This is a genomic window from Streptococcus sp. CM6, from assembly GCF_000526095.1.
In the GTDB taxonomy this organism is placed as follows: Bacteria; Bacillota; Bacilli; order Lactobacillales; family Streptococcaceae; genus Streptococcus; species Streptococcus oralis_BW.
Window position 1 is genome coordinate 1 of sequence record NZ_JATS01000002.1, and the last position, 47,679, is coordinate 47,679.

The 47,679-nt window shown below is 41.1% G+C and carries 50 protein-coding genes and 1 pseudogene; 6 read left to right on the top strand and 45 right to left on the bottom strand.

Annotated elements, in window-relative coordinates; genetic code table 11:
• Positions 1-1,279 (bottom strand): 23S rRNA (uracil(1939)-C(5))-methyltransferase RlmD (gene rlmD, locus HMPREF1516_RS00295; RefSeq protein ID WP_033605545.1); only part of this gene is annotated, 1,279 nt, incomplete at its 3' end.
• 37 nt (positions 1,280-1,316) lie between these two features.
• On the opposite strand from rlmD, the gene recX reads away from it, so the two are divergent.
• Both recX and ntdP read left to right on the top strand, forming a co-directional pair.
• Positions 1,317-2,093 (top strand): recombination regulator RecX, encoded by a 777-nt coding sequence (gene recX, locus HMPREF1516_RS00300; protein ID WP_000705078.1) that lies wholly within the window; start codon positions 1,317-1,319, stop codon positions 2,091-2,093.
• A gap of 88 nt (positions 2,094-2,181) precedes the next feature.
• Positions 2,182-2,715 (top strand): nucleoside tri-diphosphate phosphatase, encoded by a 534-nt coding sequence (ntdP, locus tag HMPREF1516_RS00305; protein ID WP_000775318.1) that lies wholly within the window; start codon positions 2,182-2,184, stop codon positions 2,713-2,715.
• A 70-nt stretch (positions 2,716-2,785) separates the two neighbouring features.
• On the opposite strand, the gene HMPREF1516_RS00310 is transcribed toward ntdP, so the two are convergent.
• The 19 genes from HMPREF1516_RS00310 to HMPREF1516_RS00405 form a co-directional block, all read right to left on the bottom strand.
• On the bottom strand, positions 2,786-3,553 hold the full coding sequence (locus tag HMPREF1516_RS00310) for an epoxyqueuosine reductase QueH (RefSeq protein ID WP_000567558.1): 768 nt from the start codon (positions 3,551-3,553) through the stop codon (positions 2,786-2,788).
• 125 nt (positions 3,554-3,678) lie between these two features.
• Positions 3,679-5,301: a chaperonin GroEL gene (gene groL / locus HMPREF1516_RS00315; RefSeq protein ID WP_000031559.1), complete on the bottom strand. Its 1,623-nt coding sequence runs from the start codon at positions 5,299-5,301 to the stop codon at positions 3,679-3,681.
• A 15-nt stretch (positions 5,302-5,316) separates the two neighbouring features.
• Positions 5,317-5,601, bottom strand: coding sequence for a co-chaperone GroES (gene groES, locus HMPREF1516_RS00320; protein ID WP_000917326.1), 285 nt, complete (start codon positions 5,599-5,601; stop codon positions 5,317-5,319).
• Between the two features lie 308 nt (positions 5,602-5,909).
• Positions 5,910-6,305, bottom strand: coding sequence for a single-stranded DNA-binding protein (locus tag HMPREF1516_RS00330; protein ID WP_000282436.1), 396 nt, complete (start codon positions 6,303-6,305; stop codon positions 5,910-5,912).
• Between the two features lie 77 nt (positions 6,306-6,382).
• Positions 6,383-7,144 (bottom strand): SDR family NAD(P)-dependent oxidoreductase, encoded by a 762-nt coding sequence (locus HMPREF1516_RS00335; RefSeq protein ID WP_033605547.1) that lies wholly within the window; start codon positions 7,142-7,144, stop codon positions 6,383-6,385.
• Positions 7,145-7,183: 39 nt separating this feature from the next.
• Complete coding sequence (ytpR, locus tag HMPREF1516_RS00340) at positions 7,184-7,810, bottom strand: YtpR family tRNA-binding protein (RefSeq protein WP_033605548.1); 627 nt, start codon at positions 7,808-7,810, stop codon at positions 7,184-7,186.
• Between the two features lie 15 nt (positions 7,811-7,825).
• The gene (locus tag HMPREF1516_RS00345; RefSeq protein WP_033583674.1) at positions 7,826-8,143 is read right to left on the bottom strand and encodes a thioredoxin family protein; all 318 of its coding nucleotides are present in this window, start codon (positions 8,141-8,143) and stop codon (positions 7,826-7,828) included.
• Complete coding sequence (locus HMPREF1516_RS00350; protein ID WP_002875970.1) at positions 8,140-8,439, bottom strand: DUF4651 domain-containing protein; 300 nt, start codon at positions 8,437-8,439, stop codon at positions 8,140-8,142. The genes HMPREF1516_RS00345 and HMPREF1516_RS00350 overlap by 4 nt, the downstream gene beginning before the upstream one ends.
• Positions 8,440-8,592: 153 nt before the next feature.
• Positions 8,593-10,200: a CTP synthase gene (locus tag HMPREF1516_RS00355; protein ID WP_033605549.1), complete on the bottom strand. Its 1,608-nt coding sequence runs from the start codon at positions 10,198-10,200 to the stop codon at positions 8,593-8,595.
• 330 nt (positions 10,201-10,530) lie between these two features.
• Complete coding sequence (gene rpoE, locus HMPREF1516_RS00360) at positions 10,531-11,121, bottom strand: DNA-directed RNA polymerase subunit delta (RefSeq protein ID WP_000418415.1); 591 nt, start codon at positions 11,119-11,121, stop codon at positions 10,531-10,533.
• A gap of 240 nt (positions 11,122-11,361) precedes the next feature.
• The gene (locus HMPREF1516_RS00365) at positions 11,362-12,546 is read right to left on the bottom strand and encodes a hypothetical protein (RefSeq protein WP_033605550.1); all 1,185 of its coding nucleotides are present in this window, start codon (positions 12,544-12,546) and stop codon (positions 11,362-11,364) included.
• The gene (locus tag HMPREF1516_RS00370; protein ID WP_033605551.1) at positions 12,543-13,502 is read right to left on the bottom strand and encodes a hypothetical protein; all 960 of its coding nucleotides are present in this window, start codon (positions 13,500-13,502) and stop codon (positions 12,543-12,545) included. The genes HMPREF1516_RS00365 and HMPREF1516_RS00370 overlap by 4 nt, the downstream gene beginning before the upstream one ends.
• 69 nt (positions 13,503-13,571) lie before the next feature.
• Entirely contained in the window at positions 13,572-16,223 is a 2,652-nt protein-coding gene (locus HMPREF1516_RS00375) for a valine--tRNA ligase (protein WP_033605552.1), read from the bottom strand.
• Positions 16,216-17,814, bottom strand: coding sequence for a restriction endonuclease subunit S (locus HMPREF1516_RS00380; RefSeq protein ID WP_033605553.1), 1,599 nt, complete (start codon positions 17,812-17,814; stop codon positions 16,216-16,218). The genes HMPREF1516_RS00375 and HMPREF1516_RS00380 overlap by 8 nt, the downstream gene beginning before the upstream one ends.
• Positions 17,807-18,817 (bottom strand): RhuM family protein, encoded by a 1,011-nt coding sequence (gene rhuM / locus HMPREF1516_RS00385; RefSeq protein WP_033605554.1) that lies wholly within the window; start codon positions 18,815-18,817, stop codon positions 17,807-17,809. The genes HMPREF1516_RS00380 and rhuM overlap by 8 nt, the downstream gene beginning before the upstream one ends.
• Positions 18,810-20,792, bottom strand: a complete 1,983-nt coding sequence (locus HMPREF1516_RS00390) for an HsdM family class I SAM-dependent methyltransferase (protein ID WP_033605555.1) — start codon at positions 20,790-20,792, stop codon at positions 18,810-18,812. The genes rhuM and HMPREF1516_RS00390 overlap by 8 nt, the downstream gene beginning before the upstream one ends.
• A 19-nt stretch (positions 20,793-20,811) precedes the next feature.
• The gene (locus HMPREF1516_RS00395) at positions 20,812-21,369 is read right to left on the bottom strand and encodes a GNAT family N-acetyltransferase (protein WP_033605556.1); all 558 of its coding nucleotides are present in this window, start codon (positions 21,367-21,369) and stop codon (positions 20,812-20,814) included.
• Complete coding sequence (locus HMPREF1516_RS00400) at positions 21,347-21,934, bottom strand: flavin reductase family protein (protein ID WP_033605557.1); 588 nt, start codon at positions 21,932-21,934, stop codon at positions 21,347-21,349. The genes HMPREF1516_RS00395 and HMPREF1516_RS00400 overlap by 23 nt, the downstream gene beginning before the upstream one ends.
• A gap of 286 nt (positions 21,935-22,220) precedes the next feature.
• Positions 22,221-22,616: a helix-hairpin-helix domain-containing protein gene (locus HMPREF1516_RS00405; RefSeq protein ID WP_033605558.1), complete on the bottom strand. Its 396-nt coding sequence runs from the start codon at positions 22,614-22,616 to the stop codon at positions 22,221-22,223.
• Positions 22,617-22,896: 280 nt separating this feature from the next.
• Between HMPREF1516_RS00405 and HMPREF1516_RS00410 the strand changes: the two genes are divergently transcribed.
• Entirely contained in the window at positions 22,897-23,088 is a 192-nt protein-coding gene (locus tag HMPREF1516_RS00410) for a DUF898 domain-containing protein (protein WP_232216672.1), read from the top strand.
• 93 nt (positions 23,089-23,181) lie between these two features.
• Here the strand turns inward: HMPREF1516_RS00410 and HMPREF1516_RS00415 are convergent, their stop codons facing one another.
• From HMPREF1516_RS00415 to HMPREF1516_RS00480, 14 genes and pseudogenes are all read right to left on the bottom strand, one after another.
• Positions 23,182-23,436, bottom strand: a complete 255-nt coding sequence (locus HMPREF1516_RS00415; protein ID WP_000119707.1) for a DUF1912 family protein — start codon at positions 23,434-23,436, stop codon at positions 23,182-23,184.
• Positions 23,437-23,445: 9 nt separating this feature from the next.
• Positions 23,446-24,780, bottom strand: a complete 1,335-nt coding sequence (locus HMPREF1516_RS00420) for a DUF438 domain-containing protein (RefSeq protein ID WP_033605559.1) — start codon at positions 24,778-24,780, stop codon at positions 23,446-23,448.
• Positions 24,780-25,013 (bottom strand): DUF1858 domain-containing protein, encoded by a 234-nt coding sequence (locus HMPREF1516_RS00425; protein ID WP_000368739.1) that lies wholly within the window; start codon positions 25,011-25,013, stop codon positions 24,780-24,782. Before HMPREF1516_RS00425 ends, HMPREF1516_RS00420 begins: the two co-directional genes overlap by 1 nt.
• Positions 25,014-25,226: 213 nt before the next feature.
• Positions 25,227-25,408: pseudogene (locus HMPREF1516_RS09975) on the bottom strand (hypothetical protein).
• 215 nt (positions 25,409-25,623) lie between these two features.
• Positions 25,624-25,974: a 30S ribosome-binding factor RbfA gene (gene rbfA / locus HMPREF1516_RS00435; RefSeq protein ID WP_001273601.1), complete on the bottom strand. Its 351-nt coding sequence runs from the start codon at positions 25,972-25,974 to the stop codon at positions 25,624-25,626.
• Between the two features lie 250 nt (positions 25,975-26,224).
• A complete protein-coding gene (gene infB, locus HMPREF1516_RS00440; protein ID WP_033605560.1) occupies positions 26,225-29,011 on the bottom strand; it encodes a translation initiation factor IF-2 in 2,787 nt (928 codons plus the stop codon).
• Between the two features lie 16 nt (positions 29,012-29,027).
• Positions 29,028-29,327: a YlxQ-related RNA-binding protein gene (locus HMPREF1516_RS00445; protein ID WP_001041396.1), complete on the bottom strand. Its 300-nt coding sequence runs from the start codon at positions 29,325-29,327 to the stop codon at positions 29,028-29,030.
• Positions 29,320-29,613, bottom strand: coding sequence for an RNase P modulator RnpM (rnpM, locus tag HMPREF1516_RS00450; RefSeq protein WP_000857554.1), 294 nt, complete (start codon positions 29,611-29,613; stop codon positions 29,320-29,322). Before rnpM ends, HMPREF1516_RS00445 begins: the two co-directional genes overlap by 8 nt.
• Positions 29,614-29,634: 21 nt before the next feature.
• A complete protein-coding gene (gene nusA, locus HMPREF1516_RS00455; RefSeq protein WP_033605561.1) occupies positions 29,635-30,771 on the bottom strand; it encodes a transcription termination factor NusA in 1,137 nt (378 codons plus the stop codon).
• Between the two features lie 42 nt (positions 30,772-30,813).
• Positions 30,814-31,293 carry a ribosome maturation factor RimP gene (rimP, locus tag HMPREF1516_RS00460; protein WP_033605562.1) on the bottom strand — a complete coding sequence of 160 codons (480 nt, stop codon included), beginning with the start codon at positions 31,291-31,293 and terminating at the stop codon, positions 30,814-30,816.
• A gap of 126 nt (positions 31,294-31,419) precedes the next feature.
• The gene (trmB, locus tag HMPREF1516_RS00465) at positions 31,420-32,055 is read right to left on the bottom strand and encodes a tRNA (guanosine(46)-N7)-methyltransferase TrmB (protein ID WP_033605563.1); all 636 of its coding nucleotides are present in this window, start codon (positions 32,053-32,055) and stop codon (positions 31,420-31,422) included.
• Positions 32,052-32,846, bottom strand: coding sequence for a cell cycle regulator CcrZ (gene ccrZ / locus HMPREF1516_RS00470; RefSeq protein ID WP_000363018.1), 795 nt, complete (start codon positions 32,844-32,846; stop codon positions 32,052-32,054). The genes trmB and ccrZ overlap by 4 nt, the downstream gene beginning before the upstream one ends.
• 47 nt (positions 32,847-32,893) lie before the next feature.
• Positions 32,894-33,943 carry an ABC transporter permease gene (locus HMPREF1516_RS00475; RefSeq protein WP_033605564.1) on the bottom strand — a complete coding sequence of 350 codons (1,050 nt, stop codon included), beginning with the start codon at positions 33,941-33,943 and terminating at the stop codon, positions 32,894-32,896.
• Positions 33,940-34,671 carry an ABC transporter ATP-binding protein gene (locus tag HMPREF1516_RS00480; RefSeq protein ID WP_000889915.1) on the bottom strand — a complete coding sequence of 244 codons (732 nt, stop codon included), beginning with the start codon at positions 34,669-34,671 and terminating at the stop codon, positions 33,940-33,942. The genes HMPREF1516_RS00475 and HMPREF1516_RS00480 overlap by 4 nt, the downstream gene beginning before the upstream one ends.
• Before the next feature lie 67 nt (positions 34,672-34,738).
• On the opposite strand from HMPREF1516_RS00480, the gene HMPREF1516_RS00485 reads away from it, so the two are divergent.
• From HMPREF1516_RS00485 to HMPREF1516_RS00495, 3 genes are all read left to right on the top strand, one after another.
• The gene (locus tag HMPREF1516_RS00485) at positions 34,739-35,149 is read left to right on the top strand and encodes an HIT family protein (RefSeq protein ID WP_001278297.1); all 411 of its coding nucleotides are present in this window, start codon (positions 34,739-34,741) and stop codon (positions 35,147-35,149) included.
• Between the two features lie 9 nt (positions 35,150-35,158).
• Positions 35,159-35,437, top strand: a complete 279-nt coding sequence (locus tag HMPREF1516_RS00490) for a hypothetical protein (protein ID WP_000777747.1) — start codon at positions 35,159-35,161, stop codon at positions 35,435-35,437.
• Positions 35,438-35,500: 63 nt separating this feature from the next.
• Positions 35,501-36,160, top strand: coding sequence for a hypothetical protein (locus HMPREF1516_RS00495; RefSeq protein WP_000865428.1), 660 nt, complete (start codon positions 35,501-35,503; stop codon positions 36,158-36,160).
• 76 nt (positions 36,161-36,236) lie between these two features.
• On the opposite strand, the gene dnaJ is transcribed toward HMPREF1516_RS00495, so the two are convergent.
• The 11 genes from dnaJ to HMPREF1516_RS00550 form a co-directional block, all read right to left on the bottom strand.
• A complete protein-coding gene (gene dnaJ / locus HMPREF1516_RS00500) occupies positions 36,237-37,373 on the bottom strand; it encodes a molecular chaperone DnaJ (protein ID WP_001066316.1) in 1,137 nt (378 codons plus the stop codon).
• A 591-nt stretch (positions 37,374-37,964) separates the two neighbouring features.
• A complete protein-coding gene (gene dnaK, locus HMPREF1516_RS00505; protein ID WP_033605565.1) occupies positions 37,965-39,788 on the bottom strand; it encodes a molecular chaperone DnaK in 1,824 nt (607 codons plus the stop codon).
• Positions 39,789-40,054: 266 nt separating this feature from the next.
• On the bottom strand, positions 40,055-40,558 hold the full coding sequence (gene grpE, locus HMPREF1516_RS00510) for a nucleotide exchange factor GrpE (protein WP_033605566.1): 504 nt from the start codon (positions 40,556-40,558) through the stop codon (positions 40,055-40,057).
• A 26-nt stretch (positions 40,559-40,584) separates the two neighbouring features.
• Complete coding sequence (gene hrcA, locus HMPREF1516_RS00515; RefSeq protein ID WP_000255765.1) at positions 40,585-41,619, bottom strand: heat-inducible transcriptional repressor HrcA; 1,035 nt, start codon at positions 41,617-41,619, stop codon at positions 40,585-40,587.
• Positions 41,620-41,779: 160 nt separating this feature from the next.
• On the bottom strand, positions 41,780-42,292 hold the full coding sequence (locus HMPREF1516_RS00520; protein WP_033605567.1) for a DUF2812 domain-containing protein: 513 nt from the start codon (positions 42,290-42,292) through the stop codon (positions 41,780-41,782).
• 34 nt (positions 42,293-42,326) lie between these two features.
• Complete coding sequence (locus HMPREF1516_RS00525; RefSeq protein WP_000412263.1) at positions 42,327-42,902, bottom strand: DUF2812 domain-containing protein; 576 nt, start codon at positions 42,900-42,902, stop codon at positions 42,327-42,329.
• Positions 42,902-43,222: a PadR family transcriptional regulator gene (locus HMPREF1516_RS00530; protein WP_000423979.1), complete on the bottom strand. Its 321-nt coding sequence runs from the start codon at positions 43,220-43,222 to the stop codon at positions 42,902-42,904. The genes HMPREF1516_RS00525 and HMPREF1516_RS00530 overlap by 1 nt, the downstream gene beginning before the upstream one ends.
• A gap of 113 nt (positions 43,223-43,335) precedes the next feature.
• A complete protein-coding gene (gene glnA / locus HMPREF1516_RS00535) occupies positions 43,336-44,682 on the bottom strand; it encodes a type I glutamate--ammonia ligase (RefSeq protein WP_033605568.1) in 1,347 nt (448 codons plus the stop codon).
• 36 nt (positions 44,683-44,718) lie between these two features.
• On the bottom strand, positions 44,719-45,075 hold the full coding sequence (gene glnR / locus HMPREF1516_RS00540) for a transcriptional repressor GlnR (protein ID WP_033605569.1): 357 nt from the start codon (positions 45,073-45,075) through the stop codon (positions 44,719-44,721).
• Between the two features lie 76 nt (positions 45,076-45,151).
• Complete coding sequence (locus HMPREF1516_RS00545) at positions 45,152-45,679, bottom strand: FUSC family protein (RefSeq protein ID WP_000119909.1); 528 nt, start codon at positions 45,677-45,679, stop codon at positions 45,152-45,154.
• 132 nt (positions 45,680-45,811) lie between these two features.
• Positions 45,812-47,679, bottom strand: a 1,868-nt coding sequence (locus HMPREF1516_RS00550) for an SspB-related isopeptide-forming adhesin (protein ID WP_033605570.1), incomplete at its 5' end; no start/stop codon positions are given.

Consider the following 47,679-nt stretch of genomic DNA (forward strand, 5'->3'; position numbering starts at 1 on the left):
GGAGATCGTAGACTTTTACCAGTTTAACTAAATCTCGCGCCAAGGTCGAAACATTGCAAGAAACATAGACCATTTTTTCTGGGACATAGGTCAGGATGGTATCCAACAGCTTATCATCTAAGCCTATACGAGGAGGATCGACTATCAAGGCATCTGCTCGGTAGCCTTCTTGATACCAGCGTGGAATAATCTCTTCTGCTGTTCCCGCTTCGTAATGGGTATTGTCAAATCCCATTTTTTTAGCATTTCGCTTAGCATCTTCAATGGCTTCTGGAATAATATCCATTCCTCTGAGACTCTTAACCTTATTTGCGAAGGCAAATCCAATCGTACCAACACCACAATACGCATCAATCAGATGGTCTTCTTTGCTGACATCCAGAGCCTTAACTGCTTCACTATAGAGAATTTCTGTCTGCTCAGGATTAAGCTGATAAAAAGCTCGGGGCGAGAGAGAAAACTCATAGTCAAGCACTCCTTCTTGAATACTCTCTTGGCCCCAGATAATTTCCGTCTTTTCACCATAGATTTCACTTGTTTTTGCTGTATTTGTATTGACAGCAACCGTGACAACTTCTGGAAAATCTTTAACTAGGTCTTTGACTAGTTGATTCAAATTAAGCTGGCGATTCGTGACAATGATAATCTGAACTTGCCCCGTTTTTCTTGCTCTGCGTACCATGATGGTGCGAACGCCTAGTATTTTTCTCTCATCTGTAATTGGAATTTGGTGGTAAGTCAGAAGCTCAGCTAGGCGATTCGCTATCACTTGGGTTTCCTTATCTTGCACCAAGCAGTCTTTCAACTCTACGAGGTAATGAGAGTTTTGCGCATACAAACCTGCCTTGACCTGATTTTTAAATTTTCGAGTCTGGAATTGAAGCTTAGCACGGTAGTACTTTGGTTCCTGCATTCCGATAGTTGGACGGATTTCATAGTTTTCATATCCTGCAGGAGCAAATTTTTTCAGGGCTTGATGGAGCAGATCCGTTTTAAACTCTAACTGTTTATCATAGTGGAGGTGCATGATTTGGCAACCACCACATTCATTATAAATGGTACAAGCTGGCACGACTCGAAATTTAGACTTCTTATTAACCTTTAGCAATTTGGCTTCAACGAAGTTACGTTTAATAGAAGTAATCTGACAATAGATATCTTCTCCTTTGAGGGCGCCAGGCACAAAAACGAGGGTTTTCTGGTAGAAACCGATTCCCTCACCATTGATACCCATCCGCTTGATTTTTAAAGGTATTTTTTGTTTGACTTTCAGATTCATACCCCTATCTTATCACATTTTAAGGTATAATAGAACTATGAAAATCACAAAACTTGAAAAGAAAAAACGCCTCTACCTGATGGAGCTAGATCATCAGCAAACCTCTTATATCACGGAAGATACTATTGTCCGTTTTATGCTGTCTCGAGATAAGGTCATTAGCAAAGAGGAACTGACCAAGATACAGGGCTTTGCTCAGTTTTCTTATGGTAAGAACCTCGCTCTCTACCATTTATCCTTCAAGGCTCGTACTGAAAAGGAAGTGAGAGAGTATCTGAAAAAGTATGATATTGATGAAACAATCACTAGTCAGGTTATCGCTAACCTTAAAGAAGACAACTGGATAAATGATCGTCAGTATGTCTACTCTATTATCAACGCAAATCAACTTTCTGGAGATAAGGGACCTTATGTGCTAGCTCAAAAACTGTCTCAAAAAGGGATTGTCAAATCAACGATTGAAGAGGTTTTAAAGGATTTTGATTTTTCAGAGGTTGCTCAACGTGTGGCGGAGAAACTTCTTAAAAAATACATGGGAAAGCTTCCCGCTCGTGCCTTGCAGGATAAGATCATTCAAAGCTTGACGAACAAAGGCTTCTCCTATTCTGATGCTAAAAATGCTTTTGATGACTTGGATAGTCAAGTCGGCCAAGAAACGACTCAAGAACTCATTTTTAAAGAGCTAGACAAACAATATGCTAAGTATGCTCGAAAGTATGAAGGATACGAACTTAAACAGCGTTTAACCCAAGTTTTAGCTAGAAAAGGCTATGATTTTTCGGATATAGCCAGCGCTCTCAGAGAATATCTTTAACATTTTCAGGTAAAATTCAAAAAAATTAGACCAATTTATGATATAATAGTAGACGATAAACTTATAAATTGTAGAAAGTTGGTTAGTTATGAAACTTCCAAAAGAAGGCGACTTTATTACAATTCAAAGTTATAAGCATGATGGGAGTCTTCACCGTACTTGGCGAGACACCATGGTACTAAAAACAACAGAGAACGCCATTATCGGCGTCAACGACCACACACTTGTTACCGAAAGTGACGGTCGTCGTTGGGTGACTCGAGAACCGGCTATTGTTTACTTTCACAAAAAATATTGGTTTAATATCATTGCCATGATTCGTGATAATGGGATTTCCTACTATTGCAATATGGCCAGCCCCTACTATCTAGATGAAGAAGCCCTGAAATACATTGACTATGATTTGGATGTCAAGGTCTTCACTGATGGTGAAAAGCGTCTCTTGGACGTTGAAGAGTATGAGCGCCATAAACGCAAAATGAAGTATTCTGATGATTTAGACTATATTTTGAAAGAGCATGTTAAAATCCTTGTTGATTGGATCAACAATGGACGCGGTCCTTTCTCAGAGGCCTATGTCAACATTTGGTACAAACGCTACATAGAACTAAAGAATCGGTAAAGTTGTCAAGCCGGGGTGAGAGCCCTGGTTTTTTTATTTGAAAAACCCAGCTTTTCGGCTGGGTTGATTTCTATATATCTAATTTAGTCACAGTAAACTTGATGTGGGAATAGTCTTTTTCAACATCCTTATCCAACAAGAAAGCCGTGGCATCCTTCTTAACCTGAACAAGGTCAATGTTCTGAGCTTGAGCCGCATAGACGCATCCACAATAACATTGACGATAGATATCATACTCCTCGCACATCTCCACCGAGCGCTTATAGCCTTGATTTTTCTTGAAATCACTTGGAAGATAGTGGGTGGTGTAAATCTTTTGCACATCGATTCCGATGCTGTTGATGGTTTGAGAGTTCTTATGGGGACTGATGGTCAAAGCTGAACCAAAGTAGTCAAAGCCCAAGTCCATAGCTACCTGTGCTGTTTTATCCAAACGGTAATCAAAACAAACCTTGCAACGATCGCCACCTTCGGGTTCTTCTTCCAGTCCTCTGACTAACTTCCGGTATTCATTGGGTTCATAAGGCGCTTCTAGGTACTGGACCGTATTTCCTGTTCGCTCATTGAAATCATTAACAAATTTCTTGGTGACGTAAGCTCGCTTGTGGTATTCTGCCTTGGGATGGATATTGGAATTGGCAAAATAGATGGTCACATCCGCGTATTTGGTCAGGTATTCTAGGGTGTAGGTACTACAAGGAGCACAGCAAACATGCATGAGAATAGTGGGACGTTCCTCATTTTTTTCCCAAACCTGAACCATTTTCTGCATGACACGGTCATAATTAATCTTCTGATTGGGATTCATCTTGCTCAGAATTTCTTCTACATCGATCATGTTCTTCTCCTTTTTCTAGTCTTATTTTATCATATAAGTTAGGAGAGCTCAATCCAATTTAGAAGTGATTATCATAAAAAGAAGGGATATGTATTCCCTTCTTTTGTGTTTTTTATAAGTTACTTTTACATCATCCCGCCCATCATGCTTGGATCCATTGCTGGAGCTGGGGCTGCTGGTTCCGGTTTATTGGCTACGACTGCTTCTGTTGTCAAAATCAAGCTAGCTACAGATGCTGCATTTTGAAGAGCTGAACGGCTCACTTTAACTGGGTCAATGATTCCCTCTTCAATCATGTTGACCCATTCGCCAGTTGCTGCGTTGAAGCCTGTACCAACTTCAGCATTCTTCAAGCGGTCAATAACAATAGAACCTTCGAATCCCGCATTGTGAGCGATTTGACGAACAGGTTCTTCCAAGGCGCGGAGAACAATATTGCGTCCTGTCGCTTCATCTCCTGTCAATTCCAAATCAGCTACGGCTGGAATAACATTTACAAGAGCTGTTCCGCCACCAGCAACGATTCCTTCTTCAACAGCTGCACGAGTAGCGTTGAGGGCATCTTCAATGCGGAGTTTCATTTCTTTCAACTCAGTTTCAGTTGCAGCACCGACCTTGATCACTGCGACACCACCTGACAATTTTGCCAAGCGTTCTTGCAATTTTTCGCGGTCAAATTCAGATGTTGTAGTTTCAATTTGAGACTTGATAACTGCAACACGGTGAGAAATAGCTTCAGGATTTCCAGCACCTTCTACGATAACAGTGCTATCTTTGTCCACAGTTACTCTAGCTGCTTGACCAAGCGCCTCAATTGTCGCATCTTTCAATTCAAGACCAAGATCTTCTGTGATGACTGTTCCGCCTGTCAAGATAGCGATGTCTTCTAACATAGCCTTACGACGGTCACCAAAGCCAGGTGCTTTGACAGCTACGACATTGAAGGTTCCACGAATCTTGTTCAATACAAGAGTCGGAAGAGCTTCACCATCTACATCATCCGCAATAATCAAGAGTGGACGATTGCTTTGGAGAATGCTTTCTAGAAGTGGCAAGATTTCTTGGATATTTGAGATCTTCTTGTCGGTAATCAAAATGTATGGATTTTCAAGGTCAGCCACCATTTTTTCGCTATCTGTCACCATGTACTGTGAAAGGTAACCACGGTCAAACTGCATTCCTTCCACGACTTCAAGTTCCGTTTCCATACCACGTGACTCTTCAATGGTGATGACTCCATCTTTGCCAACTTTTTCCATAGCTTCAGAGATGTATTCGCCGACTTTCTCAGAACGAGAAGATACGGCAGCAACTTGAGCGATGGCTTCTTTATTAGCAACTGGAATGGCATTGTTTTTCAAGGCTTCTACAGCTGCGGCAACTGCTGCTTCAATCCCACGACGGATACCGATTGGGTTGGCACCCGCAGTGACGTTTTTGATTCCTTCGCGGACGATAGCTTGAGTCAAGACTGTTGCAGTTGTCGTTCCGTCACCTGCGATATCATTGGTTTTTGAAGCTACTTCTGATACCAATTTGGCACCCATATTTTCAAAATGGTCTTCCAATTCGATTTCTTTGGCAATGGTCACACCGTCATTGGTAATCAATGGTGAGCCAAATGATTTTTCAAGAACGACATTCCGACCTTTTGGTCCTAAGGTTACTTTAACAGTATCTGCTAGGATATCAACACCACGGACCATAGCTGAACGAGCATCAGATGAAAATTTAATTTCTTTTGACATACTTACTTTCTCCTTCTATTCTTCAATGATTGCCAAGATATTGGCTTCTCCAACGATGATGTACTTTTCATCGCCATCTTTGACATCAATACCTGCATGAGCTTCAACTAAGACACGATCCCCAGGCTTAACGCTTGGAGCAACCAAGTCACCGTTCAAGGTACGAACACCTTGTCCAGTAGCTACAACTTGGGCTGTTTTTGTTTTTTCTTGGGCTGAGCCTGCAAGGACAAAGCCTCCAACAGTTTGTTCTTTTTCTTCGATTTTCAAGACCACACGGTCTCCTAATGGTTTCAACATCTGCTTTCCTCCATGATAAACTACATATTATTAGCACTCTTTATGACTGAGTGCTAATTTATAGTTCTATTGTATCACTTGGTCAGAAATAGTCAAGAAAAAAGTCTGACTTTGGCAAGATAAAAAGCCTGAGACCAACTCAGACTTTTCAATGTTTATACTCAATGAAAATCAAAGAGCAAACTAGGAAGCTAGCCGCCGGTTGCTCAAAGCACTGCTTTGAGGTTGTAGATAGAACTGACGAAGTCAGTTACCTATACCTACGGCAAGGTGAAGCTGACGGGGTTTGAAGAGATTTTCGAAGAGTATTAAAATGGCAATTCTTCCTCTTCCAAGACCAAATCTGCCAAATCCTGTCCTGCATTATTTTCACGCATAGCACGTTGAGCGCGGCTTTCCAAAAGTTGGAATCCTGTGGCAAGGACTTCAGTCACATAGTTCATCTGGCCATTTTTCTCAAAGCGACGGGTACGAAGTTCTCCATCCACAGAGATAAGACTACCTTTAGTTGCGTAGCTTGCCAAGGTTTCAGCCAATTTCCCCCAAAGAACAAGATTAACAAAATCAGCTTCGCGTTCCCCATTTTGGTCTTTGTAACGACGGTTCACAGCAATAGTTGCTCGCGCTACTGACTTGTCATTGTTGGTTTTGTGCAATTCTGGTGTAGACGTTAAACGTCCAATAAGAATAACTTTATTATACATATTTTCTTCCTCCTACTTATCTATTCGTAAGGAATCAAAAAAAGTTACAAAAATTTGTAACTTTTCGAAGAAATTTTTTATTTTTTATGAACCATGAAACCTGTAGCCTGTTGATTGGCCATAATGGTCATATCTGTAATCTGCACACGACGGGGTTGACTGGTCACATAGACAACAGTGTCTGCGATGTCTTGTGCCTGCAAGGCTTCGATCCCCTGATAGACGGTCGCAGCCCGCTCTTTATCACCATGAAAACGAACTGTAGAGAAATCTGTTTCGACAATTCCTGGCTGAATGGTGGTCACCTTGATGTCCGTTGCGATGGTATCAATTCGCAGTCCATCTGAAAAAGTCTTAACTGCTGCCTTGGTGGCTGAATAAACTGCTGCACCCGCATAGGCATAGATTCCTGCGGTTGATCCCATGTTGATAATATGTCCTTGATTGGCTTTTACCATTGCTGGTAAGAAACAGCGAGTGACTGCCATCAACCCCTTGACATTGGTATCCAACATGGTCAGCATATCCAATTCTTCATAGTCTTGGTAGGGAGCCAAGCCAAGAGCTAGTCCAGCATTATTGACCAATATATCAATCTGTCCTATCGTTTCCAAAATATCGGAGCAGACAGTCTTGACCATGGTCATATCCGTGACATTCAGTGGAAAAGTCCAAACGGTTTGATTTGGAAAAGTTTCTGCAAACTCTGACTTGAGGGCCTCTAGTCTGTCTGTCCGTCGCCCTGTCAGAACGACATTCTCCCCCTGCTCCAGATAAGCACGCGCAATCGCTTCACCGATTCCTGAGGTCGCTCCTGTAATCACTACATTTTTCGCCATCTTATCCCTCTATCTGGTCTATCAGATACTGACAACTTCCTAGGCAGTCCAGTGTTTGGCTGGATCAAATGGAGTTCCGACAACTTGGTCTTCTGATAATTCAATAACCCCACGTTTTTGCGGAGCATTTGGTAGATGCAACTCACGAGGGCTACACATCATGCCAAAACTCTTTTCACCGCGAAGTTCGCCTGGGAAAATGAGATTGCCTTTTGGCATCATAGCTCCAGGAAGAGCTACAATGGTTTTCAACCCAACACGCGCATTGGGAGCCCCTGCAACGATTTGCACTGTCTTGTCACTTGCGACGGCCACTTGACAGATGTTGAGGTGGTCACTATCAGGATGAGCTACCATCTCGACAATTTCACCGACAACAAACTTAGGTTCTTTGTCATTGACAATTTCTTCTGCAAAGCCTTCCGCCTGCAATTCTTGGTTCAAACATTCTACTTGCTCATCTGTTAAAAAGACTTGACCACGCTCTGCAATTTCAAACAAACTTGAAACTTCGAAAATATTCCAAGCTACTGTTTCTCCATTTTCTTTGATGAAAACACGGGCAATATTGCCTTTGCGCTCCACGTCCAACTTGGTATCGCCGCTATTTTTCACGATGATCATAAGGACATCGCCGACATGCTCTTTATTATATGTAAAAATCATTGTTTCCTTTCTCTCCTATTTCAGTCCTGCTAAAAAGTCGTTAATTTGTTGCTTGCTTTTACGGTCACGATTGACAAAACGACCGATTTCCTTGTCCTTTTCTAGCACAACAAGGCTAGGGATCCCGTACACATCCCAGAGTTTGGCCAGATCCAGATACTGGTCTCGGTCCACTCGAATAAAGGTGAACTCTGGATTGGTTTCCTCAATTTCTGGCAAGGCAGGATAGATATAACGACAATCGCCACACCAGTCCGCCACAAAAAGGAAAACCTTCTTGCCATCTTGCTCGACAAAACCTGCAAGCTCTTCTATACTATTGGGAGTAATCATAAGACTTCCTCCTCATATACCAGATCTTCATTTTCATAGACAAAAGTATAGTGACGACCATCCTCAAAAATGACCCCTCCGACGAGTCGCTCTAGACTACTTTCGTAGACTTGAACATAGAGAGTCGCGATCTCACCCATATCTGAGAAAAGTTCGCGCACGATAGCGGTCAACTCTTCTTGCGTCTTCATCAGTTTGTGGTTATCTGCTGCTTTTTTAGCCCCTAAAGCAAGGGCACTTAGACCAGCCACAGTCAAGCCAGTCATCCATAATTTCTTAGCTTTCATACCATTCATTGTAACACAAAAAGGGCTCTAGGACAAATAGGGAAGCCGTATAGGAGCAAGGAAAATCTCTTCCATCAGTGAGTCTAATTCTTATTGCCAAGCGCCTGAGTTCCTGAATGAATTAAAAAACCTCTGAGATTGCTCTCAGAGATTAGAAGATAACTAGTTACTATTTTCAACTGCTGCAGTGACAAAGGCAGTGTAGAGTTCTTCTGGACGGTTCGGACGACTTGAAAGTTCAGGGTGATACTGACAAGCTACAAAGAATTTATTTTCAGGAATTTCCACAATTTCGACCAAACGATTGTCTGGAGAAACTCCTGAAAAGACAAAACCTGCTGCCTCAAACTGTTCACGAAAGGCGTTGTTAAACTCATAACGGTGACGGTGACGGCGTTGCACCACTTCTTGATTGTGATAAGCAGCTGCTGCCTTAGAGCCACGTTTCAACTTAGACGGATAAAGTCCTAAGCGAAGGGTTCCACCCATATCTTCAACATCAACCTGGTCACGCATGATATCGATGATAGGGTATTTTGTTTCTGGTGCAAGTTCAGCAGAATTAGCCCCTTCAAGACCTAAAACGTTACGAGCAAACTCGATACAAGTCAACTGCATTCCCAAGCAGACTCCCAACATTGGAATATCATTCTCACGCGCATAACGTATGGCTTGAATTTTCCCTTCCGTACCACGTTGGCCAAAACCGCCTGGTACGATGACCCCGTCCGCATCAGACAAGAGTTCTGCTACATTCTCTGCTGTCACATCATTGGCATTTATCCAATTAATCTTCACTTCTGCGTCGTTGGCATACCCAGAGTGTTTCAAGGCTTCGACCACTGAGATGTAAGCATCTTGCAGCTCCACATACTTACCGACAAGGGAAATTCTAACTTGTTTCTTGAGGTTCATGACCTTATCCACCATAGCTGACCACTCTGTCATATCCGCTACTGGTGCATCTAATTTCAAATGGTCACAAACAATTTGGTCCATGCCTTGCGCCTGCAAGTTTAATGGAATTTGGTAAAGGTGTTCGACATTCAAAGACTCGATAACAGCTTCTGGTGCCACGTCACAGAACTGAGCTAGTTTGTTTTTAATTTCTTGACCAGCTGGCTTTTCTGTACGAATGACCAACATATTTGGCTGGATTCCCAATCCACGCAATTCTTTTACAGAATGTTGAGTTGGCTTGGTCTTCATCTCACCAGCAGCCTTGAGATAAGGAAGTAAGGTTGTATGGATGTACATGACGTTATCTGCCCCCACATCTGCCTTCATCTGACGAAGGGCCTCTAGGAATGGCAAGGACTCGATATCCCCAACTGTTCCACCAACCTCTGTGATAATGACATCCGAGTCGGTCGTAACAGCGGCACGCTTGATTTTTTCTTTCAAAGCATCTGTGATATGAGGAATGACTTGAACAGTTGCGCCAAGGTATTCGCCACGGCGTTCCTTACGAAGAACTTCACTGTAGATTTTACCAGTTGTCACGTTGGAATATTTGTTGAGATTGATATCGATGAAACGTTCATAGTGACCCAAGTCCAAATCTGTCTCAGCCCCATCATCTGTCACAAAGACTTCCCCATGCTGGTAAGGACTCATGGTTCCCGGATCGATATTGATATAAGGGTCAAATTTTTGAATGGTTACTTTGAGACCTCGATTTTTCAATAGACGGCCCAGACTTGCTGCCACAATCCCTTTCCCAATAGACGATACCACACCACCAGTTACAAAAATATATTTCGTAGACATAGATTCCTCTTTCTAAAATGCTCAAGGTCTTGTTAACTACGAGGGGACATAGAAAACAAGACCCTTATGAATAACGACTTTTCAAGAAAACTTCCTGAAAAAACAAAAATAGCTCCCTAGTAACTAGGGAGCCCCGACCTCTAAAAGAGGTGCCCGAACAATATAATACCTCAAAGCAGATCATTTGTCAACCCGAATTGGTAAAAGATGAAAAAAGGAGATTGTTTTCAGAAAACCAACCAAAGATCCGCATCCAAACGGATGTATCGCTCAACTACTTTGTCCAAGCAACAAAAAAAGGAGATCAGGCAATCTCCTCTGTGAAGTCTTTTACTCTTCTTCACTCGTCTCAGCGTCATCGTCAGAAAACTCGTCGTCTTCTTCGTTAAGATCCACATCTTCACCCAAGTCATCAGGAGCGATTTCGTTGATTTCTGCATCGTAAGCTTCCACTTCATTTTTCTCATCATCTGGATTTTCATCATCATATGAAAGAGCTGGATCAGCTTCGTATGCATCTTCATCTTCTGGATCATCCGCATTGTAGTCAATGGCATCTGAATCTCCATCCATAAAGGCATTGACGCGTTTTTTCTTAGCTTTTGGTGCTACTTCATCGTCGTCACTTTCTTCAAGAGCGATGATTTCTTCGTCAATTTCGTCTACACCATACCATGAACGAAGCCCCCATTTGTTGTCTCCAAGTGAGATGAAGCTGCCGTCAAAGTTCAACTCTGTGTAGAACAAAGGCAAAGCTTCGCGGATATCGCTGTTTGATGTTCCAAGGTAGTTTTGAATTTCGTTTACAAGATCGCTAAAATGCATCTCATGATCGCGACCACGAAGTTCCAAGATAGCACGCGCTACCTCAATCATAGATAGTTCACTTTTTTCTTGCCCAGCAAATACTTCTAATTCCAAAGCGTTTCTCCTCATTTTTACTACTATCGCCAGAGTGAACAGACTCTGACCTCATTTTATCATGTACTCTTTATTGTACGATAATTTTGCGGAATAGTCAAAGGTTAAATGGGAGAAAGTGACAGGACTTTTTATTTCTTTGCTACCCAGCCGATAGGAGCGATGGAGGGGTGTACGGGCATGAATTGACTGAATTTTCATGTGGTAAGCTACTTTCTAAAATATATTAAAAAGGAAACTCTATATTAAACTGTATTGAAAACAACCATATTTCATAGGGATTAACAATCTTATAACAAGTATAATTAACAAGCTTAGTAATAATAAGTTATACATGTTACGATACAATGGCTTCTTGATGAATTTGTTAAATTCTTCCTTAGAAATAAACATTTGATTCACATAAAGATCTTTTAAACATTGATATTGTTTTCTAATATTTCTAATATCTAAATTAAACATTATCATGATGATTAACAAAGCCATAATCAAAAGTAATAACAATACATTAGTTTTTTCTGAAGTTGAACAAACAATTCTTCCAAATATACTTTGACCATCACTCTTTTTTATAAAATCAAAAATAATCAAAGAAAAAGCCGTTAACCAACCAAATAATTTCGTATTTAAACGTGAATTAGATTCACTAATCATAGTCGAAATTTTTATAAAGTCATCTTTTAAATTATTTTGAAGTTCGAAATAATGGTCTGTTTTTCCACTAACGATTCTATTAAAAATAGATTCTGCTTGATTTTTAATTAAGTCCAATTCATCGAGTTTTTTTTGTTTTAGAATTAAACTTCGAACAATCTGCAACTTTACTTTATAAGCTTCACTATATTCTTGTTCATTAACAATCCATTCATAAATTTCTAATAACCCATCAGTAAAATTTCCTTTTCCAAATTCAGTTTCAAAGACAAAAGAATCTAAATCTCCTTCAAAAGTAAATTCAAGTCTATTTTGTTGTCTCTTTGTTCGATTAGCTAAAAGAAATAATACATATATGTTTATAAGATGGCGTACCCGATCACTTTTAGAACTATATTTTCCTTCGGACAAAAGTTCTAACGAAATTTTTAACTTTTCATATCCTACACCACGAATAATATTCAAACTAATAATTTTCAAGTAGTCTTCAGCATCAGATACAGTAACCACATTAAATGTATTAGTTGTCGAATCAAAGCATTGTATATTATCATAATCTTTAATGCATAATTTATCAAAAATTTGTTGTAAATTATGACTTGGTGTATCTATAAACTCTTCTTCAAAAATCCAAGTATTTCTATCATTGTAGATATAGTGGCCATCATGCTTATGGACACCAATCTGATTTGATTCAAAAATTTGCTGTAAAGGAGAATTTAAATCTATAATCGCAACAGTATTTTGCCATTTTTTTACTATATTAGTCATTCGTCTATACCAAGATTTTGTAAAACTTGAGAGCGATACCTATCTTGAATATCCAACTCTAACTTACCTGTATCTCCATTATATTCTACTTCTTGCCTATCTTTCATCTCAATAATATTATCCGTATAAATACTCGTTATATCAGATATTTGTAAAGATTTTTTAAAATGTTTAACAATCATTTTCTTAGATATATCAAATTCTGAATCTAAATCCAATGATCTTTCAGAAAAAATCTCAGTTTCATCATTTGTATCCAACAAATTATTTTGAACTAATTTATTAGTTAGTTCAACCTTGTCAAAAGAAATACTTTCAAAAATATATTCTAATGATAACTCTTTAACTTCTTCATAGTTTTCTCTATTTATAACTTCTTCAGAAAATAATAAGTTATTATTAATAAATTTAATCAATGTGTCAGTATTAGTATCACTATCTCTAAAAAGTTTTAAATCCAAAAATTTATTATACCAAAATTTAGCCGCAGTATTACTTTTATCAATAATGGTTACATTATCAAAATTATTCTCAAAAATACAAATCTTGTAGTAACTATTATCTAATCCTAAATCTTGTCTAATAGCAAATGTTTCAGGATCAATTGCATTCGTCGATTCTAACTTTATCAACTTAATATGACTACCAATTTGCTCAATAAACAGTATACCTGTTCTAATCGTTTTATTTCTTTTCCCATCCTCATTCGTTTCTGCTGACAATAATTTATCAGCAAATTTTTTAAAATCAAAATTGTCTTTAGGACTATGATTTTTAAATTCAAACAATACTGAAGTGTTTGTTTGTTTTTCAGGAGGTAAAATACACTTTACGGCCAGATGAGATCTTTGATCACCTATCAAAAAATTAAACAACTTTCGGATGTTTTTTACCTTTTCTTGATCGAGTGTCCGCTCTTCAATAACTTCATCAATGGAATATACTTTTATAGTCATACTAAAACCTCATTATTAGTGATGTTTTAATTATACCAAAAACCTCAGCAAATTGCCGAGGTTTATAGTTTATTTCACCAACTTCTTCATCTCATCAATACGTGCGACAGTCGCATCGTATTTCGCTTGGTAGTCGGCTTGTTTGTCGCGTTCTTTTTGAACGACTTCTGGTTTGGCATTGGCTACGAAGCGTTCGTTAGAGAGCTTCTTGCCGACCATATCCAGTTCTTTTTGCCATTTAGCCAGTTCTTTGTCGAGACGAGCCAGTTCTTCTTCGACATTGAGGAGGTCTGCCAGTGGCAGGTAGATTTCTGCTCCTGTGATGACGCTTGACATAGCCAGTTCAGGTGCAGGGATGTTTGAAGCGATTTCCAAGTGTTCTGGATTTGTGAAACGTTTGATATAGTTGACATTGCTGTTAAAGAAGGCTTCCAAGTCGCTGTCGCTTGTCTTAACAAGGATGGTGATTGGCTTGCTTGGTGCTACGTTTACTTCCGCACGCGCATTCCGAACAGCACGGATCAAGTCTTTGAGGCTTTCCACACCAGTGTGAGCCGCAAGGTCTTCAAAGGCTGGGTTGACAGTTGGGTATTCTGCTGTAACGATAGAGCCTTCTGAGATTTGCCCAAAGATTTCCTCTGTCACGAATGGCATGATTGGGTGGAGGAGACGAAGGATCTTGTCCAAAGTATAAAGGAGAACAGAACGTGTGATGACTTTTTCTTCTTCGTTATCGCTATAAAGGACTTCCTTGGTCAATTCAACGTACCAGTCCGCAAACTCATCCCAGATGAAGTTGTAGAGGATGTGCCCAGCGACACCAAATTCAAACTTGTCAAAGTTTTCAGTGACTTTACCGATAGTTTCATTGAGGTTGTGAAGAATCCAACGGTCAGTGACATTTCCAGCTTCCTTGTTAACCACTTTTTCGACATTGGCCGTTGCTTGCTCGAGGGTCAAGCCTTCATTGTTCATGAGGATGTAGCGAGAGATGTTCCAGATCTTGTTAATGAAGTTCCATGAAGCATCCATTTTCTCGTAAGAGAAGCGGACGTCTTGTCCTGGTGCAGAACCGTTTGATAGGAACCAACGCAGGCTATCTGTTCCGTACTTATCAATAACATCCATTGGATCAATCCCGTTACCGAGAGACTTAGACATCTTGCGTCCTTGCTCGTCACGAATGAGACCGTGAATCAAGGCATTTTTGAATGGCGACTTGCCAGTAAATTCCAACCCTTGGAAAATCATCCGAGATACCCAGAATGGGATAATATCATAACCAGTCACCAAGGTTGATGTTGGATAATAACGTTTAAAGTCTTCTGAGTCGACATCCGGCCAGCCCATAGTTGAGAAAGGCCAAAGGGCAGAGCTGAACCAAGTATCCAAGACGTCTTCGTCCTGAGTCCATCCGTCGCCTTCTGGAGCTTCTTCGCCGACGTACATTTCACCTTCAGCATTGTACCAAGCAGGGATTTGGTGACCCCACCAGAGCTGACGAGAAATTACCCAGTCGTGGACATTTTCCATCCATTGGAGGAAGGTATCGTTGAAACGAGGTGGATAGAATTCTACCTTGTCCTCTGTGTCTTGGTTGGCAATGGCATTTTTAGCCAATTGGTCCATCTTGACGAACCACTGAGTTGACAAGCGTGGTTCAACTACTACACCTGTACGCTCTGAGTGACCAACACTGTGTACACGTTTTTCGATTTTAACAAGGGCACCGATTTCCTCCAACTTGGCAACGACTGCCTTACGAGCTTCAAAACGGTCCATACCCGCAAATTCAAAGGCAAGCTCATTCATAGTACCGTCGTCGTTCATAACGTTAACTTGTGGCAAGTTGTGGCGTTGACCAACTAAGAAGTCGTTTGGATCGTGGGCTGGTGTGATTTTCACGACACCAGTACCAAACTCAGGATCTGCGTGTTCGTCCCCAACGATTGGGATGAGTTTGTTAGCGATTGGAAGGATGACGTTTTGACCAATTAGGTCCTTGTAGCGTGGATCTTCTGGATTGACCGCAACAGCAACGTCCCCAAACATGGTCTCAGGACGAGTTGTCGCAACTTCAAGGGCGCGTGAGCCATCTTCCAGCATGTAGTTCATGTGGTAGAAAGCACCTTCGACATCCTTATGGATAACCTCGATATCAGACAGTGCTGTGCGAGCTGCTGGGTCCCAGTTGATGATAAACTCACCACGGTAGATCCAGCCTTTCTTGTAAAGTTCGACAAAAACCTTGCGGACGGCTTTTGACAAGCCTTCGTCAAGAGTGAACCGTTCGCGAGAGTAGTCTACAGAGAGTCCCATCTTGCCCCATTGTTCCTTGATGGTCGTCGCATACTCGTCTTTCCATTCCCAGACTTTCTCGAGGAATTTCTCACGACCGAGGTCATAACGGCTAATGCCCTCTCCACGCAAGCGCTCCTCAACCTTAGCTTGAGTTGCGATACCCGCGTGGTCCATTCCTGGTAGCCAAAGCGTGTCAAAGCCTTGCATCCGTTTTTGACGAATGATGATATCCTGCAAAGTTGTATCCCAAGCGTGACCAAGGTGGAGTTTCCCAGTTACGTTTGGTGGTGGAATAACGATGGAATAAGGCTTAGCCTTTTGATCGCCTGAAGGCTTGAAAACATCCGCATCAAGCCATTTTTGGTAACGACCAGCCTCAACCTCGGCTGGATTGTATTTAGGTGAAAGTTCTTTAGACATGTGTGTTCTCCTTGTTTAAGTAGTTCAATATCTTAAAAATTTGTTCTAATTCTTGTTTTTTCATATAAGAAGTCATATAGTCATAATCTGGCAATCCAGTTTTAGTAACTGGCAACATAATCTTTTGACGTTTCATGCGTTCGCCATTGAATTTATAACCATAGGCATACTTGATTTTTTGCGACAAAATCATTTGTTTCAAGAAAAGGTAGGTATATTTGTTTCCGTATATCTCGTCCTTCCATTTCAAACGTTTGACATCATCAGAAAAAATGGCTTCGTAGGGATGATAGAAATTTTCAACAACACTACCATTGTAATTTACACCGAGTACATTTGCATCAAGACTTTTATTTGTATTAGATACAAAAGCTGTAACTCCATTATCACTATCGCTAGCACCTACAAATGGTCTCAATCCAATTTCTTGATTTGCTTTTGTCAAACGAACGCCTGATTTAATCTCACAAATATCCTCAATCCAGAAATCTTTCCAAGAAATTTCACAAACTTTTTCTTCAAGAATGTTCTTCACTCTGATATATATATATATATATTCGAGCACTTCTTGGGCTTTATCCAGTTCTAATTTTTTCACAAAGTCAGACATATATTGGAAATTAGGGTTACCTTCTTTATCAGCTGGAAGAATGACTTTTTCTCTTTTTATACGGGTGTCGTTAATTTCTCTGTTAAAAGAATATTTTTCTTCTAAGCGTTTAACAACGGTAGATAAAAATAGATAAGCGTATTTGTCCGCATTTTCAGACTTTAAAGCTGTTACGTGATCACTAGCCACAAACTCAAATTGCTGATAAAAAGTGGAACCGACACTTCCGCTATTGGCAAGAGTGAGGACATCTTCAAATTTCCGAACCCCTGTTTCATTTCCAATAAAGGCATCTACACCATTGTTTTCGGAAGTTGAGGAAATATAAGGTTTAGGACCATCTGTCTGATTAGCTTTTGTCAGACGTTTTCCTCTTTGAATTTCTTGAAAAACTTCAGTGAAACGAAATGTTTTCCATTCTACCTTGTCTAGTCCTGCCACATCTCCAGCTAGCTCAACCAATTTACGCTCATAATAATCAATGATTTTCTGAACTTGTTGCTTCTGTTCCTGCTTGATGTAATCTTCCATGAACTGCCAGTTAGGCTGACCTTGGGAATCCATCGGCAAAATTACGATTCTTTCTTTGAATCTAGTTCCTGTCAGACCTTTTCCATATCCAAAACCACAGTCTTTTATACTATTTCTAAAAGATTGAACCAAAAATATCCCTACGTTTTTGGAAATATTATCATTTTGGATAATATACATTTTATTTCCAGTAATATACTCCACTGACTGGTAAAAGAAATCTGCATTTTCAGCTCCGAGACTTATAGTATTTTTAGGATTTTTATGAACATTTATATTTTCAACTATTTCCTCTAAGCCATTGTTAAAAGATGTTCTTGTAATATATGGTATACCCTTTTTAGTGATTTTAAGATTATTTTTATGGTAAGGTTTTGAATTAGTTACTTCAAAAATATCTTTTACTTTAAACTCTCCCCACTCCACATCCGTCAATTTTAACTTACTCATCTTTGTCACCTGCCATTAGTTTTTTGATTTGCTTGTCAAAATCCGATACGATTTTCTGGGTACGGTTGAACTTCTCATATTCTTGACTGGCTTTCTCGTCTGCCTGTTTTTTAGAAATAGATCCTTTTCCTTCTAGAATTTCATATTCATTAAAAGAAAGGAAGCGGTCAATACTTTCCGCCAAAGATTGCATGGTAAAGGTATTACGGCGTTCAACCAAACCTTCAATATAGTCGAAGTAAGAGGTTACGGTACGCTCTAGCTGACGGATTTCGCTTTCTTGCAAATAATTCTTAGCAACTGTTACATCCGATTTCAGTACTCGGCCATCTGGTGCATTCTTCCAAGTCGTTAATCCCATTTGTTTCTTATCAGCGTCTGCCTTATGATAAATGATCTCAGCAGCGGTATTACCTGTAATAGCAAAATGAAACTTGTTCTGCACCATGGCATAGAAATTCTTAGTGATTTCAGAATTTCTATCGTAGTCAATAGCGCATTCCGCAAAAATATCGGTTATTTGCTGATAAATACGGCGTTCACTGGCACGGATGGAACGGATTCGCTCTAAGAGTTCACGGAAGTAATCTTGACCAAAGACCGTTTGTCCCTGTTTAAGACGCTCATCATCAAGTACGAACCCCTTAATAATAAATTCTTTTAAAGTATTAGTTGCCCAAATTCGAAATTGTGTCGCCTTTGTTGAATTGACGCGATAACCAACTGATATAATGGCATCAAGATTGTAATACTCCAATTCGCGCTGAACCGCTCTACTACCCTCTTTTTGAACTGTTCGAAATTTTCGAACAGTTGCCAGCTTGTCTAACTCGCCATCACTATAAATATTTGATAAATGGTGACTAACCGTTGATTTAGAAACTCCGAATAACTCAGAAATCCCTTTTTGTGTCAACCAAAGATTTTCATCTTGTAATAGAATATCTAAATTAACATCACCATTAGGTGTCGTATATAGGACAAAATTAGAAATTTCATTCATAATCGTCACCTTTTTCCGCTACCATCGGAAGTTCCTCAATATCGGTATTTTCTTGATAATTCTCTTTTTCTTCTATTCCGAAAAGATAACCTCGACCATGAGTGATCATATTGACTTCAAAAGTGAGGTAATCTGCAATGGTCTTTTGAAAATCTTCCTCAGAAGGAATTTCATCATTAAAGTAATAGAAAGAGTGGAGCCACTCATCATCAGCTTCAATCGTTGTTTGAACACAGAACTTAGTTTCTGCTTCAGTGCGATCAAACCAGACATCAAGCAAGTGTTGTTTTTTATCTTTAGCCGTAGCTGTTTCAACTAGACCGATGTGTTTAGAGACTTCAAAACCATCATTTTCAAAGTTGATAAATTTGCATTCTTTTTCCGGACGATGCGGTATACCAGCTGTAAATACTGCAATACAAGGGTTTGTTCCCACGCCATAAAAGGTATTTTTATTAAGTGTAATAACACCTTCTAAAGTATGGTGTTTTAAAATATTTTGTTTAGTTTCTTTTTCAAACTTGGTCTTCCCTGTAAAGGTGGACTGAGGAACGATGACAACCGCCTTAGCACCTTCAACTAAAGAATTTAACAGGTGTTCTGTAAAGTTGATTTCATACAGATCTGTATTGGCTGTCGAACCCATTGAATATGGCGGATTCATCATACCAACGTTGCATTGTTTTAGCTGAAGCTTACTAGGATTTTGGCGTAGAAAGTCTTGGTTTTCAAGGTTGCTTTTCCCATCACCCCGCAATATCATATTCGTCGTAGCAATTGTAAACATATAAGATTGCTCCTCGATTCCGAATAGTTGATGTTTCCGAATTTGGTCACGTTGAGAATCATTTTCTGCTTTTGTTAACATATCATGCATAGCAGCGATTAGGAAGCCTGCTGTACCGCAAGTCGGATCAAAAACCTTATCCGTCGGTTTCAAATCAACCAAATCACAAAATAGTTCCGTGATATGCTTTGGTGTTAAAACAATGCCTAAGTTCTGGCCATCTCCTCCAGAGTAAGACATGAATTCTCCGTAAAAACGACCTAGATAATCTTCAGCAGAACTGTTATATCTTAAACTTTGATAAATACTCTTATAAAGAAATTCTGTGAAATGTTTGATAGGTGTTTTACCTAGATTAGCATTTTTTTCATTAATTTTCACATCGTCTCTGATGATAGCAAACTGACTAAGTAGTTTATCTTTTTTTACTTCAGGAGACACATTAGCGCGCTGAAGGTTAGACTTAATGGCAGTATAAATCTTTGAGCCATCTGTTTTTACAGTATCTCCAGTTAAACTTTCCAGAGAGAAATTTCCATGCTCCGTTTCTCTCAATGCTAACAGAATTCCTGAAACAATCAGAGGTTTGTTCTTTTCCTCAATATTGCCGTAATTTCTCAAATCATTGTGTAAAGTCGCGGCATCTTTTAAAATTTCAGCAGTTTCTTTTTCAAAATTGGTTTCTTCTTGAAGAATCTCTTTTACGTAATACTCATCAATATTATCTATTGAAAAGGAAATAAGGGTCTCAATATCCGCAAGTTCAAAATATTCACCACGTTCATTTACAAAAACAGGAGTAATGCGATGTTTTTTTTCATTGCCACTAATTCCAACAGCAATGATTTTTTTGTAACTAACCTTATCCGCTAAATGTTTGGCATAAAAGACCGCTCCGTTTACTGCATAGTCTGTATTTGATTTGACATCATCAGCAATTAAATCATCATCTGTATAATTGATATGTTTTGATAATCCAGGTTTATCTTCAATAATGATTAAGAAGTCTTTAACAATTCCAACGTATTCTGGGAAGCCTGAATTTCCAGTCCCTTTTTTCGAAGCAGTCTTCAGTGCTTCATTAATCTCTTTAACATTACTTCCCTGCGCATCAAAATTTTCACGGATTCCTGCTTCTTTTAAAAGTTCATGAACCCATAAATCAGTATTTACTTCTTTTTTTGCCATTATTCATCTCTTTTCATTACTAAATTTCCCACTCACTCCTCAGCAAGCCATATATCAGACTGTCACAGCGATTTCCTTGGGCATCTTTGCGGTCTCTTATGCGAGCTTCGAGGGTAAAGCCAAGCTTCTCTGCAACTCGTTGACTTTGAAGGTTATACCCAAAGCAAGTCAGTTCAATCTTGTGAATATCAAGTTCTTTAAAAGCTAGGTCAATCAAGGCACGTGCCGCCTCTGGAACATAACCTAGACCCCAATAGTCTGGGTGCAAGGTATAGCCAATTTCCAGCACATCGTCTTCGTGTCGATGGTTGAAATCAACAGAGCCGATGATAGTATCGGTCCCTTTAACCACTATGCCGTAACCAGCTGGGAAATTGTCCTTTTCATTGCGCTCGGGAAGAATGTGCTCCAGATAATAAATCTCATCTTCTAAGGTCTTGACGGGCGGAAAGCCTGCTGGGTAGGAAACTTCTGCCCTACTGGCATAGTCAAAGATATCAACAACATCAGCCACTGTTCGGACTCGTAAGATGAGGCGCTCTGTTTCAATTCGTTCAGGTAATGTTGCTCTTGCCATCCTTCTTCCTCGCTTTCTTGATGAAGTTCCCCATAGGGTCGACACGATCATCTAAATAACGATAAACGCGCTGGTGGCCGTCTCCCATAAAGTAAGTTGGAGTAAAACGGTCATTTTTTAAATGCCCCTTGTCATCTAGCAAATCAGAATCAGCAAGTCGCTCGAAAATCTTGGCAAAGATATGGCAGATGCCGTCTTTCTCGATAATCCTATCTACCTGACAGTCCAATACGACTGGACAGGCCTTTAAAATCGGTGCCTGAGTCTGTTCAGAAATCTCATAGTCTAGCCCCAAGTGTCCCAACTTTTCTCGATGGCTAATAAAACCAGCCTGCTCCATTTCGAGCATGAGGTTTTCATCAGGTATGTTCACCGTGAACCGTTGATATTGCTTGATTTGCTCAGCCGCATTTTCCTCAGCACCAACACCTATGACTAGCCAATCTCCCAAGCTATAAGAGGAGCTACAGGTCGTAATATTGTGCCCAAAATTCTGATCCTGATACCCCAAAATGAAGATAGGAAAGCCATAGTAGAGTTTACTTGTTTTAAAAGATTGCTTCATAACAACCTCCTTTGACTAAGACGCAAAAAAAGAAAAGCCCTGCCATCTACATGACAGGGACGAATGTGTTTATCCGCGGTACCACCCAATTTCGGGCAGTTGCCCGCAACTCTCGTCTTTAAAACAAAAAGACACTTTTATTTCAATTTTTCATCCATTAGCAACCAGTTTCGACACATTTGTGGACTTCTCAACACCGCCACTTTCTGTAAAATGTGGGACTCAAAACACCTCTAATGGCTTTATTTTAACAAGTTTTTGACGGAAATGCAAGGGGCAAGAAAGATTACTTGAACTTGATGCCGTTTTCTTTTAATTTCTTAATGGTAGCTGGGCCGATTCCTTTCAAGGCAAGGAGTTCTTTTTCAGTCCAATTTTTGAAATCAGCAGCAGACTTGATTCCTTCATCGTAGAAAGTCTTGGCACGGTCGACTGAAAGTCCACCTAGGTTGGCTGCGAATTCTTCTACAGAGCTTGTAACTTTTTGAGCTTGCTCTTTAGTTGTTTCTACTGCTTGTTCCACTTTTTTAGAGACAACTTTTCCCGCTTCACTAGCAGATTTTTCTGCATGCTTCACAACTTTTTTTGTTTCTTCGACAACCTTGGTCACTGTAGTTGAAAATGCACCTGAACGGCGAAGGCTGTTTCGCAATTGTTTTTTCCGTTGGAGTTTCTTTGACATGATAAAATCCTTTCAATAAAAAATCCCTGTTTTGACAAGGATTTAATAAAGATATTCTATCAAGATTTTGGAAAAAAATCAAGAAAGGAAACGAGATTGTTCTTAAAAATCTAGCCGTTTTTTCTTTCAATCTAATTCGACAATGATTCAACTTCTTGATAAAATATGCAGTAATGTGCAAGATTAATTCACATAAAAAGCTGATAAGGAGAACAATATGAATAATGAAAGTTACTTTGATGGTGGTCTTTTGAGCTAGGTTAGATATGCTATCCTAGCCATGATCATCATAGGCTTTACTATTGGAATCGCTACGCCTTGGGCAGTTTGTATGATGCAAAACTGGAAAGTCCAACACACTGTCATCGATGGACGTCGCCTCTATTTTGACGGAACAGGTTCTCAATTATTCGGGAGCTGGATCAAGTGGTTCTTGCTCACCATCATCACTTTGGGCATCTATTCATTCTGATTGCATATCAAAATGGAACAATGGATTACCAAACACATACATCACGTATAAACAGAAAAAGTGCGTTCATACGCACTTTTTGATTTGCAACGATTAATAGTTTCTCTCGCCAAACAAGCCCTCTGGCAAATCATGAAATCCCTTACCTGCCTTGAAATTTTCAAACTTACCAAGCAAGAACTGATAAGCATCCAAGCGGCTTTCGTAGCGAATCATGGCATCTTTGGCACGTTCGTCTTGGTCTTCTTCGTAGACTTTTTGACTTTCCTTATGCGCCATGTCGTTGATCATGATCTGGGTATTGACCCATGCTTCAAATTCCTTCATAAATTCCTGTTCGTAACTCATTGATTCTCCTTATTCTAATCCACGGAAATAGTCCGTATCAATCTCTCGGTAGGGTTGGATATCCTGAACATACTCCAACACTCCTTGGAATTCCCCGTTCTCATCGTGTACTGCAGCGTAGGTAATGTGGATAAACTTGCCTCGCGACTCTGACTTGAACCACATTTCATACTTGTCCTTGAGCCCTTCACGAAGACCTTGCATGATGGCTTTGACTTTCTCCAAATATTTTGGAGGATGACATAATTCGACATTGCGCCCGACTTGGGACGGTGTCCGTTTGAAAATCATCTCATCAGCTGGCGCATTGTCATTGTAATACTGAAAAATATCGTCCTTATTAACAAAAGTGATCTCCATAGGGAGGTGATTGAGGATGAGGTTGGCCTGCTCGACTGAGAGATAGCCATTGCCAAAAGCCTGTTGGCTATGGCGGTCCAGCACTGCTTCCTTTTCCTTAGGGGTAAAGGTAATGGTGAACTGGCCTTCTGGTGTATCGATAACTTGCTGAACTTGACCTTCAGCCGTGTCTAGTTGCACGGGCTCCTCTGCACTCTTTTCCTCAACGAAACTCTGGCGCTCTGGCACCCATTTCTCTGACGGACGGATGATGGCATAGCCGTAGGCATCGCTCTCCTCCGCAATCTGAATCCAGTCATCCTGGGTGAAAGACTCAAGGAGAATCATGAGGAGGATGGACTCTTCCTTGAAAATCATACTTTCAAACTCTGTCGCAAAAGCTTCAAAATCTTCTTTTACACTGCTAATCGATACTTCAGGTAGTGACTTGGCTGTCGTTAAAGCTGTTTGAAAGAGTTCTCGGATCTGGTCATCCACTCCCCACATAACCTTAGGAGGTGAATCGTGTCCATAGCGCTCCATGATGGGAAAGAAGAGCTCTTCCTTGCGCTGATAGTGAATATCAAATTGGCCCAACAGCCCCATTTGACGAACCAAACCCTTACGCATCTCTGCCAGCATTTCCTCGTCTTCCATAGACTCATAGGTGTCCAACAATCTCCGAATGCGAATCAAGGCAGCACGGAGAGCCAGATTTTCATCCTTGAAGACGCGAACTGGGTGGCCAGGGTGTTCAGTATCCTCCACTTCGACGCCCTTAACAGCATTTTTAAAAAGATTAGCATGGACATCGCAGAGTTCCATGACATCTTCAAAGGTGACACCTGAGTCTGAGTTCATCAGCTCGTGCTCCATGAGGGAAATCTCGATGGCTGACACACCTGTAAAGGTCGCATCAAAACGCTCCTGAACCGACTCAGGAGAGGCGCCATTATGCAATTCTAACAAAATATCCCGTAGGATATGAATCCGTTCATCTGCCATTAGTCTAATCCAATCACTTCATAGCCGTTCGCTTCTAGCGTGCGGACAATCTTGTCCATAGGCGTTCCTTCAAGTTTAGAACCCTGCTTCAGCGATACTTTGCGACCGACTGTGTTGCGCATCAAGGGATTAGCAAGTGGTTTAAAACCCAGCTCCACTAGGATTTCCAAGACTTCTGGATGCTTGTCCACCACTTCTGCAACGGGAATTGACACATCGATGATATTGTCCATGACGACCTCCATGTATGTTCTAATACTCTTCGAAAATCTCTTCAAACCACGTCAGCGTCGCCTTACCGTACTCAAGTACAGCCTGCGGCTAGCTTCCTAGTTTGCTCTTTGATTTTCATTGAGTATAAAATGATTTTACTGCTTATATTATACCATATGGGAAGAGATTAAAAAACTAGTAGTGAAGTTCCTACTAGTTTCTTTCATTTCAAGTTATTCCTTATCCTCTGGTTTTGCGAGCCACTGGGCTACATCCATCAGCTTGTCAGCAAGCAGTACTTTCCCGAAACCTACTAGAGCATTGTCATCTTTCTTCATGTTCTTCAGGACTTTGACGCTTTGCATCACAAAAAGTAATTCCCGAAGGTCTTGGCTAGGATTTTAATGAACCCCATATTACCTTCCCTCGTCTAACTGCAGTTTCTAGCTGATTGCTATACCAGACTAGCTAGTTATTGATAAGAAATCATTTCATCTCACTCTTTCCAATTTCTATACTATCATACAAGCTAAGCTTTATAAAGCTTTTTAATAATTTTTTACTCTAGAAAGATTCTCCAGTATTTTTTATTGCCATTTCTCCACCAAAAAAGAGGGTGTCCCCTCTTTCTTAGTTCTTATCCAGATTGCGTAGCATCTCGTCAATCTTGTTTCCATATTCGATGGATTCGTCTTTGACGAAGGTTAAATCTGGGATTTTGTACAATTTCAAATTGCGACCAAGTTCACGTTTGATCGTACCAGTTGCTTTTTCAAGCCCGATTTGAGCTTTTTGATTATCCGAAGCAAGGTTACTCAAAATGGTGTAGTAAACCTTGGCAACAGACAAGTCACCCAGCATCTGAACATCTGTAATGGTCACACCTTGGACACGCGGATCACGGACTTTCTTTTGCAAAATCTCATTGACTTCACGCTTGATTTCCATGCCCACACGATCCGTACGGAAATGATTTGCCATGATATTCCTTTCTCTACTTTGAACCAAAAGCTAGGCCAGCAGACCTAGCTATTTTTAAATTTCTTGATTTTTAATTCAAATTGAAACGACGTTCAATTTGAAATCACCTGCTTCTTTCACTGTGGTGAAAGTGATGGAACTGATTTATCAGTCCCATCACAGGGGATTTTTGAGACCTTAGGCTCAAAAATAAGCAATGAAACCATCGGTTTGCTTGCGTCCCTCACCACCTAAGAAAGGAGCAAAAATCTTAACGTTTGATTTCTTCCATGACGTATGCCTCAATCACATCATCAGTCTTGATATCATTGTAGCCATCAATCATCAATCCACCTTCACGACCGTTTGTAACTTCTTTGACGTCGTCTTTGTAGTGTTTCAAGCTTGCGAGTTCGCCATCATAGATTACGACACCGTCACGGATAACACGGACTTTAGAATCACGGGTAACCTTACCACTCGTAACCATGAATCCACCGATGGTTCCCACTTTAGATACCTTGAAGGTTTCACGGATGATTGCTTCACCGATAACTTTTTCTTCGAATTCTGGATCAAGCATTCCTTTCATGGCTTCTTCCATCTCTTCGATAACCTTGTAGATAATGCTGTGGAGACGGATTTCTACATCATCTTCTTCTGCTTGTTGACGAGCTTGTGGTGTAGGGCGCACATTGAAACCGATGATAAAGGCATTTGAAGCTTCCGCAAGGGTCACGTCAGACTCGTTGATAGCACCGACTGCTGAGTGAACGATAGTAACCTTCACACCTTCCACATCAATTTTTTGAAGCGAGGCAGAAAGGGCTTCAACAGAACCTTGTACGTCGGCCTTGATGATAACATTAACAGACTTGAGCTCACCTGCTTTAAGCGTATCAAAGAGGTTTTCAAGGCTGACACGTTGGGTTACTTGACGTTGCTTCATAAGAGCACGTTTCGCACGTTCTTCACCTGCTGCACGCGCAGATTTTTCATCTTCGTAAACAGCAAAGTGGTCACCCGCCATTGGTGCTTCGTTCAAACCTGTGATAGACACTGGTGTTGATGGTCCAGCAACCTTAACACGACGACCAAGGTCATTGGTCATGGCACGGACACGACCGAAGGTATTCCCGACAACGATTGGATCTTGGACATTCAAGGTACCTTGTTGCACAAGAAGGGTTGCGACCGCACCTTTTCCTTTATCCAAGCGAGCTTCGATAACGGTACCGATCGCACGCACTGTTGGGTCGGCCTTGAGTTCTTGGATTTCAGCTACAAGAAGGACTGTTTCCAAGAGTTCATCGATGTTTTGGTTGAATTTAGCTGAGATTTCTACAAACTCAGAATCTCCACCCCAGGCAGTTGACATAACACCGTGTTCAGCCAATTCACCGATAACACGTTCCGGGTTGGCACCTGGTTTATCAATCTTGTTGATAGCTACGATGATTGGAACGTTGGCCGCTTTTGAGTGGTTGATGGCTTCGATAGTCTGAGGCATAACCCCATCGTCGGCCGCTACAACCAAGATGGTAATATCGGTAACAGATGCACCACGCGCACGCATAGAAGTAAAGGCCGCGTGTCCTGGTGTATCAAGGAAGGTAATCTTCTTGCCGTTTTCAACGATTTGGTAAGCACCGATATGCTGAGTGATACCACCTGCTTCACCTGTCGCTACACGAGAGTTACGAAGGGTATCCAAAAGTGTTGTCTTACCATGGTCAACGTGTCCCATGATGGTTACAACTGGTGGACGCTCAACCAATTCATCTTCGTTAAGATAGCCATCTTCGACAAAGAAACGTTCGATGTCGGCATTATCCACTTCAACCTTTTGTTTGGCTTCGATACCATAATCCACCATGAGGAGTTCAATGGTTTCCCCATCCAAGGATTGGTTTTGTGTAGCCATGACACCCATCATAAAGAGTTTCTTAACGATTTCTGCTGGTTCACGTTTGATACGTTTTGCGATTTCCGCAACAGTCATACCATCTGTATACTCAAATTCTGTTGGCAATTCGTGGAACTTACGCTCTGTAACAGGTTTTGGAGTCTGGTTACGGTTGTTTTGCTTGTTCCCTTTTTTATTTTTCTTGTTGTTATTCCAGTTACTATTTCTTTGATTTCTCACTTGATTCTGACTACTTCGATTCTTTTGTTGTTTTCTAGGACCATCTTCTTCGTGATCATAATCGTCACGTTCTTTGTCTGGTCGAGCTTGTTTTTTACGACGTGTATCCACTGGCGCTTCTTTCGCTACAGGAGCTACTGTTACGGCTGACTGCGTTTGTTCAGCTAGCTTAGCAGCTTCTTCAAAGATTTCCTCTGGCTCCTTGCGTTTGTTAGCTTGAGCCAAGGCTTCTTTGGCAGCTTGCGATTGTTTGAAGCGCTCCTCGCTTGAGCGTGCGTACTCTGCATTTTGCTCTGCTTTTAGGGCTGCTGCACGGGCTTTAAAGTCAACACGTGGCCCAGCTTGCTTGGGCTGGAAGTCTTGTTGCTGACGGCGATCATTGCCACGATTTCCTTGACCTTGTGGTTTTTTCCCTTGGTCGTTAAATCGGCGATTGTCGCGGTTTCCTTGACCAGGTTTGCCACCATTACGACCATCATTTTTCTGACGGTTGCCGTTTTGTTGTTGGTCACGGTTGTTGCCCTTGTTTTGTTTGCGTCGTTCTGCCTGCTCTTTGGCACGCGCCTCACGCTCCGCCTTGAAGTTTCGACTCTGTGGTCTTGCGGCCACTACTTTTTCTTCCTTAGGAGCTGCAGGTGTAGCTGATTTGCTTTCTTCCTTAGCGGCTACTGGTTTAGCTGATACAGACTTTTCTGCTTTCTTTTCTACACTTGCTTTTGGTGCTGCAGGTTTTGCTTCTGCCTTAGGAGCAGGTGCAGGTTTAAAGCTAGCTGCGATTTGTTCAGCAGCAGCAGCTTCCACACTCGATGAGTGGCTTTTCACATCCAAGCCCAACTCTTTTGCACGCGCTACAACTTCTTTACTTTCTTTTCCAAGTTCTTTTGCGATTTCGTACAATCTTTTCTTAGACAAATCATGTCCTCCTCTTCTATTCCATAAGAGACCTCATTTTCTTTGTAAATCCAGCATCTGTCACAGCCAAAACCTTTCTCGATTTTCCGACTGCTATGCTTAATTCCAGTGTTGAAAACACGGTTATAACTTCTACTTGATAATAGTCACTTTTATCTTGAATCTTCTTGGTCAGATTGGGACCAGCATCATGAGCTAGAAAGACTAGCTTGGCTTTCTGGTCTTGGATGGCTTTAACCACCAATTCCTCACCTGATATGATCCGGCCTGCTCGTTGAGCAAGTCCCAAGAGATTGCTAATTTTTTGCTTATTCAAGTCCTAACTCTCTTCTTTTTACTTTGTGATCAACATAAGCGATCAACTCGTCATAAAAGCTTTCTTCCACTTCCATGTTAAAGCTACGGTTAAAGACTTTCTTCTTTTTTGCCTCTAGGGCTTCTGCATTGTCTAGCTTGATATAAGCGCCACGGCCATTGGCCTTGCCTGTCGGGTCGATAAAGACATCTCCTTCCTTGTTCTTGACAATGCGGAGCAAATCACGCTTATCAATCACTTCATTGGATACAACAGACTTGCGCAAAGGGATTTTTCTTGTTTTCATCTTTCCCTCCTCTAGCAGCTTTTATTCTTCTGTCAATTCATCCGCAACTGCGTAATCAACTTGACCTGCTTCTTCCATAGCTTCAAACTCACTGGCAGACTTGATATCGATACGGTAACCCGTCAAGTGAGCTGCCAAACGAACGTTTTGTCCACGACGACCGATGGCTAGAGAAAGTTTGTTATCAGGTACAACGACCAAGGCACGTTTGCTGTCGTTTTCATCAAAGATAACTTGGTCAACCTCTGCAGGTGCGATGGCATTGTAGATAAACTCAGCTGGATCTGCTACCCACTCAATAACGTCAATGTTTTCTTCGACAGGAATCATACGATCGCTCTTGGCATCGTAACGAGCTGGGTGGAATTTGCTGGTGATCTTCTTGATATTTGTACCACCACGTCCAACGATTGTCCCGATAGCGTCCACGTTTGGATTGTGGCTACGAACGGCAACCTTGGTACGGTCACCAGCTTCGCGGGCTACACTCATGATTTCGACAGTTCCGTCATAGACTTCAGGAATTTCTTGCTCCATCAAACGTTTAATCATTTCTGGATGGCTACGGCTAACAAATACGTTGACACCACGAGGGTTGTCTTCAACTTTGTAGACATAGACTTCGATACGATCGTGGGAAGCAAAGACTTCTCCAGGGATTTGGTCTTGTTTTGACAATTGGGCTTCGATGCTGCCAAGGTTGACATAGATAAAGCGATTGTCAAAGCGTTCTACTGTACCAGACATGATTTCTTGTTCATGTTCCTTGTAAGTATTGTAGGTGATGGCACGTGTTTGCTTGCGCATTTTTTCCATGATGGTTTGTTTGGCAGATTGGGCTGCTACACGACCAAACTCAGCTGGTGCTTCTTCAAACTTGATTTTGTCGCCAAGCTCATAGGCTGAATTAATGGCAAGGGCATCTTTCAAGCTAATTTCCAAACGGCTATCAAATACTTCATCAACAACTTCACGGACAGTATAAACTGTAAAGTCGCCTGTCTTTTCATTGAAGTCGATAGCTACGCTATCAGACTGACCGTAGCGTCTGCGATAAGCGGAACGAAGTGACTCTACTACTGCGTCGATGATGTCTTCTTTTTTGATTCCCTTGTCTTCTTCCAAAATGCGGAAGGCCTCTAGCATTTCTTTACTCATGTTCTTTTTACTTTTGAATCCTCAAAAGCTATCCTTTCTTTTCTATAGTTTTACTGCTAAACGTGCTTTTGATACTAAACTGTATGGAATTTGGACGGTTTTCTTACGTGTCTTGTCCATATACTCCATAGTCAACTCATCCCCTTCAAAGGATACCAAGGTACCTTCAAAGACTTTTTGCTTATCGATGGCTTGGTAGAGCCCGACATGAATGTATTCCCCAACTGCTCCAGCGACAGCATCCTTGGTTTTCAAGGGACGTTCCAAGCCTGGACTGGTGATTTCTAGGAAATATTGTTCTGGGAAGGGATCGGGCTTGATGGTATCTAGGACAGGACTGATGATTTCTGTCAGGTCTGCCGTGTCGTTCAAGGTAATTCCTTCAGGTTTATCTACAAAAATACTGAGAATCATGTCACTGCCAATCTTTCCATACTCGATATCCACGAGCTCGAAAGGCGCTTGGATGACAGGTTCTACAACTTCTCTGACTAATTCTACGATTGTTGCGATTGCGTCCACCTCCTCATAAGCAAGAGGCGAAGATATTTCCCCGCCTCTCTTTCTCATATTCTTACTATCAGTATAGCACGTTTGTCAATTTATGTAAAGCATAAGCACTCAAACAGCTGGTTTTCAAGCTATTTCTTAAAATTCTGCCTCAACTCGGTAGATCACTTGACCTTTGCTGGAGAATTTTTGCTCATATTCCGTCATGACATTACCTTCAAAATCACTGGCATGCAGATCCAGCCAAACACCATTGAGTTTCATCCCATACTGAGAAAAGCTCACTAGACTGTACTCAAATAAGCCACGGTTATCTGTCTTGAAATGGATTTCCCCATTCTCGGGCAAGATGCGCTTGAAGGTATCCAAGAAACTCTTGTAAGTCAAACGACGTTTTTCATGGCGCTTTTTAGGCCATGGATCTGAAAAGTTTAGGTAGAGACGATCAATCTCACCGTCTTCAAAGTAGTCAGTCAGATCTGAACCATCTACCCACAGCAACTTGATGTTGGGCACTCCAACTTCTAATACCTTATCCAAGGCATAACTCAATACCGACTTTTGGATATCAATTCCGATGTAGTTGATGTCAGGATTTTGCTTGGCCATTCCGGATACGAAGGCCCCTTTCCCACTTCCAACCTCTACATGAATAGGATGATCATTTCCAAACAAGTTTCGCCATTTCCCTTTAGCCTCCAAGGGATTGAGGACCACATACTGAGGATTGACCTCTAGTAATTCTGTCGCTCCTTTACGATTTCTAACTCTCATCTCTTCTTTCCATACTTGTCACGGAAGACACGCAAGGCATAAATCTCCCGGTTTACATTGTCTAAATCTTGATTTTCACAGTATTTGGCAATCTGGTTCAAGTAAGAATACTGACCATACCAATACAATTTATCTAACACTGTCTGATTGTACTTATAGCCGTAGTCTCTCAACCATTGGCGCCACTGATGATCCGGAATGTAGTGGCATAGCAAATGCGCTACATCAAACATACGATCCGTCAGACGAACCGAATCCCAATCCACTAGATAAACGAGTCCACTCTCTGTCTCAATCCAATTACTATGACGAAGATCCCCGTGCACAATCGTTGCATGGTCTTCCCTAAAACCTGGAACTGTCTTACCTAGCTCCGCAATCACACTGTTCAAATAGTGGTTCTGCTTCAAGATTTCTGGAACTCCTTGCTGCCAAGAACGTAGCAAATCAACTGGTGTTTCCATGATATATCCCAAACGGCTCAACTGCTTCATCAAGGGACGCGAGCGGTGAAGGCGGTTCAAGATATTGATAATCTGCTTGCGATTCATATCGTAAGGGGTCAAGATTTTGCCCGTCAGCCATTCCTGAGCACACATATCACGGCCATCTGGCAAACGACGAGTCCATAGTAATTGAGGAGCGATTTGTTCTCTGGCTAGGCCAGGTAGGATTGGAGAGGTGTTCATTTTTACAAAGACGCGCTTCCCATCAGGGTAGCTTCCCATATAAGCTTTGCCGCTCTTCCCAGGGATAGGGGTCAGCGTTAGCTCATTATCACCCAAGTCCATTTCTTTCCTCCGTATAAAGTTTCCTTACTATTCTACTAGTTTTTGGTCTATTCGTCAACCAATCTTTTTAGTTGGTAAGGCAAATAAAACAATTGTAGGAAGAGACTAGCCCCTACAAGAGCCAACAAGGCTATTTTCTCTTGAAAAACCACTGCTCCGACCAGCAACTCCAACAAAAGAACTACACTTCCCACACCGACTACAATCTGTTTCAAGCCCTTCTCTTTCTCCCCTTTTTCTAAAGGAAAGAGATGGGTCAAGTACTGGTAGTCAAAGGCATGATAGAGGGCCAGCAACTGAAAGAGCAAGAGGTAGTTAAATAGAGCCACTACTGCCGTCGCGATCCAAGCTTGCTCGATAAAGATCACAGCTAATAAGGATAGGAGCAAGAGGCGCAAACTGAGGGCAAACAAATCTCCATTTCGCAGGTAAGAACGGAGATAGAGATTTTGCCAAATCTTCCCAGGCACCTTTTGAACAGTCTTTAGGATGAAATCTAGATAAGCGCGACGTTTGACACTATTTGAAACGCCCTTGACCCGAGTAAAGAGAGCAAAGAAACGAAGCAAAACTTGCTTGCGCTTGCTCTCTTGGGCGATCACATAGTACCAGTCAATTCCGTTCTCAGTAAAAAATTTATTGGATTTTTGACGAAAGACCAGGTATTTCCCAGCTCCCAGTAAAAGCACATAGATGAGAAAGACTGGCAAGCCATAACCCATGGCTAAAAATAAGGGCGCAAATAAAAGCAAGAAAAGTGTTTGGACAAAGAGCCAAACGACCAGTGAGCGCATCGTCTGCCCTTTGAGGTGAGACTTAACCTCCTCTTCACTGACTAAGAGAAAGAGCTTGTCAGGTGCCTCCATATAGGTCGCGATTCCTCCCCAAGCCAAAAGCAAGGTAGAGACAATCCCCAAAAACAAGAGGATAGGCCAGTGGTTTTCAGGAAAATCTTGCAAGAGTTGGCTGTACTGGTAAGCTAGAAAACCGATGAGAACTAGCAGAAACAAGACAAAGTGGTCATTGAGAACATAACGCAGATAACCGACACACTCCTTACGAAAAGACTGCTTTCTCTTTAAAAACAAGTCTTTCATAGCTCCTCCTCTTTGGTCAGAGCCAAGTAAATGTCATTCAAACTCGCTTCAGGCATGTCAAAGGCCTCGCGCAGTTGCTGGAGGTTCCCCCGAGCCCGAACCTCTCCCTTGTGGAGGATGACAAAGGCATCACACATCTTTTCTGCTGAGTCTAGCACGTGGGTACTCATGAGAATGGACTTGCCTTTTTGCTTTTCCACTTCCAAAAGCTGAATCAAGTCAGAAATAGCCAGTGGATCGAGGCCAAGAAAAGGCTCATCAACGATAAAAAGACTCGGGTCCACCACAAAGGCACAGATAATCATGACCTTCTGCTTCATCCCTTTGGAAAAATGTACTGGGAACCAGTCTAATTTTTGATCCAAACGAAACATTTTCAACAAAGGTTCTACTCGATCAAAAGCGACTTTTTGCTCAATACCATAAGCCATAGCCACCGTTTCAATATGCTCTCTGAGGGTCAATTCCTCGTACAAGCTAGGCGTTTCAGGAATATAGCCAATCTGCTTGCGGTAGTTGGTTGCATCTTCTCGCAGGGTTAGGCCATTAATCTTGATTTCCCCACTGTAAGGTGTCAAGAGACCAATAATCTCATTGATTGTCGTTGATTTCCCAGCACCATTGAGACCAATCAAACCGACCAACTGCCCACTTTCAACTGTAAAGGACACATCTTTCAAGACAGGAACGTGAATATAGCCTCCTGTCAGGTTTTTAATTTCTAACATATTTTCTCCGAATCTGGTATAATGTAGCTATATTATATCAAAATTCAATACAGTAGAGGTGGATTTTATGTCAGATTGCATTTTTTGTAAGATCATCGCAGGGGAGATTCCTGCTTCAAAAGTATACGAGGATGAGCAGATTCTTGCCTTCCTTGATATCTCTCAAGTAACGCCTGGACACACCCTCATTGTACCAAAAGAGCACTATCGCAATCTTTTAGAAATGGATGCTGCGAGTGCCAGCCAACTCTTTGCCCAAGTGCCAACAGTGGCTCAAAAAGTCATGAAGGCTACCAAAGCTGTCGGCATGAATATCATTGCCAACTGCGAGGAAATCGCAGGCCAAACAGTTTTTCATACCCACGTGCACCTCGTACCTCGCTACGGTGCAGAAGATGACCTCAAGATTGACTTTATTGCCCACGAACCAGACTTTGACAAACTTGCCCAAGTCGCTGAAACCATTAGAAATGCCTAAGGAGTTGCCATGAAACTATCCAATCTATTGCTATTTGCAGGTGCTGCAGCTGGAAGTTATTTTGTCGTAAAAAATCGCCAAGTCATCACAGAGGAGTTGATGGATACTAGCGACCGTGTCGAAGCTATGAAGGAGGACTTGGATGTCATTCAAAACAGCCTGCAAATCATCGACCAACAAAAAGCCCTTATCAAGGAATACCAAAAAGATTTAACCTATAAATTCAAAGTCTTGGAAAAGGATTTCCAAACTAGAATGGCGGTCCTCCAAGAAGAAAAACAAGAATAAGAGAGCCTCCAAGTTTCCTTAAATCCTTTTTGGGTTACTAGATTCGAACAGAAAAGGGAGGGAATGAAAGTGAAACAGTTTTTAAAAGTTCTAGCGAAGGTCATCGCGATCCCTTGTGGCTGTCTCTGCCTTCTGACGGCTCTAGCATTTCTACTACTGATGAATCTTTTCAAGGCCTCACCGAGTGACATCCAAAAAGGAAATGAATCCTTAAAACAAATATTTATCTCTCTTGACATGCCTCCTGAGAAAGTAAAATCAAATGGAAGGTATCAATTCGAGGGTGGAGGCTTAAATTTCTATGTTACTTTCTCAGATGAGGTTATCAATAGTCACCCCGTCCTAAAAGAAAGTCCAAAACTCACCAAAAACCGACTGGAAGTCTATGTCCTACAGGCAGGGGATATTTCATACTATAAGGTAGGAGACAACTTGTTCAATCATGGTTTAATACAATTTTTAGAAAAGGAAAGTGAGAAGTATTTCCAAGAAAAAGGAAAGAAATCAAATTCTTCTTACACAATTCTAAATTGGAAAGATCAGGAAAGTCTTAAAAAGGGAATTGCATTCTATGAAAAAGCTTTGACCTTAGTGGATATTCAAGATAACTCGGCAATCAAACACATTGATACTATTACCATTAAGCCTGGTAAGGAAGCGGAACTTAAGCAACTCATTCAGGAGATGGATGTGGCTGGCTTGCTCACTCAAAAGTACAAATAGTAGACTAACTGGAAAATGATTTTTCGACACTAAATTTTCAATGGTAACAAAAAAGAGCCAATTGGCTCTTTTTGTTTTATTCTCCTTCAAAGGCATCTTTTATATGGTCAAAGAAGCCTTTTTTCTTTGGATTGACTTTCAAGTCACCTGCAGCCGCGAACTCTTTAAGGGCTGCTTTTTGGCGGTCGTTCAAACCTGTCGGAGTAACGACATTGACAGTCACGTATTGGTCACCAACGGCACCGCCACGAAGGCTCGGTGCTCCCTTACCACGTAGACGGAATTTCTTGCCAGTCTGAGTTCCTTCTGGGATGACCAATTCAACATCTCCATGCACGGTTGGAATTTCCACAGTATCACCAAGAGCTGCTTGGACAAAGTTGAGGTTCAGATTGTAGAAGATAGTGGTTCCTTCACGTTCAAACTTATCACTAGCTTCTACTGAAACCACCACATACAAGTCACCATAAGGTCCACCGTTAAATCCTGCTTCACCTTGACCCGCTAGGCGGATTTGTTGGCCTGTTTCCACACCCGCAGGGATCTTCACATGTACGCTATGAGCTTGTTTTTCATGACCTGTTCCGTGACAAGTTGTACATGGATCTTTGATTTCTTTTCCGCGACCATGACAGACATCACAGGTTACTTGGCGGCGCATCATACCAAGCGGAGTCTGCGTATCGACGTTAATAACACCAGCGCCATGACAGCGTCCACAAGTGACTGGACTTGTCCCTGGCTTAGCACCAGATCCATTACATGTACGACAGCTAGCTTCACGATTGTATTTAACTTCCTTTTCTGTTCCGAAGATAGCTTCTTCAAAGGTCAAGTTCACACGGTACTGGAGGTCATCCCCTTGACGAGGAGCGTTTGGATTGCGCGAAGCTCCGCCTCCACCGAAGAAACTTGAGAAAATATCCTCAAAACCACCGAAGCCACCTGCTCCGTCAAAGCCACCAAAACCACCGGCACCACCAAAGCCACCGTTGGCACCTGCAGCACCATATTGGTCGTAGGCTGCACGTTTTTGGTCGTCACTCAAAGTCTCATAGGCTTCTTGAACTTCCTTGTATTTTTCCTCAGCACCAGGCTCCTTGTTGATATCTGGGTGGTATTTTTTGGAAAGCTTACGATAAGCCTTTTTGATCTCGTCTGCCGAAGCGTTTTTTGACACCCCCAGACGATCATAAAATTCAGTATTGTTCATACAAGATACTAAGAGCGAACAGAAAGCGACTGAAATTTAGGAAACCGATAAGAAATCCTGATTTCTTAGGAGGTTTATCTAATTTCCAAGCTTTCCGCTCGAGTTCAATTACGAACACCCTTATTCCTTTCTATTAGTCTTACGGAACGAAGCCTCAATCTAGGTCGGGTTCAATTCCTTTCTTTTATATCAATGAGAAAAACTCAAATAAATTAGGTTCAACCCCTTTTTACCGAAAAACAGAGGCTGGGTTGCAACCTCTGGATTTCTTCTTATACTTACTAGTTCGAGTTTTAAAAATCAAACTAGTAATGGCTCAACTGAGTTTTGGCTAAAAACTTCGGAAAAAAGATAAGCCATCTTTTGTGCATCGCACAAGGCGATGGCTTCCTATTTTTCTTTCGTTTTCTTAACGCCTCAACATCTTACCGAATCGAGCACGCCCTAACCTCTTGGTGAAAAAGAGACGTAGCTGTTTTCGCTTTAGCGAACTACAGATATGGCTACCTTTAGGTGCAAGTCTTCCTAGAAACTAAAGTTTCTGCGTCATATTTCCTATTTTCACTGTGAGGTTTTAACGGGCTTTGCATCTTACTTTTCAGTAAACTCTCCGTCTACAACATCATCGCCTGCGTTTCCTGTTGCTTGTGCGCCTTCTGCTCCTGCTTGAGCTTGTTGGGCTGCAGCGGCTTGTTCGTAAAGTTTAACAGCAAGTCCTTGAGCTTTTTCGTTCAATGCTTCGAGTTTTGCTTTCATTTCGTCCAAGTTGTTATCTTCTTGGGCTTTCTTAAGCTCATCAAGGGCAGCTTGGGCAGCGTCACGTTCTGCATCGAAGCCTTTTCCTTCAGTTTCCTTGATTGTCTTTTCAGTCGCAAAGATAGCTTGGTCTACTTCGTTACGAAGGTCAACTTCTTCTTTACGTTTCTTATCTGCTTCAGCGTTTGCTTCTGCATCTTTCATCATGCGGTCGATTTCTTCATCAGTCAAACCAGAGTTAGATTGGATAACAATAGTTTGTTCTTTTTGAGTTCCAAGATCTTTAGCCTTAACAGATACGATACCGTTCTTGTCGATGTCAAATGTTACTTCGATTTGTGGGATACCACGAGGAGCAGCTGGGATGTCTGTCAATTGGAAACGTCCAAGAGTCTTGTTATCTGCGGCCATTGGGCGTTCACCTTGAAGAACGTGGATATCAACGGCTGGTTGGTTGTCTGCTGCAGTTGAGAAGACTTGTGATTTAGATGTTGGAATTGTTGTGTTACGGTCGATGAGTTTTGTGAAGACACCACCCATTGTTTCGATACCAAGTGACAATGGTGTTACATCAAGAAGGACAACGTCTTTAACATCACCAGTGATGACACCACCTTGGATAGCAGCACCCATGGCAACTACTTCATCAGGGTTTACTGATTTGTTTGGTTCTTTACCAGTTTCAGCCTTAACAGCTTCTACAACGGCTGGGATACGAGTTGAACCACCAACTAGGATAACTTCGTCAATATCTGACAAGCTCAAACCTGCATCTGAAAGGGCTTGACGAACTGGAACTTTTGTACGCTCTACAAGGTCACGAGTCAAATCGTCAAATTTGGCACGAGTCAAAGTCATTTCCAAGTGAAGAGGTCCAGATTCACCAGCAGTGATAAATGGCAAGCTGATTTGAGTTGAAGTTACACCTGAAAGGTCTTTCTTAGCTTTTTCAGCCGCATCTTTCAAACGTTGAAGAGCCATCTTGTCTGTTGATAAGTCAATACCATTTTCTTTCTTGAATTCTGCAATCATGTGATCGATGATTTTTTGGTCAAAGTCGTCACCACCGAGTTTGTTATCCCCTGCAGTCGCCAATACGTCGAAGACACCGTCACCGAGTTCAAGGATAGAGACGTCAAATGTACCTCCACCAAGGTCGAATACCAAGATTTTTTCTTCTTTGTCAGTCTTGTCCAAACCGTAAGCAAGAGCTGCTGCAGTTGGTTCGTTAACGATACGTTCTACTTCAAGACCAGCGATTTTACCAGCATCTTTTGTTGCTTGACGTTGAGCATCGTTAAAGTAAGCTGGAACTGTGATAACTGCTTTAGTTACTTTTTCACCAAGGTAATCTTCCGCATAACCTTTCAAGTATTGAAGGATCATAGCTGAGATTTCTTGTGGAGTGTACTCTTTACCATTTGCAGAAACTTTTTCAGAAGTTCCCATCTTAGATTTGATAGAGATAACTGTATCTGGGTTTGTGACTGCTTGACGTTTCGCAGCATCACCAACGATAATTTCACCGTTTTTGAATGATACTACAGATGGCGTTGTACGGTTTCCTTCTGGGTTTGCGATGATTTTGCTTTCAGTTCCTTCAAGAACTGCAACTGCTGAATTTGTTGTACCTAAGTCAATACCGATAATTTTAGACATGTGTTTTTCTCCTTAAATTTTATATTCTTTCTTTTTGGTACTCTTCTTAGGTGGCGGCGCCGTCAGAGCTTGACTCGTCAATCTCTTTGACCAAACTTTGAGCCTAAGGTCTCAAAGTTTGCGCAAATAGCGCCACGGCGAAGAGTATCGTCTTTTGTTCGCTTCGCTCACTATTGCAAAGCTGAACAATTTCTTATCTTTCTTTCATAGTTTATTGTCGTTTCGGACAAGTTTTCTATTATGTATGTTGCAACCGTCAGAATTGCCTAGTTGTAGACAACTACCATTGCTGGGCGTAGGATGCGGTCATGGAGTTTGTAGCCTTTTTGGAAGACTTGTGCGATGGTATCTGCTGGGTGCTCATCGTCTGCTGGGAGAGTTTGGATGGCCATATGATAGTTATGGTCAAATTCGCCGTCAGCTACAATTTCTTCGATTCCTTCTTCTTTCAAAGCGTGAATCAAGCTCTCTTGCACCATCTCCAATCCTTTTTTGACGTCGTCTGTCAAACCTTCAACTGCTAGTGCACGTTCTAAGTTGTCAAGCGATGGTAAGATTGCTTTTGCCAAGTCCTGACTACGATAACGTTGCAAGTTTTGACGCTCTTCATTGGCACGGCGTTGAATATTCTGCATTTCTGCATGAGCGCGAAGGTATTTGTTTTCGAACTCATCCGCACGTTCATTTGCCAAGTCCAACTCAGACTTCTCAGGAGTTGTTTCCACAACTTCCTCTTCTTTCATTTCTTCGATTTTTTTATCTTGGGCCATTTTCGCCTCCTTTAATAATTACAATTTTAATTTACTTCGTAATGATTACTGCTGAGATAGCGATAAAAATCTGTCAACTTCATGGTCAAAACACGATTGACCACATTGACTTGGTTGACCAATTGCTGGTAATCCAGATTGACCGGACCGATAATTGCCAGAATTCCAAAACCTCGATAAGGAATGAGGAATTTACTGCTAATCACCGCCAAGTCAGCTAGACAGGATTCCTGACTGTCCGCAACACGGACATTTTGCATTTGATCTTCATGCAGACCCTCACGAATCTCCAGAGCCACCTTTTGCGGTTGGTCAAAGAACTGATAGGCCGCTAGATTGGCAAAATTCAAGAGATTGACTTTGCCCGATACCACAATGTTTTCGTTGAACATTTCTTTAAAAATGTGTTCAAAGAGATCCATGACATTGTCCGTTGTTGTGAAGTAACGCTGGATAATCTGCGGAATCTCCGTCCGAATCTTGTAGTGAATATCTAGAACAGTGTGCCCCAAGAAACGTTCCTGAATGATGCTCTTCAGTTTCAGCAAATCTTCCTGCAAGAAGTTCCTTGGAATCAGAAATTGACTGGTAACCGTTCGCGACTCGTCTAGGGTAAATACTGCCAAGGCTGTATGTTGCCCCAAAACAACGATATCAAAAGCTGTCAACCGTTGCCTGCTGGGCTCAACATCCAGTGCTACTACCGTACAGCCACTCAGATCTGTCAGTAGATTTGCAGCTTCTTGCAGAATATCCTCCAGTTTGAAGAACTCCTGATCAAAGGTTTTGACAATCTCATAGACCTCATTTTCAGCCAGTCGGTCAAAATCCAGTGAGTGTTTCACATAGTACTGAAAACCAGCAACACTTGGCATCCGACCGCTTGAAGTATGAGCTTTCTCAAGCAAACCTTGCTTTTCTAAAGCCGCCATATCATTACGAATGGTAGCACTGCTAGAGTTAATAGACTCTTGCAAAGCTTTGGATCCGACAGGTTCGTGCGTTTTGGTAAAGATGTCAATAATCAGATTTAAAATATCCTGCTGACGCTCTGTAACCATCTCATCACTCCTCTCTGTCCGACCGATTAGCACTCTATGCATCCAAGTGCTAACTTATGATTCTATTATACACCCTTAGAAGAGAATGTCAAGACAAAAACTCAAAAAAATAGCACTCTTTTGTCAAGAGTGCTAAAAATCAGTCTGAAGACCTAGAATCTTACTTCTCATCTACTTGGTATTTCCTTTTAAGTCTGTAATATCCATAGATCAGATAAGAAATTAAACAAGCGTATAAAACGAAAGTAATAAAGAAAGACTGAGACAAGTTTTCTCGATACAAACTCATGCAAACAACAAGACCACCTGAAAAAGCGGCTATACAGGAACGAAGTCTAGACCGCATAACTTCCCATCTAAGACCCTTACTCATATATACTTTCTTCTCTGAAAGTATATCAGAAGTTGGTTTACGAAGAATTGAACAAAAACCTGTTTCTATCAATTCCCAACCTCTATTTCTAAAATCTTGTAGTTCATGCTTATACTTTTTAAGAAATCTAGAATCATAGATATGATAGATGACATCATCTGGTTGGCATTGTTCAAAATAGAAAAAACCAAAACGATTAGTTCTATATTTCCAACCTTTCAAGTGCATCTCATGTAAATATTCTTCTTCCTTGTCCAAATCAACTATTGTAAAAATCCGAAATTGTACTTCACTATTCATTGTCTTACCTCCAGATTAGAAAACAGGTATTGCTTCATTTATCAGATAATTCTTTCCACTTTTGAAACAATCTCCAAAAAATATAAGAAATCTGAACCACAAGAGCAAACAATAAAACACAATCTATGATAGTAAGCAAAAACACTAGCCCGCTAAAAACGTCTCTTTCACTGAGCAACTTTAAGAACAACGGAATCAACATTGACAAGAAAAACAAAACAGGAAGCAACCGCAGTCTTAAAATCCGATGAACTATATCCAACTTCCCAGTAGCATCATTATAAATTTCAAACTCTGCATCCGATTCAATTTCAGAATGTGCTTTTCTAAAGTAAGAAAAACCATTAAAGTCTGTAATATGCTCCCAGCCACAGTCTTTAAACAGTTGCAAATAAGAGGTTCTATCTGATGTTTTCATTGGGTAAAAATCCAACTGATAAGACACTTGTTCAGGCTGACACTTTTCAAAGGTATACTTAACCGCAAACAACAAGATAGAATAGCTTACTTTTTTAAGTTTCCAGCCTTTAGCATGCATTTCTCTAAAGTATAGAGCCTCTCTATCATAAACCGCAATGGTAAAAACTCGGTAAACAATTTTCTTTTCCATCATCCTTCCTCCCGACTATTTCTGTAAAGTCGTTCAATACGTTTCAATTCAATATCTAAGACTTTTCGTCCCAAGTCTGTGATCTGATATATTTTACGCTTCTCCTCTTCTCGGACAAAGGAAATCAAGCCATCCTTTTCCATCTTTGACAAGGTTCCATACATAGTTCCAGGACTAATCGAAACTTGCGAATCTGTCATCTCCTTGACCTTTTGTGTGATACCATATCCATGGTTCTCCTTCTGTAGACAAAACAAGATATAAAATCCTGTTTCCGTCATCGGAAGATAAACACGACGAATCTTATCCGTTAATTCCATTATAGCCACCTCCTATTCAGTTTAATATATCGCACTTCGTTATATAAAATATATCACACCCCGATATAAAACACAAGAAAAAAAGATCACCCTCAGGCAATCTTTCTTCTATATTAGTAAAGATCTAAATAATTATCAACTTCCCACTGTGAAACGAAGGTTGCATAGCTAGCCCACTCGATACGTTTAGCTTCAAGGAAGCTCGTATAGATGTGGTCACCTAGGGCAGCCTTGACCACGTCATCCTCAGTCAAAGCTTTCAAGGCGTTGTGAAGAGTTGATGGAAGATCTGTAATCCCAGCTTCCTTACGCTCTTCTGCTGTCATGATATAGATATTTTCTTCGATAGGAGCTGGTGCTTCGATTTTATTTTCAATACCATGCAAACCAACTTCCAAAAGAACAGCCATAGCGATGTATGGGTTTGCCATTGGGTCCACTGAACGCAACTCTAGACGAGTTCCCATACCGCGTGAAGCAGGCACGCGCACAAGTGGTGAACGGTTGCGACCAGCCCAAGCAATGTAAACAGGTGCTTCATAACCTGGGACCAAACGTTTGTATGAGTTAACTGTTGGGTTCATGATGGCAGTATAGTTGTATGCATGCTTGATCAAACCACCAAGGAAATGGTAGGCCGTTTCAGACAGCTGCATTCCTTTTGGATCATTTGGGTCAAAGAAGGCATTGTTTCCTTCTGCATCAAACAAGGACATATTACAGTGCATACCTGATCCAGCGATACCAAATTTTGGTTTCGCCATAAAGGTTGCGTACAAACCGTGTTTACGAGCAATCGTTTTAACAACGAGTTTAAAGATTTGAATCTTGTCACAGGCACGGAGAACTTCATCATACTTGAAGTCAATCTCATGTTGTCCAACCGCAACTTCGTGGTGACTTGCTTCTACTTCAAATCCCATTTTGGTCAAGACATTCACGATTTCACGACGTGTATTGTCTGCAAGGTCAGTAGGCGCCAAATCAAAGTATCCACCCTTGTCATTTACCTCAAGAGTTGGATCGCCATTTTCATCCAGTTTAAATAGGAAGAATTCTGGTTCTGGACCAAGGTTGAAGGATTTGAATCCCACTTCTTCCATGTGGCGAAGAGCACGTTTCAAATTGCCACGAGGGTCACCTGCAAATGGTTTACCTTCTGTTGTATAGACATCACAGATCAAACCTGCAACACTTCCGTTTTCATCTCCCCAAGGGAAGACTGTCCATGTATCCAAGTCTGGGTACAAGTACATATCTGACTCATTGATACGTACAAAACCTTCAATAGAAGATCCATCAAACATAGCCTTGTTTGACAAGACTTTATCTAACTGTTCATCTGTAGCAGGAATTTCGACGTTTTTCATTGTTCCCAAAATATCTGAGAACATGAGACGAATAAAGGTAACATTTTTTTCCTTGACTTCACGACGAATATCTGCAGCTGTGATTGGCATGGTTTTTCTCCTTAATATATGACTACTTGCGATTGCCTAACCGCGACCAAAAGGTGAATGTGCTGAAGCAAAGCGTCCCTGCTGGAGAAGTTCATTATGAAGTGCGCGACGCACCTCCGTCTGACTCACGGCTTTCTTGGACTTCGCCTCACGTTCAGCATATTTTTTCTTAATGGCAGCGATATTGTAGCCTTCAGAGATATAATCTTTGATTTCAAGCAGACGATCCATATCATTCAACGAATACATGCGACGGTTTCCTTCGTTTCGATCAGGTTTAATCAACTCTTGATCTTCGTAATAACGAATCTGACGCGCCGAGAGATCGGTCAACTTCATAACACTGCCGATAGGAAAAACAGCCATATTTCGGCGAAATTCTTTTTCCTTCATTTACATTTTCCTTCTTTCTATCTATTATAGTCTAAAAAAAGACAAACGTCAATTGATAATGTCATAAAATGTAACATTATTTTTCTTTTTTCTCTAAAAAGAGATGAATACGATCAATATCATAATTTACGAGAATTGCGACAAAAACTCCCATGAAAGTTTCCGATACACGCGCAAACACGTACAAAATTGTTTCACCGCTCGGTATTGATAGGGTAATGATTAACATAGCTGCAACACCACCAATAACCCCCGATTTATTATTCATGGCCACATTTGTCATAATGGTTAACATAGTGCAGATTGGAACAACCACCAAGGTCACCCAAAAGGCTTCATGAAATAGGGTATTTAAGAGAAAAAAGATAAGGGCGTAGAAGCCACCGATACTATTTCCTAGAATACGTGAAGTTCCAAAATGGACGCTCTTATCAAAACTCTCCCTCAGACTAAAAACCGCTGTCAGAGCACCGATTTGAAGACCTTTCCAGCCAAAAAAGCCGAAAATCAAAAGAACTAGAAAAACGGCAATTCCCGTTTTAAAAGTCCGCATACCAAGTTTGAACTGTGACTTATCAAATTTATATTTTTTAAAATAACTCATAATCTCAACTTTCTACTACCATTTTAACATAAATTAGTTGATTTTATGAGTAAAAATCAATAGGAAGCGTTTTTAATTTAGGCTATAAAAAAGAGGAAACAGAGTTCCTCTTTTCTATTTAACTTTCAGAAATTAGTTGCTTTCGTCTTCTTTTCGTTTCAACTGACCAAGTCCTAAAACGCCCACTAAAGCTGCTAGACCAAGATATGGCATGTAGCTTGAATCATTTGTACCTGTTTGAGGTAGAGTAGGGTTTCCTTTTGGATTTGGATTAGAATTAGGGGTTGTTGGCTCCTCTGGTTTCTTAGGTTCTGGTGTTGTAGTACGAACTGTGTTTGAAGCGTAAGCAACTTTATTCACAGTATTTACATAGGTATTTTCAAAGGTTCCGACAGCAATTCGTTTCATTTGAATATAAGTCTCAGCCTGGAATGGAGAATCCAACTGAATCTCTTGAAGGAATTCTTCCTTGAAGCGAATGGTAATCATTCCCTTATCTTGATCATGTTCAACCTGTGTTTCAGCTGTTAAGTCTGTCCCTGCCTTAATAACACGACCGTCTTTCAATCGGATATCAACCTTGGCAAGAACTTTATAGTTTCCAGTGTATTGATCACCTTTTTGGTCATAATCATCTACAAAACTATAGTCATTCAAGTCCTCAGAATGATTTTGTGGAATCAAACCACCAATCAAACGATAATTGAAGTACTGGTTCAACGGAATTGTTTGGCCATCAATATTGTCACTGCTTGGATCCATACTGATTGTCACATCTTTTTTCGGTGTGATTTTCGGTACGTTGTTGACAACTACTTCTGTAGCATAGCCATTTCCAAAGTCAATTTGGTAGGCTTTGTTTTCGTACTTACCACCCGTTTGACCAAATTCAGGTTTAACTGTCATCGGATCTGTGATTAGCAATGATTTTCCTGCTGCCACATAGTTCTTGTAGAATTCAGCTGGATTATCAGCTGAGAAGAGTTGGAAAGCACCTTTAACAGTGATGTTTGCTTTCTTCAACAGCTCTTGAATCTTCTTAGGAGCAGCTTCTAAACTATCAAATTGTTGAACACTGATACCTGATACAAGGTTGCCCTCTAGATCACGAATCTTAACCAATTCTGGTTGAAGGGTTAAGGCTTCTTCTGGATAATCATCCACATAGTAGAAACCATTTTGAATTGCTTCTTTAGAAGATTTATCTCCCTTGTATTGGTCCAAATCCCATGTAAGTTCATAGTAGTTAGTTGAACCGGCTAGAACTTCTTTACCATCAATATTCACACCTTGTTTGTTCTTGTTAACTTTCAAAGGTTTGATGTAATTGTTATTTGGATTATCGGGATCGTTTGGTTTACCTGGAGTCGTTACACGAACAATATTTGACTTAACACCGTAGGCATCGTTAACTGTCAACGTAAAGTTATTTGTATAAGTTGCCCCATCATTCAAGACACGGCCAACAACCGTTGGATAAAGAGTTTCAACAGGTTTAGTTAAATCAGCATTATATGTTGCCAATGTCTCATCAGTAGCCTTAAAGGTTACAGTGTGACTAGCTTTGTCATAGCTTGTTTCAAAACCTTTGCTTGCAGCCTTGGTTGCTTCCAAATCAAACTGATAGCCAGTTGGAAGTGGATCTACCAATACAAATGAAGTTGTTTTTGGACGACCTGCAGTTAAAGCTTCCGTTTTCAGCTCAAACTTCACTACAGACTGCTTAGCAACTAGAGTACGATCGATATCTACTCCATCCTCATTTTTAATTTCTTTATTAATCTGAGGTTGTGCAAATAGACGATTGTAATGGAAGTGAACTGTTGGCACCGCTGGTGGTGTTGGCAACTGCTTAGGAGTTGGTGCTACAGGCGGAGTTGGCAATGGATCATAATTTGGCTCTTCTGGTTTTGATGGCTCTGGTTGATCTGGAGTCTTAACTGGTGGTGTTGGCTCATTTTCGTAGCTTGGTGCTACTGGAGCTGGTTCCAATGGTTTCT

Excerpts from the sequence above, each read along its gene's own strand:
- recX (WP_000705078.1), top strand. The coding sequence starts at position 1,317 with ATGAAAATCACAAAACTTGAAAAGAAAAAACGCCTCTACCTGATGGAG.
- ntdP (WP_000775318.1), top strand. The coding sequence starts at position 2,182 with ATGAAACTTCCAAAAGAAGGCGACTTTATTACAATTCAAAGTTATAAG.
- HMPREF1516_RS00310 (WP_000567558.1), bottom strand. The coding sequence starts at position 3,553 with ATGATCGATGTAGAAGAAATTCTGAGCAAGATGAATCCCAATCAGAAG.
- groL (WP_000031559.1), bottom strand. The coding sequence starts at position 5,301 with ATGTCAAAAGAAATTAAATTTTCATCTGATGCTCGTTCAGCTATGGTC.
- groES (WP_000917326.1), bottom strand. The coding sequence starts at position 5,601 with ATGTTGAAACCATTAGGAGACCGTGTGGTCTTGAAAATCGAAGAAAAA.
- HMPREF1516_RS00330 (WP_000282436.1), bottom strand. The coding sequence starts at position 6,305 with ATGTATAATAAAGTTATTCTTATTGGACGTTTAACGTCTACACCAGAA.
- HMPREF1516_RS00335 (WP_033605547.1), bottom strand. The coding sequence starts at position 7,144 with ATGGCGAAAAATGTAGTGATTACAGGAGCGACCTCAGGAATCGGTGAA.
- ytpR (WP_033605548.1), bottom strand. The coding sequence starts at position 7,810 with ATGATTTTTACATATAATAAAGAGCATGTCGGCGATGTCCTTATGATC.
- HMPREF1516_RS00345 (WP_033583674.1), bottom strand. The coding sequence starts at position 8,143 with ATGATTACTCCCAATAGTATAGAAGAGCTTGCAGGTTTTGTCGAGCAA.
- HMPREF1516_RS00350 (WP_002875970.1), bottom strand. The coding sequence starts at position 8,439 with ATGAATGGTATGAAAGCTAAGAAATTATGGATGACTGGCTTGACTGTG.
- HMPREF1516_RS00355 (WP_033605549.1), bottom strand. The coding sequence starts at position 10,200 with ATGTCTACGAAATATATTTTTGTAACTGGTGGTGTGGTATCGTCTATT.
- HMPREF1516_RS00365 (WP_033605550.1), bottom strand. The coding sequence starts at position 12,546 with ATGACTAATATAGTAAAAAAATGGCAAAATACTGTTGCGATTATAGAT.
- HMPREF1516_RS00370 (WP_033605551.1), bottom strand. The coding sequence starts at position 13,502 with ATGACTATAAAAGTATATTCCATTGATGAAGTTATTGAAGAGCGGACA.
- HMPREF1516_RS00375 (WP_033605552.1), bottom strand. The coding sequence starts at position 16,223 with ATGTCTAAAGAACTTTCACCTAAATACAATCCAGCCGAGGTTGAGGCT.
- HMPREF1516_RS00380 (WP_033605553.1), bottom strand. The coding sequence starts at position 17,814 with ATGAGTAAGTTAAAATTGACGGATGTGGAGTGGGGAGAGTTTAAAGTA.
- rhuM (WP_033605554.1), bottom strand. The coding sequence starts at position 18,817 with ATGAATGAAATTTCTAATTTTGTCCTATATACGACACCTAATGGTGAT.
- HMPREF1516_RS00390 (WP_033605555.1), bottom strand. The coding sequence starts at position 20,792 with ATGGCAAAAAAAGAAGTAAATACTGATTTATGGGTTCATGAACTTTTA.
- HMPREF1516_RS00395 (WP_033605556.1), bottom strand. The coding sequence starts at position 21,369 with ATGGCAAGAGCAACATTACCTGAACGAATTGAAACAGAGCGCCTCATC.
- HMPREF1516_RS00400 (WP_033605557.1), bottom strand. The coding sequence starts at position 21,934 with ATGAAGCAATCTTTTAAAACAAGTAAACTCTACTATGGCTTTCCTATC.
- HMPREF1516_RS00405 (WP_033605558.1), bottom strand. The coding sequence starts at position 22,616 with ATGTCAAAGAAACTCCAACGGAAAAAACAATTGCGAAACAGCCTTCGC.
- HMPREF1516_RS00410 (WP_232216672.1), top strand. The coding sequence starts at position 22,897 with ATGATCATCATAGGCTTTACTATTGGAATCGCTACGCCTTGGGCAGTT.
- HMPREF1516_RS00415 (WP_000119707.1), bottom strand. The coding sequence starts at position 23,436 with ATGAGTTACGAACAGGAATTTATGAAGGAATTTGAAGCATGGGTCAAT.
- HMPREF1516_RS00420 (WP_033605559.1), bottom strand. The coding sequence starts at position 24,780 with ATGGCAGATGAACGGATTCATATCCTACGGGATATTTTGTTAGAATTG.
- HMPREF1516_RS00425 (WP_000368739.1), bottom strand. The coding sequence starts at position 25,013 with ATGGACAATATCATCGATGTGTCAATTCCCGTTGCAGAAGTGGTGGAC.
- rbfA (WP_001273601.1), bottom strand. The coding sequence starts at position 25,974 with ATGGCAAATCATTTCCGTACGGATCGTGTGGGCATGGAAATCAAGCGT.
- rnpM (WP_000857554.1), bottom strand. The coding sequence starts at position 29,613 with ATGAAAACAAGAAAAATCCCTTTGCGCAAGTCTGTTGTATCCAATGAA.
- nusA (WP_033605561.1), bottom strand. The coding sequence starts at position 30,771 with ATGAGTAAAGAAATGCTAGAGGCCTTCCGCATTTTGGAAGAAGACAAG.
- trmB (WP_033605563.1), bottom strand. The coding sequence starts at position 32,055 with ATGAGAGTTAGAAATCGTAAAGGAGCGACAGAATTACTAGAGGTCAAT.
- ccrZ (WP_000363018.1), bottom strand. The coding sequence starts at position 32,846 with ATGGACTTGGGTGATAATGAGCTAACGCTGACCCCTATCCCTGGGAAG.
- HMPREF1516_RS00475 (WP_033605564.1), bottom strand. The coding sequence starts at position 33,943 with ATGAAAGACTTGTTTTTAAAGAGAAAGCAGTCTTTTCGTAAGGAGTGT.
- HMPREF1516_RS00480 (WP_000889915.1), bottom strand. The coding sequence starts at position 34,671 with ATGTTAGAAATTAAAAACCTGACAGGAGGCTATATTCACGTTCCTGTC.
- HMPREF1516_RS00485 (WP_001278297.1), top strand. The coding sequence starts at position 34,739 with ATGTCAGATTGCATTTTTTGTAAGATCATCGCAGGGGAGATTCCTGCT.
- HMPREF1516_RS00490 (WP_000777747.1), top strand. The coding sequence starts at position 35,159 with ATGAAACTATCCAATCTATTGCTATTTGCAGGTGCTGCAGCTGGAAGT.
- HMPREF1516_RS00495 (WP_000865428.1), top strand. The coding sequence starts at position 35,501 with ATGAAAGTGAAACAGTTTTTAAAAGTTCTAGCGAAGGTCATCGCGATC.
- dnaJ (WP_001066316.1), bottom strand. The coding sequence starts at position 37,373 with ATGAACAATACTGAATTTTATGATCGTCTGGGGGTGTCAAAAAACGCT.
- dnaK (WP_033605565.1), bottom strand. The coding sequence starts at position 39,788 with ATGTCTAAAATTATCGGTATTGACTTAGGTACAACAAATTCAGCAGTT.
- grpE (WP_033605566.1), bottom strand. The coding sequence starts at position 40,558 with ATGGCCCAAGATAAAAAAATCGAAGAAATGAAAGAAGAGGAAGTTGTG.
- hrcA (WP_000255765.1), bottom strand. The coding sequence starts at position 41,619 with ATGGTTACAGAGCGTCAGCAGGATATTTTAAATCTGATTATTGACATC.
- HMPREF1516_RS00520 (WP_033605567.1), bottom strand. The coding sequence starts at position 42,292 with ATGAATAGTGAAGTACAATTTCGGATTTTTACAATAGTTGATTTGGAC.
- HMPREF1516_RS00525 (WP_000412263.1), bottom strand. The coding sequence starts at position 42,902 with ATGGAAAAGAAAATTGTTTACCGAGTTTTTACCATTGCGGTTTATGAT.
- HMPREF1516_RS00530 (WP_000423979.1), bottom strand. The coding sequence starts at position 43,222 with ATGGAATTAACGGATAAGATTCGTCGTGTTTATCTTCCGATGACGGAA.
- glnA (WP_033605568.1), bottom strand. The coding sequence starts at position 44,682 with ATGCCAATCACAGCTGCAGATATTCGTCGTGAAGTCAAGGAAAAAAAT.
- glnR (WP_033605569.1), bottom strand. The coding sequence starts at position 45,075 with ATGAAGGAAAAAGAATTTCGCCGAAATATGGCTGTTTTTCCTATCGGC.
- HMPREF1516_RS00545 (WP_000119909.1), bottom strand. The coding sequence starts at position 45,679 with ATGAGTTATTTTAAAAAATATAAATTTGATAAGTCACAGTTCAAACTT.